At 45.2% G+C, this 48,825-nt stretch carries 20 protein-coding genes; 19 read left to right on the top strand and 1 reads right to left on the bottom strand.

Annotation, left to right across the window (positions count from 1 at the left end):
• Positions 1 to 414 (top strand): conjugal transfer protein TraG N-terminal domain-containing protein (locus FE394_RS05820; protein ID WP_319925461.1); only part of this gene is annotated, 414 nt, incomplete at its 5' end.
• 156 nt (positions 415 to 570) lie between these two features.
• Here the strand turns inward: FE394_RS05820 and FE394_RS05815 are convergent.
• Complete coding sequence (locus FE394_RS05815) at positions 571 to 1,224, bottom strand: Crp/Fnr family transcriptional regulator (protein ID WP_319925460.1); 654 nt, start codon at positions 1,222 to 1,224, stop codon at positions 571 to 573.
• 945 nt (positions 1,225 to 2,169) lie between these two features.
• Between FE394_RS05815 and FE394_RS05810 the strand changes: the two genes are divergently transcribed.
• The 18 genes from FE394_RS05810 to FE394_RS19885 form a co-directional block, all read left to right on the top strand.
• On the top strand, positions 2,170 to 7,305 hold the full coding sequence (locus FE394_RS05810; protein ID WP_319925459.1) for an SDR family NAD(P)-dependent oxidoreductase: 5,136 nt from the start codon (positions 2,170 to 2,172) through the stop codon (positions 7,303 to 7,305).
• A 54-nt stretch (positions 7,306 to 7,359) separates the two neighbouring features.
• Positions 7,360 to 7,623: a hypothetical protein gene (locus tag FE394_RS05805; RefSeq protein WP_319925458.1), complete on the top strand. Its 264-nt coding sequence runs from the start codon at positions 7,360 to 7,362 to the stop codon at positions 7,621 to 7,623.
• A 1-nt stretch (position 7,624) separates the two neighbouring features.
• Positions 7,625 to 7,879 carry an acyl carrier protein gene (locus FE394_RS05800; RefSeq protein WP_319925457.1) on the top strand — a complete coding sequence of 85 codons (255 nt, stop codon included), beginning with the start codon at positions 7,625 to 7,627 and terminating at the stop codon, positions 7,877 to 7,879.
• Positions 7,876 to 8,943, top strand: a complete 1,068-nt coding sequence (locus FE394_RS05795) for a cupin-like domain-containing protein (protein WP_319925456.1) — start codon at positions 7,876 to 7,878, stop codon at positions 8,941 to 8,943. The genes FE394_RS05800 and FE394_RS05795 overlap by 4 nt, the downstream gene beginning before the upstream one ends.
• Before the next feature lie 172 nt (positions 8,944 to 9,115).
• Positions 9,116 to 9,532, top strand: coding sequence for a DUF1801 domain-containing protein (locus FE394_RS05790; protein WP_319925455.1), 417 nt, complete (start codon positions 9,116 to 9,118; stop codon positions 9,530 to 9,532).
• Positions 9,533 to 9,549: 17 nt separating this feature from the next.
• The gene (gene fabD / locus FE394_RS05785; RefSeq protein WP_319925454.1) at positions 9,550 to 10,425 is read left to right on the top strand and encodes an ACP S-malonyltransferase; all 876 of its coding nucleotides are present in this window, start codon (positions 9,550 to 9,552) and stop codon (positions 10,423 to 10,425) included.
• Between the two features lie 252 nt (positions 10,426 to 10,677).
• Entirely contained in the window at positions 10,678 to 20,814 is a 10,137-nt protein-coding gene (locus FE394_RS05780; protein ID WP_319925453.1) for an SDR family NAD(P)-dependent oxidoreductase, read from the top strand.
• A gap of 23 nt (positions 20,815 to 20,837) precedes the next feature.
• Positions 20,838 to 22,628 carry a phosphopantetheine-binding protein gene (locus FE394_RS05775; RefSeq protein WP_319925452.1) on the top strand — a complete coding sequence of 597 codons (1,791 nt, stop codon included), beginning with the start codon at positions 20,838 to 20,840 and terminating at the stop codon, positions 22,626 to 22,628.
• A 21-nt stretch (positions 22,629 to 22,649) separates the two neighbouring features.
• Complete coding sequence (locus FE394_RS05770; RefSeq protein WP_319925451.1) at positions 22,650 to 31,697, top strand: beta-ketoacyl synthase N-terminal-like domain-containing protein; 9,048 nt, start codon at positions 22,650 to 22,652, stop codon at positions 31,695 to 31,697.
• A 106-nt stretch (positions 31,698 to 31,803) separates the two neighbouring features.
• On the top strand, positions 31,804 to 39,162 hold the full coding sequence (locus FE394_RS05765) for a non-ribosomal peptide synthetase (RefSeq protein ID WP_319925450.1): 7,359 nt from the start codon (positions 31,804 to 31,806) through the stop codon (positions 39,160 to 39,162).
• A gap of 36 nt (positions 39,163 to 39,198) precedes the next feature.
• On the top strand, positions 39,199 to 39,936 hold the full coding sequence (locus FE394_RS05760) for a DUF2306 domain-containing protein (RefSeq protein ID WP_319925449.1): 738 nt from the start codon (positions 39,199 to 39,201) through the stop codon (positions 39,934 to 39,936).
• Between the two features lie 107 nt (positions 39,937 to 40,043).
• Entirely contained in the window at positions 40,044 to 42,401 is a 2,358-nt protein-coding gene (locus FE394_RS05755; protein WP_319925448.1) for an efflux RND transporter permease subunit, read from the top strand.
• Between the two features lie 55 nt (positions 42,402 to 42,456).
• A complete protein-coding gene (locus tag FE394_RS05750) occupies positions 42,457 to 43,269 on the top strand; it encodes an outer membrane lipoprotein-sorting protein (protein ID WP_319925447.1) in 813 nt (270 codons plus the stop codon).
• Positions 43,270 to 43,287: 18 nt separating this feature from the next.
• Entirely contained in the window at positions 43,288 to 44,517 is a 1,230-nt protein-coding gene (locus FE394_RS05745; protein WP_319925446.1) for a hypothetical protein, read from the top strand.
• 20 nt (positions 44,518 to 44,537) lie between these two features.
• On the top strand, positions 44,538 to 46,235 hold the full coding sequence (locus FE394_RS05740) for an amino acid adenylation domain-containing protein (RefSeq protein ID WP_319925445.1): 1,698 nt from the start codon (positions 44,538 to 44,540) through the stop codon (positions 46,233 to 46,235).
• 140 nt (positions 46,236 to 46,375) lie between these two features.
• On the top strand, positions 46,376 to 46,753 hold the full coding sequence (locus tag FE394_RS05735; RefSeq protein WP_319925444.1) for a VOC family protein: 378 nt from the start codon (positions 46,376 to 46,378) through the stop codon (positions 46,751 to 46,753).
• 483 nt (positions 46,754 to 47,236) lie between these two features.
• Entirely contained in the window at positions 47,237 to 48,538 is a 1,302-nt protein-coding gene (locus FE394_RS05730) for a cation:proton antiporter (protein ID WP_319925443.1), read from the top strand.
• Positions 48,539 to 48,673: 135 nt separating this feature from the next.
• Positions 48,674 to 48,825, top strand: a 152-nt coding sequence (locus FE394_RS19885) for a transposase (protein ID WP_419836307.1), incomplete at its 3' end; no start/stop codon positions are given.

Below are 48,825 nucleotides of genomic sequence, written 5' to 3'. Positions count from 1 at the left end.
GACCGTGCTCATAATGTGCGGGTGATTGACGACAGCCGCTGGGGACAAACTCATGAGTTTAAAACTGTGTTCACCCTGACGTTTGCGATTTTTGCCCTGAATTTCCTGACCTTCTGGTGGGAGCTGGCGCGCTGGCTGGACAGTCATCTGCTGGATGCCCTGTACGGCTCAGACACCCACAGTCTGTTTAATCTGGCGGACATGCAGAACACCTCGGATGATTTAATCATGGGACTGGTGATGCGGACGTTGTTTATTGTGTTGCCGATGGTCTGGCTGGAGGCAATGGCCTGGGCCGGGGTACGGATGGGCGATGTGGGCGGCATGATGAGTCAGGGCGTCGGGCAGGTCCGGCAATCCGCCGGCATGTTCGGTCAGATGGTGATGCAGAAGATGATGTCGAAAGGAAAATAGTTAAACCGGGAGAAAATGTCAGGGAGAGGAGCTGGTCTGAATTTATCCGAAACTTTTGTCAAGACACTATAGAGATAAATAAAAGCATGACTTCATATGAGTGCCTTGAAAAGGTTCATCATTAAGTTCCAGAATATGAATTTAATATAAGAATTATTATTCTGTTAAAAACTCTTCAATTCTCTTTTTATCAACAATAAGAAAATAATCTTTAGATTCTTTAATTAGTCCTGTCCTAAGAAAAAAATTCATAAAATATCCGACCCGAGATCGGGTTGTACCTACCATATAAGATAGATCCTGATAAGAAATTTTATTCTTAATTGACGATATATTGTCATTTCGAATTTCTGAAGCCATCCTCATTAAAGAATAGGCTAATCTTTTCTCACTATTAAGAAGAACAAAACTAGAAATTGTCTTCTGGTGCTCTATGATTTCACTTGACATATAAATAAAAAAGTAATAAAGCAATTCTTTGTCTCTTATTTCTTCCAAAAATGAGGAAAAATTTATTCTTTTTACTACGCAATCAACTAAGGCAATCGCCGTTTCAGGGATAACAATATCAGATAGACCACTTTGACCAAAAAAATCGCCTTCCTTATAAAAACCAATGTTACATATTCTGCCATCTTCGGTTTGAAAAGATACTTTAACATGACCTTTTTCTATAAAATAGAAATTCCCCCTTCCTCCACTAATATATATATATTCATTTTTGTAAAACTTTATACTCTTTACAGAAGAACTGTCACTACGAATAAAGTCAATAATACTACTATTGAGATTGTCAGCACTATTACTCATGACTATAATTCCTTTCTTTAATTAAATTTATTTTTCATGAAAAAATGTAACATTCACTCGTCACCATTGATAAATAGAAACTAAATCATTAACTGTTTTTTGTGGGTGACTATTTTTTAATTTGACCAATAAAAGAAAAAATAGTGGCTCATATTGTTAAAAATTTAAATTCTGCTCTCACTCCATATGTCAAAATAGAGGCGGTGAAAGGTTGAAGTAATTCATTATCATCTTAGGTTATCATACAAAATAATTAGCTTTATTTGACTTTTCGATAAACGTAACTTATAAGCTGGCGGTAGGATGCTCAATATTGAGCGCCATGTTATTAACCTCAACTTTTTTTAAGTACTGCGATTCCTAATGGTTAGACTTTTCACTTAGGATGTATAAGTAATTAAGTTCAGGGTATGAGCCTATCTTGATTGGCATTTGAACTAGATATGTCAGTATTGCTCTGTAACTCAACTTTCTTTTACTATAAATGCCTGAATAATTGAGGGAGCGGTTAAATATAATTCGAATTAAATTACATTAACACCATGAATTATAAGATAATCACCTGTAAAATGAAATGAAATAGTGTATTCTAACCATGAATTAAGCACGATGCTACCTCCAACAAAAAGTCGATAATGTTTCGATGTGTTGTTGTATATATTTTTTGATTGGTTGCTAATAATTTTTATTATACCACTTATGTTAGGGATATTGTCATCCCTACAGGGTTGTCTGAATAAAGTACATCCTTAAACCAGAGTTAAGGTTAATTATTGAAAGCATGATCAAAACGTCAAAATCCCCTAATGACGCTATTTTTATCATTGATAATTAATTTTTAAATATGCTTAATTTTGAGCATTTTTCTTTGGAATAGAGCTTATATTTTTATAGGTAACTGGAGGATCTATGATTAAAAGTAAAAAATAGAAGAGGGACACGTGCATGTATGACAGAAAACAAATTGCTATTGTGGGGATATCTTGCCGCTTCCCTGGAAGTTACAATCAAGAGTCATTTTGGGCGTTATATCAAGAAAAAAAATCTGCTATTGTTGAAATTCCTGAATCCAGATGGTCGGTTAGTAAATATTACTCTCCACATTTTGAGAAAAATAAATCTTCAAGTCGTTGGGCAGGCTTAGTAGAAAATTTTGACCGTTTTGATGCCCCTTATTTTAATATCACGCCTCGTGAAGCCGAATTGATGGATCCTCAACAGCGCATCTCTTTGGAATTAGCGGTTGAATGTTTAGAGGACGCGGGTTATGGCGTTTCTGATGTAAAATCTGCGGATATAGGTGTTTTTCTTGGTGTATGTAATTTTGATTATAAGGAACGCCTGGAAAAATCAATAACGAATATTCAGGGGCACCTTTCGACCGGAACTTATACTACTCTCATTCCCAATAGAATTTCTTTCTATTTGGATCTAAAAGGCCCCAGTATCCCTATTGATACGGCATGTTCAAGCGCTTTGGTCGCCCTTTCTTACGCAGTGCAATCTATTCAGGCTGGCGATTGTGAAGCGGCTTTTGTCGGGGGAGTGAGTTACCTATTTAGTCACACTTATTTTGTTGCCTTTTCCCAAGCTGGGATGCTGTCCCGAACCGGAAATTGTAAAACGTTTGATAAACAAGCGGATGGTTATGTTCGTGGAGAAGGCGCAGGTATGCTCCTGATAAAACCGCTTGAAAAGGCGTTGGCAGATAATGACCGGATCTACGGCATCATTGATGCTGTGGCAGTCAATCATGGCGGCCATGTGGCTACAATCACCTCTCCCAGCGCCTATGCTCAGGCGAATGTAATAAAAAAAGCCCTTCAGAAAGCCAATATTTCTGCAAATTCAATTTCCTATATTGAATCTCATGGTACCGGAACACCAAAAGGAGACCCCATTGAGGTTAATGGATTGAAACGTGCATTCCGTGCCCATGCCAAAGAATGCGGAGAAACATTAGGAACGTCTTATTGTGTGCTATCCGGCTCCAAGGCAAATATTGGGCACCTTGAATCGGCTTCGGGGATGGTGGGCTTGATCAAAGGGCTGCTTTCCATTCAGAAGAAACGTTTGTTGCCTTTGTTTCAATTTAATGAATTGAACCCAAAAATCTCTTTGGAGGACAGTCCTTTTCATATCCTCACTGAGGAGTGCGATTGGCAGCCATCAAATGGCGAGATACGGCGCTTTGGCGTGAGTAGTTTTGGGTTCGGTGGCGTTAATAGTCATGCAATTATTTCTGAATATCAGGATAAAAGGTGTTCCAAACTTGAATCGACGACCCGTCTATTGGCATTTTCAGCATCTTCAGATAAGGCATTGCGAGCCTATGCATTGTTGATTTCGACATTCCTTCAGAATACACCGTCAGCTTCAGTGAGTGATTGCGCTTACACGTTAGCCAGAAGAACAAACCTGTCATATCGTGTCGCTTTTACATATCAGACTCGTCAGGAACTGTTAGGAAAGATTGTTGCTTTTGTCAATGGATTAGCCGCTGAAGCATTCCTTGCCGGCCAACATCCCGATAATGAAAAAGTGATGGCTTGGTTGACGGGAGAGCGGGGTAGTCTGAAAGATTTATTTTCAGAAGAGCATCATCGAATCATTTATGTTCCTCCTTACCCTTTTCAGCAAAACACGTATTTTCCCAATGAGCTTGAAGCGAAAAAAGAGGAAATGGTCGAGCAGGAAAAACACCATAGCTCCAACGCATTGTGCAAAATTGAGCCATTATTTTCCCCCGTTCCATCATTTTATGATGAGCTGAATCATGAAGGAAATAAGCCACCCATTATCTTTTCTATGTTAGGGGAAGAACAATCTTCAGCATTGAAAAAACATGTTTCGCCTGAGTGCTATTTTGAACTGCCCAAATTATCGAATGAGGCATCAGCGAATGACTGGCTTGACTGGTATTTAAGTTTTCTGAAACAACTTATCAGTGCCATTGAATCAACAAGGCCGGATTCTTGGATCTTGCTGTCTGACCAAGAAGACATCTGGGGAAATACGCTGTATGCACATGCACTCTCACTTGAAAAAGAGTTTGGGCTCCCTTGTGGTTGGTATCAACTCCATAATATTCCTTTGTCACGTCATATAGAGCAATGCCTTAAATTATTGCAAATACCTGTATCCGCTTCTTTTTGCCGGCGCTTGAATAATGCAACAGAATCAGAGGTTCTCACGCGAGAAGCCTTACGCTATCACGTCAGCGCATTTGCTGAATCAGCGCAACACAGAGAAATCTTCTCCGGTTTTAAACCCACGGTATTGATCAGTGGGGGAGCCGGTGGTTTGGGGCAAGTCTTTGCTAAATATTTAGCAAATACGTTTGAAGCAAATGTGGTGATAATCGGGCGCCGGAAAAAGGATGAACTGCCTGCAAATTGCATGATATCCGAGAAAGGAACGATTGAGTATATTCAGGCGGATTGCAGTCACCGTCAGGCATTGACCGCCGCCATTGAACAGATAGTCACCAAGTATAAAAACATCGATCTCATCATTCACAGTGCAGGAAGCATTGATGATAGGAGCATGTTTTTAAAGACAGAACTGCACGTCAGAAACATTGTTGAAAGCAAAGTGATTGGGTGTGAATTGTTGGATGAACTCACCCGTTCACTGCCTGTTAAACAATTTATTGTGTTCTCTTCAATAACGGCCATGTTAGGGAATCCCGGGCAAACGGATTATGCAGCGGCTAACCATTACCTCGTCGAGTTTGCCCATAACCGTAATAAGAAACTATCGCAAGGGCTGCGGGCTGGGCGAACAACCGCGATCTACTGGCCTTACTGGTTGGATGGCGGTATGAGAATCAATGAATCAGCCTTGTCTATGTTACAGGAAACAACAAGGACTGAACCCCTACTAACCGATGATGGCATCAGGATTTTTCATCATGCACTTATTCATCAGCCGGCAGAACTCTGTGTTGTGGCGGGAGTGGACAATAAAATTGATCATGTGCTCAATCGCCAGCAAGTTGGTCAACCAGTATTGAATGATGGAAAACCGGTATTGAATGATGGAAAACCGTTGGTTTCTGCCATCTTGTCGGTGATTACGGAGATAACAGGATTACGGCCAGAGGATATTGATTTAAAAACACGCTTCTCTGAGATGGGCATCGATTCCATTGCAATGGGGGGGATCTCGCGGGAACTGAGCCTGGCAATGGGATTTCCGATCAGCAACATGGTGTTGGCAAAAAACCCCAGCATACATGCCTTGGTGGAATACCTGAGTCAATCTTCTGAGCAACCCTATCGTGAAGCTGTTTTCCGACATCAGACGCCGGAATTGCCGGCACCATCGCACAATGAAATTGATGAAGGGGATGTTGGCGTGATTGGCATTGATTTACGCATGTGTGGTTCTGAACAGTGGCGTAATGCCTGGCCTTTGTTGAGCGAAAAGGTATTGGCACCGGAAATTTATCCGGAATCGCGCTGGCAGCTATTGCCGGATGAGCTCACCAAAGACATCGAAAGAGAAAAGATAAAGGGATATTTTATTCAGGACAGTTTGGCGTTCGACCATAAATTCTTTGGTATGTCGCGTCGGGAAGCTATGTTGATGGACCCCCAGCATAGGGCCTTGATAGAAAGCGTCTGGTCTGCAATCACGGATGCGGGCTATTCGCCTGCACAATTTAATCAAAAACGCACTGCCGTATTTGTCTGTATTGATGCCAATGATTACGCATTAATCACCGAATTTGATTCATCAATCGATGAGTTCTCAATTGGTTCATCGACACCTTATTTATCGGCTAACCGCTTATCCCATTTGTTCGATTTTAAAGGGCCGAGTGAGATTGTTAACGTTGCTTGTGCCAGTGTTTATTCCGCAGTTGAAAAAGCCCAGGCGTTAATCAACTCAGGTGTCGTGGAACAAGCTGTCATTGCCGCTGCGCAAATCAACTTATTGCCATCCCGATTTAAAGCGTTGCAGAAAAGAAATCTGCTGAGCGCGGATGGCATGGTTAAACCTTTTGATAAGGATGCGCACGGATTTGTTCGTAGCGAAGGGGTCGGCTGCATTCTGTTAAAAAATCTGAAGTTGGCGATTGCGGATGGCGACGAGATTTTGGTCAAAGTCAAAAGTGCGGCGAGTTGGCACGGAGGACAGGGCTATTCCTTTACTGCACCCGATGCCTCTACGCATGTGAATGTCATGGAAACCGCTTTCCGGAGAGCACATGCGGATGTCGAAAAATTACACTATGTTGAAGCTCATGGGATTGCTTCTCATATGGGTGACCTCAGCGAAGCAGAGGCCGTTGCCACATTTTTATCAACGTCAGAACATGCATCTTGTGTGGTCAGTTCAATGAAGTCGAATGTAGGGCACCTTGAAGTCTGCTCCGGCATTGCCGGATTTGTACGGGCAATACTGGCGATTAGACATCAACAGGCACCCGGCATAGCCGGATTGCATGAACTCAATGAAGGAATCGATACCAACCGTCTGCGCATCAAGCGCATCAGCCAGCCATTGAATGCTCTGACAGGCTCCCTTGGTTTGCTGTCATATGGATTGGGCGGAGTGTCTGCATTTGTCCTTTTAGAACCCTTTGTCAATCAAACTGATGAATCTAGAAAAGATCGCATTATTGAAGAGCAAAAATATGGGTTCTGTCTTTCAGCCAATAATGTTGAATCACTAAAACGGTATGTTGCTTCGGTAATAGAACAGATTCACCAATATCGCCATATCACACCGTTATCTCAGCTGATATCGACATTGCGTTTTTATCGCAAGCATTTAGATGTTCGTTTAGCGGTAAACGTCAGCAGTTATGAAGAACTGCTCAGTAAATTGGAGGCATTTTTGGCCGGGCACGCCGTTGAGGGATTACAGACGTCTGTGGGCGGTCAGGGTAATGACGTCATGCTGGCAACCTTGCCAGAAACATTGCGCATGTGGTTAGAGAAAAAAGGAGACGATAAAGAAACAGCCTTTTCCGTGGAGAAACGGAGTTTCTGGCCGAAATACCCGTTTGATCATTCTTCACTGCTTTATGCTGTACCAAAGAAGAAAAATACCAAGCTGAATGAGTCATAAAATACATCAGGATCACAGATTATTCGCGAGAAATAACGATGGAGAATACACGTTATGGAAAGTAAAGTTGAAGATTCAGTCATAAATGCACTTAAAGAGATGATGGCAAAAGCTGTGATGCTAGGTCTATCGTGTTCTGAAGATAAAATGCAGGGCAGCATTTTGCAGGAGAAAAATACCGATATAGTGTCAAAATTAACTTCGCTATATCAATCGACAAATAACTTTCTGGCAGTGGCGGGAATCGATAAATCAGCCGATGAAATACTCCCGCTGTATAACGAAATCATATCTCAACTTCCGGAGGGGAAATGCTGATATGGATAAGTTAGAAGAAATTAAAGATTTTCTTGGCAAAGAAATCATGACGGCGATGTATATGACACCGGATGAGTTAGACCAAAATACGTTATTTTCAAGTTATGGTTTGGAGTCAATAACGTTGGAAAAGATCGTCGCCAACATCAATAAACGATTTCTTATGAGACTCTCGGTACAGGAAATTCTGCCGTACCAGAGCGTTAATAAAGCCGCCAACTTTATTCATTCTGTACTTGAGGGAAAAGTATCATGACAACATCCTCTTCAAATTATGATTATGTGGATCTCCCTGAAAAAGAGCGTCTGGAGTATGAGCGTATCTTTTTTCTCAGGAATTTATTTTTAAAGCCGGATTTGTTTCAGAATGAATTGAAACAAGTTGAACAGCGTATAGCCTCTGAATTGCCCGCTTTAGAATCGGGGTATTCAGCAATAGAAACGTATGAAGTCGGGGAGTTGACTTGGCAGAAACTGGCAAAGATCTACGCTGAAGATATTCGTCCCATTGTCATTAAAGGATTTGCGTCTTCTTTCCCTTGTGGTGAGTTATGGACACCAGAATATTTCAGGGATAACTTCGGCGATTTCCAGCTTTGGTATTCGACGACAGAAAAACTGTTTGAAGAAAACGGCACATCACTGCGTGATTATATTAATGCGGTATTAAACGGTGATGTCAGTCGGGCATACCTTGAAAATTTAAGTGATATTTTTAATAAACACCCCATTTTGCATCAACAAATTGGCATTGATCGCATTGATAACTTTTTAGGTGATTTTGCCTCATACCATAAAATTGCCCAGCTCTTCATTGGGGGACCGGGTACAGGGGCGGTTTACCATTGTGCGAATGAACTGAATTGCTTCCTGAATATTTATGGCCGTAAAGAGTGGATATTTGTTCACCCCAAATATTCAGCGGCTATGTATAGTTCTATGTTCAATAAAGGGATATTTGTGGGCTCATTTGTCAAGCACAATGCACCAGTCAGATATTTAGAAGAACATCAACCCCTTTATAACCGGATACCGAAATTAAGAATTACGCTGGAACCGGGAGACATGTTAATTAACCCCCCTTGGTGGTGGCACGCAATTAATAATCAACCGCCTGTATCAATTGCGATTGCTTCGCGCTGGAAGATTGAAATGCCTTACCAACACCAGAATCCGTTATATGAATTTGTGCAATCCCAAAGAGCGGAAAGGCTCACGTTGGAAGGGAAGAAAATGTCGGAGAACGATGTTGTTGTCCCTGACAGTGAATTACGCAAAAAATATGTCTCTTATAAAGAGATGGGATGGGTGGGGAATTGATTGCTAAACGTGGCATGTCTTTTGGATAAAATTCAAAAACCGTAATATCATAAAGTTTGTTTTTTTAATCCAAAGGCTGATCTCCGGTGAATAAGCACCGCCAACAAAAAGGCAAAGCGAAAGACAAAGGAGATAGCCACAATGCACAAATTAACGATAAGGTAGCCATCTTATGAAAGAATTTAAAGATGATGAAGTTTACTCGGTATTTAATCATTATCCTGAACAGTATCAAAAAATATTATTGACGTTAAGAACATTAATATTTGATATCGCATCAAAAACGGCAGGCGTTGGTTCAATTACTGAGACTTTAAAATGGGGACAACCCAGCTACCTTACTCTTGAAACGGGATCGGGAACCACAATCCGGTTAGATCGTTTCGGCCATTCGCATGTGGCTATCTTTTTTCATTGCCAAACCACATTGGTTGATACGTTCAGGACACTTTTCCCTGAACTGACTTATTCAAAAAATCGGGCAGTTGTTTTAGATCCAAAGGCTGATTTGCCAATAGATGAGTTGAGTCTATGTATTGAGATGGCACTCACATATAAGTTGAGAAAAAGAGATAACAATTTCATTTAGCAAACGGGATGTTAACGATGAAAACATGTACTGTCGCAATGTTTCCCGGACAGGGCGCCCAGTTTCAAGGCATGGGGCGGGATCTGTTCGATAAGTACCAATATCATATGAGAATGGCACAACAGGTATTGGGGTATTCACTCGCTGAAGTGTGTAAAAGTGAAACCGATATTCTTGACAGAACGGAAGTGACGCAACCCGCTCTGTTTGTCATTAACATTCTTGATTACTTAGAAAGTTTGGAAAAACAGGGCATAAGGGCTGAAATATTTGTGGGCCACAGTCTGGGAGAATATTGCGCGTTGTTTGCAGCCGGCGCGTTCAGTTTCGAAACGGCCTTATCTATCGTTCAGGAGCGGGGGCGATGCATGGCGCTTTGTTCTGAGGGTGCGATGGCAGCTGTTATTGGGCTGAAACGAGAACAGGTGGAGGATTTATTATCAGCGTCCAATTTCAGTGACGTAACCATAGCCAATTTTAATTCGCCAAAACAATTTGTTATTTCGGGTGATAAAGTTGAATTGTCTCAATTTAAAGAGAGTGTATTAAAGGCGAAAGGCGTTTATCATCCTTTGCAGGTTAAGGGTGCTTTCCACTCGAAAAGAATGGCAAGTATTTCAGGAAGATTCAAACAATTCCTTGAAAATAGTCATATCTACCCATTGAACGCCCCCGTATTATCTAATGTAACCGCTGATTTTTATCCATTGGATAATCGTGATCAATTAATCGATTTATTGGTCAAGCAATTATCGTCCCCCGTGCGCTGGCAACAATGTATAGAGAAATTACCGGCAGATAAAAATATTATTGGTTTTGAATATGGGCCAAAAAATGTTGTTGGCCCGCTGGCTAAACAAATATTAGGTGAGCGTATTACATTGATGAAATAACGTCGTCATTATTTAAATAAATGGGAGTTTGATAATATTTGTGATAACAAGTTAAAAGTTTATCACCGCTACCTTATTATTTAATAATCGAGTTTGTCTATATATTCATTTTATTATCATTCAAAGATTGCATTTATTTCTTTGAAATAAATCATTGTTATTGCTTGCCAGAATATATCCGATGAATTTCAAAGTACCACCAATAAATTGGCAATTTGAAAGCCGGGGTATATAAAAATAGGAGTGTTATTGATGGAGTATTCTATTATCGGCGTCGCCGCACATTTCGGTGGCGGCGTGTCATTATCTCGTTATTGGCAAACATTGATTAAGGGCGGATCTTTGATTGATGTGATCGGGGAAAAACGCTATCAACTTAATAATTGTCAAACGCCGGTTAAATGGGGGCACAGGGAAAAGATACGCGGCATGTTTATCGAAGATATTGACACGTTCGACAGATATATCTTTCCCCTTTCAGGCTCTGCAATTATGTTTGCTGACCCCAGACAGAGATTATTTCTGCAAACATGTTGGCAACTGCTTGAAGATGCAGGGTTACCGCCTTCAACGCTGTCAGGCAAGAAGGTAGGCGTTTTTGTTGCGCAGGATGGCTGGTATTTAGACGCTTACGTAAACAGAATTCCTGATGAACATCGGGGAAGTCAGGAGTTTATTGTTCCGGGAAACGATCCTTGTTTTTTGGCAAATAGGGTCTCTTTCTTTTTCAACTTCACTGGGCCATCAATTGTTGTAGATACAACCTGTTCAAGCGCGTTTGTTGCTTTGGATACGGCATGTCAGGCACTTGAGTCCGGTGATTGTGATTACGCTATTGTGGGCGGGGTTTCACTGTTTTTGAACCCTTGGAAAAAGGGAGAAACGACCGCAACTCCCTTTGAAACCAGCGCGGAGGGCATTCACAGTTTTTCAGAGAAGGCTTCTGGATACCGAACCTCAGAAGGATGCGCCGCTTTACTTTTGCAAAAAAACAACGAGGCATTGAACCGGCATCACCATGTTTATGGTGTGGTACAAGCCACGGGCCATAATTCAGGCGGTAAAACCAATTCATTTGCCCAACCAAATCAAGAGCAGCAAGTCAGGCTGTTTCAAACGGTATTAAAACGGGCGGATCTTTTGCCTGAGCAGATTCAATATGTGGAAGCGCACGGCGTTGCTTCTCAAATGGGAGATGCGATTGAGGCGAATGCGTTGGTGGATGTTTTTGGCCGTTCGCAGGAGGTTTCGCCCTGCTATGTGAGTACGGTAAAACCCAATATTGGCCATAACCATGCAAGCTCAGGGTTTTACGCCATCATTAAGGGACTTCTGGCTTTCAGGTTTAACCAAATCCCCCTCATCCGCGGATTGGGCAAAACCGGATTGAATACAGGTATTCCGGCAGATACCAAGGGAATTCATTTCCTGACAGAAACGGTGAATTGGTCAAAATCTCAGGAAAATACCCCTCGACATATCTTTTTCAGCAGTTATGGGTTCAGCAATGTGAATGCGGCTATCATCCTGCGGGAAGCGGATAACAAACCTGCCGTCGATATCAATCCCCTTGGGGAAACCGCAACAGAGACGCCGGTAGTGGTGTGCCTGTCCGCAAAGAGTCATGCACAGCTCCGCCAACAGGCAATCAACCTGTATGAAGCCGTGAATGAGCCGGATTTTGCCCAGAATTTCACTCTGTACGATCTTGCTTGGACGCTGAGCACAGGAAGAGAAGCATTCACACATCGTTGGGCAACGATAGTGTCGTCAATGGAACAACTACAGGGCGTATTAAAGGCATTTATCGAATATCCGGAAATAGAACATCCGGCAATATATTTGGGAACACGGGCACAGAACACACGCGGGGAGGCTGTTGCGGCACAGTGTGCAGAACTGGAAGCGGTGATCAACCATGGGATTCAGACCGCGCCATTAGAGGTTGTTGCACAAAGTTGGGTCGCAGGGGCTGATATTGACTGGATGCAGTATTGGGAGTCTTGGGATAGTGCTGAATGGCGCGCCATTCCTTTACCGGCTTACCCGTTTGCCAAAGAAAGCTATTGGATACCCCAAGGTGAAGTCAGCCAGCCTTCGTCTCCGGAAATATCGCTTCAGGAAGATACCCGTCCGTTCATTCATCCATTTGTCCACCAAAACACTTCTGATTTTGCGGAACAACGTTTTAGCACAACATTTTCTGGTGAAGAATTCTGCCTGAAAGGCCATGTGATTCATGGCATCCGCGTGTTGCCGGGAGTGGGGCATTTAGAGCTGGCCCGCGTTGCCGCACACCATTCATTTGGATCAAAACTGCGGGATTTATCAGCAGAGCGGGACAATACAGGGCTTACGTTGAAAAATGTTGTCTGGGCGCAGATTATCGGTGTAATTGATAAGCCTCAGACGACCCATATTCGTTTTATCAATCATGGGAAGGGGGAAGCGGGGTATCAATTATACAGCCGCGCAGAAGAGGAAATCATCCATAATTCCGGTGTCGCTGTACGCAGGGCGCTCACACCTCCCCCTGTCTATGACATTGACAACCTGAAATCCCGATACCGGCAAAACGCGTATTCCCCTAAACGGTACTATGAAATGTACCATGCGCTTGGCTTGTATATGGCGCCGGACTATCAGGGCATTGAAGAGCTTTATGTGGGGATGGATCACATCTTGGCAAAACTGTCGCTGCCCCCATCTCTGGAGCCGACCAGAGAGCAGTTTGTTTTGCACCCTTGCTTGATGGATGGCGCTCTCCTTTCATCCGTTGGGCTATTGATGCGTTTTGGCGATCTCGACAGGCCCATTCCACCTAAGTGCTTAATTCCCTTTGCCCTTGATGAAATCGAATTCCATGACGAAAGCGCCCAATTGCACTGGGCATGGATCAGTTACAGCGCTGACAGCAGTGCCTCAGATCCCTTCCCAAAAGTAGATGTCGATTGTTGTGATATCAACGGCAAGGTATGTATTCGCTTTAAAGGTTTTAGCTGTCGTGGGCTTGGAGCGCAATCGGCCCAACCCGCAGAGGTTGAACCTTACTTATTGCAGCCTCAGTGGAAAAGTCAGGCGTTGCCTTCCGACATACCCTTGCGGCCTTTTACAAAACGCATTGTGTTCTTGTGTGAACTGGAGAACCTTCAACATGCGCCGTTCACTTCTGATACGGGCACCTGTGAGTATATTGTGTTGCCAAAACCTCACCGTGATGAAGGTCTGTTAGGGAGGCAGCAAAACGTCATAACACTGTGCCAAAAAATTAACAGCCTGATTAGCTCTCCTCCCGCAACCCCTATTCTGATTCAGCTTGTATTACCGGAAGCAGAGGTATTACCAGAATATGCCATGGTGACAGCGCTATTAAAAACCGCCTATCAGGGCAATGCCAATTTGTTGAGTCAGACGATTTATTGTGATGATGCAGAAGGGCTGGTGGAAAAACTGTCAAGAGAAACCTCACAGATAAAACATGACGCCATACTGTGGCAATCCGGAGAGCGTTGGATTCCTCATTGGACTGCCTGGTCACCTGAAAACAAGTCACCTGAAAACAAGTCATCTGAAAGTCAGTCAGAGACTTTAACATCCCCTTGGAAAGAACAGGCAGTTTATCTCATTGTTGATGAAGATGGCGGTATGGGGCGCTTTATTGCCAGCGATATCACCGCGCAGACAGACTCAGCCATTGCCATTGTTTTGAAAGAAATTGCCTCGGAAGAAAGTGCCTCAAGCACATCTGAAAAGCATCAATACCAGATCACGAGAGCGTCCAAAACGGCGACCACTGACGGCGGGACAATAACGCTTGATGCATCTGCATTGGCAGCCTTCATCAGCAGAATTGAGCAAAATTTTGGCGCACTGCGGGGCGTATTTTTCTGTGTAGGTAAACGCTTCGCTGTGACTTCGCAGCGCGTAGAGGAAGAAACGGTAAATTCAGTACTTGAACGTTATCAGGGCCTGTCACAGCTGGAAAAGGCCACTCATGGCCTGCCACTTGATTTCTTTGCGGTAATGACTTGCAGGGATGGGGTATTGGGGCACGCGGGCCAACCCATGTTCTCAGCTTATTGTGCGGCGGTGAACAATTTTGCGCGTGGCGGGCAGCCGCGTTATGCGTCAGCACAGCGTCAACGACAAACACTTTCCTTGATCCTTCCCCAACATAACGCTGTGGATGGGGAGGCGCTCATCAGCCATATGGCACTTCGCGCCTTGTATCAGGCTCTGCATGAGAAATTCAGTGGTGAATTAATGCTGATGGAAGGGGGCGCAATAGAACGTTTCAGAACAGAAATGCTGGGCGTTCGCCCGTATTATGAACCGCTATCTTCATCATCTTCATCATCTTCATCAAATCCAAAAAATAATATCAATCCAATTTCCGTGCCGGTGGCTCCGCCAACGCAAGGGAAAATGCAAGCCTCGCCCGCCCTTGAAGCTACGGCGGTGGATGTGATCAAACGGGTTGTGTGCAAAGCGGTCAGCCTGCCTTTGGCCGAAATTGATGCAGAAGCCAGCATGGAGCAATATGGAATAGATTCCATTCTTTCCATCCGTATGACGGAAGCACTGGAACAGTATTTCGGGGTACTTCCCAAAACCCTGTTTTTTGAATATCTCACCATTCGGGAACTGGCGGCTTATTTTGTTGAGCATCATCACCCTGTTTTAGCGGGGTGGGGTCACAACGAGCAACAAAATATCCAACCGGAACCAACGCAATCGGACTCCCGCCTGCCAGTGCAACAGGTTGCCGATAGAACCAAACAACTTGCTTTCTTTCCGGCGAATTCTCCGGTGAATGAGAAGGGCAATACCACAAATACCACAACAGATGCAGGTGACATTGCTATTGTCGGTTTAGCTGGGCGTTTTCCCAAAGCAAGGAACATGCGTGACTTTTGGAAACTCTTGAGGGAAGGGCAGGACTGTATTACCGAGATCCCGTTTGAGCGCTGGGATCACGCCCGCTATTTTGACACGGATAAAACCAAGCGAGGCAAAACCTACGGCAAATGGGGAGGATTCATTGATGGTGTTGATGAATTCGATCCGCTGTTTTTTAACCTATCGCCTCGGGATGCCCGCGTAATGAGTCCGCAGGAGCGATTATTTTTACAATGCGCCTACGAAACCATTGAGGATGCGGGATATAGCCACAGGGCATTAGGTTCCCGTGACTGGACACGGTTGCCTAAAAAGATGGGCGTGTATGTTGGTGTCATGTATGGGGAATATGAGTTTTACAGCATAGAAGCATTGGCAAAAGGACAAGTTCTTGAACAATCCATCGTGACCGGCAGTTTTGGCTCAATAGCAAACCGGGTATCGCATTTCTTTAATATCAACGGTCCCAGCCTTGCCGTCGATACCATGTGCTCTTCCTCACTGACGTCAATTTACCTTGCCTGTCAGGCTCTCAGACAGGGTGACATTGAAATGGCCCTTGCGGGCGGAGTTAATGTTTCAATTCATCCCAATAAGTATTTGATCCTCGGTCAGTCGAAGTTTTTATCTGATGAAGGACGGTGCCAGAGCTTTGGTGAGGGAGGAACGGGATATGTTCCGGCGGAAGGAGTGGGGGCTGTTTTATTGAAACCTTTGGCGAAAGCCATTGAGGATGGCGATCATATTTATGGGGTTATCAAGGGAATAGCGGTCAACCACGGCGGCAAAACCAACGGCTACACAGTGCCTAATCCGATCGCGCAAGCCGAAGTCATTTCTCAGGCAATCCGGTCCGCTAACGTGCACCCGCGAGCCGTCAGCTATATTGAAGCGCATGGCACAGGAACGTCACTTGGCGATCCCATTGAGGTATCCGGCCTTAACCGGGCATTCCAGCCGTATTTGCAACAGAATGACTTGCCAAAGGATGGTACACAAGAGAACGCATTTTGTGCAATCGGATCGGTAAAATCCAATATTGGTCACTGTGAAAGTGCGGCAGGTATTGCAGGGGTTGCCAAAGTCCTCATGCAAATTAAGCACGGGCAGTTAGTGCCTTCTTTGCACAGCCGTGAACTCAACGCCAACATCAATTTTGACGCCACCCCGTTTTATGTACAGCGCGAACTCACCGACTGGAAAAGGCCGCTGTTGGGTGAAATATCGCAAGGCGGGCATGGGCAGCAGATAAACCCATCGGAACACCCCAGAACGGCAGGCATTTCATCATTCGGTGCTGGAGGAACAAATGCGCACCTGATTGTCCAAGAATACATTCAGGATAACGGATTGCATCCCACCTATAATGACGATTGGCCAAAATGGGCGGTGATACCACTCTCCGCAAAAACGCATGAACAGCATCGTGAATTAGCACAATCCCTATCACAGTATGTCAGGGAGCAGGCAAAATGGCATCCGGAAACCGCCGAGGCGGCGTACTTGCACAGTATTGCCTATACCTTGCAGACAGGGCGGGAAGAGATGGAGGAACGGGTTGTCTTTATTGTGGATTCCCTGTCTGCCCTGATTGATGACCTAAAAGGATTCTCGCTGTCTTGTTTACTGCCAAAACATGGCTGGATGGGACGGGTAGACAAATTTAAATACGCCAGACAATCCATAATTCCCGTTTATGCCGGAAAGGGCAGGCATGAAGAAGACTATGCGCAGTTAAGACAGATCGCGGATGCCTGGATCCAAGGGCATGACATTGATTGGCCGTCGTATTATCAATCTCTTCCCAGACGGCCAAACCGCTTAAGTTTACCGACTTATCCTTTTGCCCGAGAAAGATACTGGATACCAGCGTCTGAAGTTCAAGCTGAGACGTTCTCAGAATCAACGGAAGATACCGATTCGGTGGTGTTCTATACCTTAGGCTGGGAGCGGTGTGATATCCGCCAAGGGACATCAGGCGCAGCGGCATCGGGTGACACGGACGTATTTGTCATTGGGCATCTGGATACAGCTTCATTGACTGAGTTGGCCTCGTTATCGGGTGTGGAAAACATCCATTATCTTCATGCTGAAAACGGGACACATACAGATAGCTCGTATTCCGCTGCTTTGTCGGATCTTGTTCTGCGATTGGTTGATTATTGTCAGCAGCGAATTCGCTCCGGTCAAACATTGCCATCGCGGATAGCGGTTTTTGCGCCGTGGAAAGAGCGCGGCTTGCCTTACCGCGCTTTGCTGGGGGCACTGCGAACGATCAGTATGGAGTTTCCTTCGGTACAGACGAAGCTGATTCTGGATGCCGCATTGGAAAGCGCAGACAGCGAAATGGAAAGTGCAGACAGCGAAACTTTCTGCCGACATGCTGAAAAAGAACTCCTTTCTTTAAACTCCGTTTTGTCAAACAAAGATAAAGCGAGTGCCGTGCTCTATCAGAAAGAGGGAGATCGTTTTGTCTGGCGTCCAAAAGTGGTAGAGCCGGCATCCTTAATGAATCTTCCCTCCTTGTTTCATCGTGAATGGTTTCATCGTGAATGCCGAGTGGTGTGGATCACGGGGGGCCTGGGCGGATTGGGATACCAGATTGCACAGTATATCGGGGCAAAAACAGGGGCATCCCTTGTGCTGTCAGGGCGTGCTGCGATTGATGCCGATAAAGAAGCCCGACTGAATATGCTGAGAAAGCGCGGCATAAAAGCAGAATATATGCAGTGCGATGTCAGCAACCGTGAGGCACTGGAAAAAACCCTGATGCAGATCCGCCAGCGTTTTGGTGCCTTGCACGGCGTCATTCATTGTGCCGGGGTGATCCACGATGCGCTGATTATCAATAAAACCGGGGAAGAGATTGAGCGGGTGATCGCCACGAAAGCCTCGGCGGCCTGTCTGATTGATGATGTGACTCAATATGAACCTCTGGCGTTTTTTGTCATGTTCTCTTCACTGGCCTCTCTGGGGAATATCGGTCAGATAGATTACGCGGCGGCAAACGCCTTTCTGGATAATTTTGCGGAGTATCGTGAGGAGTGGGTTCGGAAAAATAAAAGAAGCGGAAAAAGCCTGTCAATTAACTGGCCGCTTTGGCAGGAAGGCGGCATGAACGTGACCCAAAGGGGTCAAAAGCAGATGTTTGATACCTTTGGGATTGTGCCTCTGGACACAAAAACTGCACTGGAAACACTGGAAATCGCACTTCGTTCACCTTTCTCTCAATTTGGCGTGATGAAGGGGGACGCTCAAAAGATCGCAGATTATCTGGGATCCACTGTTGATTCTTCATCTGATGCACTTCTGCCAGAACCGGAAAAACACGCATTATCCCATGAAGTGGATAGTGAACTAACCCAGCATAAAGCAGAATCGGTGAAAGCCATTGCGGACATTGTTGCCGATAAACTCGCTGAACTCTTGGGGATGCGCGGTGAGGCGATCGATATCCACCGGCAGTTTGGTGACTATGGCATGGATTCTGTCGGGTTGATTGAATTGGCGGAGTACATTAACGCCCGTTTTGAGGTTACGTTGTCGCAGGCGAACTTGTTAGAGTTCAACACGCTGAACCGTGTGACAGAACATCTGGCTCAGCTTTTGCCACAGCAATCCCCTTTAACCTCTTCTGCCACACCCTCACCGGCAATGCCCATTTCTGCCACGTTAACCCCGTTTGCCATTGTGGGATATGACTGTATGTTTCCCGGTGCCAAGAATGCGGAAGAATACTGGCAGAACATCGTGCAGAAAACCATTTCTATTCAGGGCATCACGCCGGAAGCGTGGAAACGGCGTCACATTATCACACCGTCCGCTAAGGAAGAGGCGGTAAGGCGTATGCAATCCTCCGGCTTTTTGCAGGATATCGACCAGTTTGATGCCAAATTCTGGGGTATTGATGCAGAAACAGCAAAACAAATGGATCCACAGCAACGCCTGTTGATGCAGTGTATCTGGCGATGCATTGAGCATGGGGGCTATGATCTGGAAGACCTCACGCAGCGCAAGGTCGGATTATTTGTTGCTGTTGACTCCACCGACTACAAATCCCTGATCAAGGATCATTCTCTGATCAACCATGTCGAAGAATGTGGCGGATTACAAGCTGGCCTCAGTCTGGGCATGATGGTGAATCAGATCTCTTATTTCTTCAACTTTACGGGACCCAGTGAAGTTGTCGATAACGCCTGCGCCAGTGTGTTTGTCGCTTTGCAAAAAGCCCGACAGGCAATTTTACAGGGAGATTGTGACGTCGCCATTGTTGCGGGAGTGAAAGTCATCCTTGATTTTATGGAGTTTTATATTCGGGATCAGGGCGGCATTCTCAGCCAGTCCGGCAAAATGGCACCTTTTGACCACATGGCCGATGGTTATATTCGGGGCGAGGGCGTAGGCGCTGTCATGATTAAGCCCCTGGAGCAGGCCCGCCTTGCCCATGATCCTGTTCGGGCAATCATCAGGGGGGTGGGTATTTCCCACAACGGCCGGAACGCTTTCTCGTCAATGGCACCGAGTATTGAAAAGCAAGAAGAGAACATCAGAAATACCTATCAGTCAGCGGGTATCGATCCCCATTCTGTTGACTATATTGAAGCCCACGGCTCTGCGACCCAATTTAATGACATCAGTGAACTTGCTGCATTCAAAAAGGTTTTTTCAACCCATAAGGCGGTGTCACACCGTTGTGTCATCAGTGCGGTGAAAGGCAACATTGGTCATTTGGAAGCCGCTTCGGGTATGGCATCCCTGATTAAAGTGATATTGGCAATGAAACATGGTGTCATCCCGCCCATTGCTTCTTTCTCTCAATTGCACCCGTCGATTTTTATTGAAAATACGCCCTTATTTTTGCCGCGTGAGCCAGTTCCTTGGCAACACGTGGAGTCAGGCACAACCGAGCCAAGACGCGCCGGATTGAATTCCATCGGGATCACGGGGGTAAATGCGCACGTCATTCTGGAAGAGTCCTATCCGTATCCGTCAGGCTCGTCGGTTCCTTCCCAAGGGGACGAATACTTTTTAATTCCTGTCTCGGCGAAATCCCCAGAAACCTTAAATGTTTATCTGAATCAGTGGCTGGATTATGTGCGTCAGCAAAAATTATCCCGCACTGATGACGCACTGACGCTAAGGCACTTTGCATACAGCGCCCAGACCGGCCGCTCGGATATGCCATTCCGCGTAGCCATCATCGTTAATGATTTAGAAAAACTTATCACGACGCTGGAATGGATCCTCACGGAGAAAAAGGGGGCAGCAATAGAGGGTGTGAGTGCGGTGGGTGAAGTTTCTCCCAAAAGTCGTCCTCCCAAAAAGTACGTGGAATTTTCCACCGCATTACCGGTGTTGAAACAACTGGCAGACGATTGGGTTGCTGGCGCTTGCATAGATTGGCAAGGGTTTGCCCGTGATCAGGGGGTATACGTTGATATTCCCGGTTATCCGTTTGATGAACAGAAATATTGGTTTTTTGCAGAGTAGTGCATTGAAAAAGGAATAGAGAGATGAATGAGAAAAACATGTTACTGGAATCACTGAAAACCATAGCGAAAGCAGTCTTGCAACAAAGCGGTGATATTCGCACTGATGTACATATTCAGGAGCTGGGATTTGATTCTAAATCACTGGTCATCTTTACGGATAAGATCTCCGCTGTTCTGGATGCAGAAATCCACCCCGGAGTTTTGTTTGAGTTCACAACGCTGGAGAAATTTGCGGACTACCTGATTGATTATCAGGCGACAGCCGTTGCGCAATGGCGGGCGGCCTCAACCCCAGTTGAGTTAACGGAGAAAGCAGATGAAAACGCCGGCCGGAGGGCTGGCTGTGCTGAAAATATGGAGCATGACGCTTACATGGCAGGCATGGGACGGGACATCAAACAGCACCTTCCTGTCATCATTGGTGGCGGCATAGCCGGTATGCTAATCAGCCACCAGCTTGCTCAGGATAAGATCCCTCATCTCATCGTAGGCAAACCAGAAATTGGTGATACCCCCAAATTGGGTGAATCCATGACAGAAGTGGTGAGCCTTGAATTTGCCCGGCGCTTTAAAGCGTTGTCCCGCTATTTCTATTCCAAAGAGTTCACCCCGTTTTATATGGGAGAGCTGGTTGCTGGATTGCGATTCCATTTTTTCGAATCTCTGGCCTCCCTTTTCATGGAAGAAGATATGCCGAAGCACTTCATTCACATTGACAGACTGGGGTTTGATAAGGCCCTTTATGATGAAGTGATTGCCGCGCCGGAATGCACTTGGGTTGAAGCCTTCGTCGAACATATTGAATATGCAGGGGAGAGTGACAGGGTGGAGTTGCTCCACCTCTCAGACGGGCAGATTATTCACCCCTCTTATGTCTGGGATTGTACCAACCACATTCGCCTATTGGGCCGCAAAATCGGACTTACATACACTGAGCTCGACAGTCGCAGGCAAGTGATTTTTACCCATTATTATCAAAAAGCGGGAAGCACACTGTGTGATGCAGACTCACTTCCTTGGCTTCACGCAACATCTTTATTGAGTGCGGATGAAGAGTTTGATCAGTTAAAGGGGGTTTCTTGGTTGATACCCATGGGCAGTTATGTCTCCGTTGGCATCAGTATGTTGCCTGAAGATATTCGGGATCGCACGGCGGAAGAAATTATTGCCTTGCTGACAAAAGCCTATAAGAGGCGGGGAACCGATTATTCAAAACATTTCACCTGCCGGCGGGAAATCGTCAGCCTGCCGACACAGCATTTCACGCATGAGCGATTCAGTGGAAAGAACTGGGCGCTGGTGGGCGGAAGCGGGATCAGTACGTGGTTTACTTCCGGCTCTAATTTAAGTATCGCAACCTTTATGTCCTCCATTGCATCAAAAATCATCCAATCACCTGAAATATATGGTGAATATTACGAAACCCATGTCCGTGGCTTTGTAAAAACCCAGACGATTTATGACACCTTCATGGAATCGAATATTGGCGCAGTAGACGCCCTCAAGTTTTTGAGCGGGGTTGTTGAACAGGCCAGAAGCCGCATTACCTCTTTCTTCCTGCTTGATGAGATCGATGGGAAAAACAGCGGTCACGTTGCCCGTGAGCTTTGGCAGGAGGATATCGCCATTGACAAAGAATACTTCGATTTTCTCAGGCAGATAGCAACACATGCCCGCCCTGAAGATCGCCAACAGCAGACCGCGTTGATATTTCAGAAACTCATGCAATTGAAATCAACCGAACAGCAGGTGCGGCTGCCTTACTTGAAAGACAGCAAAGTAAGACAGGAAAAACCGCAATTATTCATATAATTATGTGATGGATGGCATTCTATGACCGATAAAACGACTTGGCTACTGCAACACCCGTATTCGGCATTTGTTCTGGGATTGAAAGCGGCATGGGAAGGTGGCTTGTCTTCTGATGCGTTTGATCAGCTGTTTGCTCAAACCTGTGTTTGTCACATGCAGGGCCATGAGTTGAATGGCGCTCAGGCGTTACAGGCATTCATTCAGTCTGTCAGACTGAATATTGCCAATTTAACCCTGATCCCAGAAAACGTTATTGTTCAGGATGACATCCTGTATCTCTTTCACCGCTGGAAAGCAGACAGCTGGCATGAGGATGTGATTTCGGGTGGGGAATACGCTAACTTTTGTCTGGTTGCCATTCGCCTGCGTGACGGAAAAATAGCGGAGCTATGGCAACAAACCCAGAACTTTCTTTTTCTGCATGGTAGCGCCCTTTCTGAAGAGCGCTTGCCTTACCCTGTCTGGCAACATTCTTTGCTGGTTAAAGAAAACGGGAACCTGCATGTCGCCCGTGATGAACAGTCCGTGCGAATGAGTGAACGGGCCAAGCAGCTTATTGATTGTGTCTTTGGTCATGGTGCCTTGCGGCGGATTGACAGCCTGCTGCACCCAGAACTGACATTTCATAATGGCGATGTCACCGGTCATGGAATTGCTGAGTGGAAAAGTTTCATTTATGCATTGCGGACAGCGATAGGGGAGGAAGGCGTAGAGCTCTTCGATGAATTATTTATTCGTGATGGCAATTCGATAACCCTATTTGTCCGCATAGGATTGCCGCATGCCTCTTCCTTTGTGCTATCCAGCTTGAATGGCATGTGGTGCATGTTGAAGCTGGAGATGGACGATAGCCGCATTACAAAAATTCAAACTTATCCTGAAAACTACCTGTTTTTTCTGGGGCTTGATTTCTCTCAGCATGAAACGCGCCTGAAACAGCTCTTTCGCGGACACAGGCCGGAATTGGAGACAAAATCCCGACTGAAAGACCACGCAGGGGTAAAGACGTCATCATCACCCGAACCTGTGCAGAATGAACAAGTTGCGGTGGTTGGGATAGCAGGACGTTTTCCGCAGGCGGATTCAGTGGTGCAGTTCTGGCAGAACCTGATTGCAGGGAAGACCGCTTTCTCGGCGTTTCCGGAGGAACGTCCGTGGTTGTCTGCGGGAACGGTTATCCGTTCCGGCGGGTTTATTAATGACATTTTCCGGTTTGATGAACAATACTTCCAGATCCCGCCTTCGGTGGCACAGTATATGGATCCGCAGCATCGTCAGTTGCTTGAAGTCATTGTCCAAAGTATTGAAGACAGCGGCCACGCCAATCAGGATGTGAGCGGGGATCGTACCGCGCTCTTTGTTGCAGCCTTATCCAATGATTATGAAAAGTTGCTCAGGGATAAGGGTGTCGAGGAGAACTTCTATTATTGGGCCGGTAATGAACCGGCCATGTCATCAGGCCGGATAGCCCGTTTTCTGGATATTCAGGGGCCTACCCAATTCATTAATACCGAATGTACAGGCGGGAGCACGGCATTGCTTGGGGCGTGTGGGTTGATTCGCTCAGGGCAGGTCGATCAGGCCATTGTCAGTGCAACCAGTCTTTTCCTGCATCCTTATGGTTTTATTGCCCGTGAGGAGGGGATTTTGTCACCGCTGGCCGCCCCTGAGTTATTCAGCCAGCGCAGCAAGGGGCAACTGAGGGGGGAAGCGGTCGTCTCTGTGGTCCTTAAATCGCTGTCAAAAGCACAACAAGATGGCGATGATATTTATGCCATCATTGCGGGTGGCGCGGCAAATAATAGCGGACGAACCTTTTCCCTTATTTCTGCCAATGTTGAACAGCAGGCGAAAACCCTCCTGAAAGCTTGGCAGAATGCGGGAGTATCCACGGATGATTTCTCCGTTATTGAATGCAATGCCTCCGGTGTCAGGGCGGGAGATTTCACTGAAATTACCGCGTTAAAAAAAGTTTTTCGACCCGACCAGCATATCCATTTATCTACTGTAAAAGGGGCCATTGGGCACACCGAGGCGGCTTCCGGGCTGGTGGCGCTGGTGAAGGTTTTGCTGCAACTGCGTTATCAGACCATTATCGGGATTCAGGGACTCAGCGAAATTGATCATGGTCTGGGGATAGAAGATTCTGGGTTATCTCTCAATCATCAAAATAAAAAATGGCCCCTCCCCTCGAAGGAAGAGGTGTTACCCAGGATCGCGGGCATCAATTCATTTGCCGGAGGCGGGTACAACACCCACGTGGTTGTTAAGGAGTTTATCAGTCCCCCCGAGGTTGCGTGGGCGACAACGCCCGTATTAATACCGCTGTCATCGCATTCGGAAGCTTCGTTGCACGATCATGTTGTTCAGATAAAACGATATTTGCAGGAACACGATTTACAGGATAGGCATGTTGATTTAGCACGATTGGCATTCACATTACAGTCCCGTGAAGCGCGGCAATACCGGGTAATGCTGGGCGTATCCCATCTGCCTGAACTGATATTGCAACTGGATCGTGTACTGAGTGGCGATATCCGTATTCAAAATACCGAGGAACCCCAACAGGAAGAAGCGTTAAGCGCGGTATTGCAGGGGCAACAATCGCACTGTTCATTCCTGACAGATCCAAAGCTCACTGAATTGACACTCCGCTGGTTAAGGGGCGAAGAGCCGGATTGGTCACGCTTATGGGGAAACACACACCCGCACCGTTTGTCAGGTTTGCCCGTCCGGGCATTTTTAGGGGTTGTCCATCTCCCGCCATTTTCCGCCGATGAACCGATGACGTCATTAGAAGTGAATGATGGACAAAAATTCTGCCAATTCCGTATCAGCGCGTCTGTGCCTTATTTACGTGAACATAGGGTCAATGGGCAAGCAGTGCTTCCCGGTGTCGTCCAGCTTGAGTTTGTAAGACATGCGGCCATGCTGTTGCAGCCAGACAGCCCAGACAACAATGAAGGGAGCGCGGGTCTCCCTTCGGCAATCGATCCATTGGTTTTACGCAAATTGATTTTACGCAATGTGGGTTGGGTAAAGCCCATTATCATGGCAGAAACCGAGCAAGCACTGGATCTGACGGTAAATATTAAACCGGAATCGTCGTCGGCAGAAGAACGGGTTTTTGGTTTTGATCTCGCGTTGGGGACAGAGCAGGGTGAAGGCGCCGATGACCGGCCTTCCGGCTATTTTACTGGCGGCAGCATTGTTTTCTCACCGTTGCAGCACCCGCCTTCTCTGGATATCACACAATGCCGGCAATATTGTCAGGAACGCCGATTAACCACCGGACAATGCTATGACGTGCTCACGCTGCTTGGCATTCAAATTGGAGCGAAACATCAGGCTATTCAGGTGGTGATGATAGGGAAAGACGGCAATGGGAACCCTGCTGCACTGGCAAGACTGGTATCGCCATCCGATACCCCTCCTGTCTATGAATCTGCCCATCAATCCATTCCTTTCATGCTCTGCCCCGCCATCATGGATGGCGCACTTCAGGCAGCATATTTGGGATTATTGACCCCAGAAGATTTCAAGGATGGAGCCGTCACCCCCATTCCTTTTGCCGTTGATGAAGTGATGATCATTCGGCCGGTTAAAGATGAAGCATGGGCATGGGTGACGGAGTCGGTATCGCAAGCACAGGTCAGGAAAACGGATGTGGTCATTTGTGACAATGACGGAACCGTTTGTGTGGCTATCAAGGGGTTTTCAACGCGAGAGCAACGACCCGTCGCCGAGCCTCAGATTGTGTTGCAAACGGAGGAGCATCCGCTTCCAGCACAAGATCAGCCCGTACCAGACACCATCGTCAAGCAACTGAAAGACATAATAGGCAAGGAACTGGGTATACGGCCAACACAGTTGCGCGCTTCTGAGTCTTTGGATAAATACGGCATTGATTCGGCCATTGCTGTGCAACTGGTGGCGGTATTGGAAAAAACGTTTGGCTCACTGCCCAAAACGTTATTTTATGAATATAAATGTATTGCGGATATCGCCCGATATCTGGCAAGGAGTGTGGTTCATCATTCAGAGAAGCCCCCGATGGCTACGTTGGCTACAGTTCTTGAAAATACCGAACGGGGAAAGGGGCGGGAACGTTGCAGTCCATCGGTAAAATCTCTGCATTCTCCGTCTGATCAGCCGTTGGACATCGCCATCATCGGGGTCAGTGCAAAGTATCCCCAGTCAGAGAATATTGCTCAGGTTTGGAACAATTTGAAACAAGGCAAACGTTGCATCAGCGAAATTCCCCAAGATCGCTGGGATTGGCAACGTTATTACTGCGAAAATGACCACGAAAGCAATCAACCGCCCCGTGCGGGAGAACACCTGAGTAAGTGGGGTGGCTTTCTGAACGGTGTTGATGAATTTGATTTTGCGTTTTTTGACATTTCTGCAAGTGAGGCTGCGGCCATGGATCCTCAGGAGCGGTTATTCCTACAGGAAGCATGGAAAGCGATTGAAGATGCAGGCTATACACCCGACACTCTTGCGGCGGGCGACAAGCAAGAAAAGGATGGCATAAACGCGGTCGGGGTTTATGCCGGCTCAATGTACAGTGAATATCAACTGCATGACGTGGCTTCCGGTGAGCGGGAACAATCGGTCGGATTGGTGGGTAGTCAGGCCAGCATCGCCAACCGGGTTTCTTACTTCATGGATTTTCATGGGCCAAGCGTCACACTGGATGCCATGTGTACCTCTTCAATGGTAGCGATTCAACTCGCGTGTCAGGATCTGAAACAAGGACGCATCCACGCCGCCATTGTCGGTGGTGTTAACCTGACGCTTCATCCCAATAAATATTTAACCCTCAGCCGCAGGAAAATGCTCTCTTCATATCCAGAACTCAACAGCTTCGGAGAAGGTGGCAATGGCTATATTCCGGGGGAAGGCATTGGTGTTCTGGTATTAAAAAGCTTAGAAGATGCATTAAACGAAGGAGCACACATTTACGGTGTCATTCAAGGTTGCGCGGTCAATCAAAATGGCAGATCGAATGGATTTGGCGCGCCCGACCCGAAGGCACAGCAAGCGGTTATTGGGCAGGCGATGGCAGAAGCCGGTGTCAACGCAGCTGACATCAGCTACGTGGAAGCACACAGTACCGGTACGCACTATGGCGATCTGATTGAAGTGGATGCATTGACAAAAGTCTTTCAGCAACATGCCGGCCACCGTCATTTTGCGTGCCTGATTGGGTCAGGAAAGCCGAATTTCGGCCATTGTGAAGCGGCAGCCGGTGTTGGCAGTGTCATTAAAGTCTTGCTCCAGATGCAGCATAAAGTGATTGCACCGACACTGTATGGCGAAAGACTGAATCCCGACATCAACTTTGAACAAACGCCTTTCTCCGTTAATGCCGCCTTAATGGAATGGAGACCACGCAACAAGGCAGGCATCGACATGCCAAGAATAGCGGGCATTTCCTGTTTTGGCGCGGGCGGAACAAATGCGCACCTTATTCTGAAAGAGGCGGAACCGCCTGCACTGCTAGCGTCTGGGATAAACCTCCCCTGCGTCATTCTGCTTTCTGCGAAAACTGTCACGGCATTGCAAGGGCGCGTGAAACAGCTAATGGCATTTTTATCGCGGTATCCGTCCGAAAAGGGGGATCACGGTGAAGCGGCTGATCCCGTGCTGGCGCGGTTGGCATATACCCTACAGGTTGGGAGAGAGCATATGCCGATTCGGGTCGGTTTTCTTGTTCAAAATCGGGATGACTTATGCCAGCAGCTGACACAGTTTGAATATACCAGTGAGCACCACAGCGAGAACATCCCTGCGTTAGCTGGCGTCGCTCAATTTGAAGAGGAGGCATGGCAAGAGAGAATTCAGGGCTGGCTGGCGGATAATAACCGCCATGAGTTACTCAATGTCTGGAAAAAAGGGGCAAATGTCGAATGGCACACGCTCTATCGTCATAAGCTGCCTGTGCGGATGCCACTGCCTGCCTATCCGTTTGCGCGCTGCAAAATCGGATTACAAATGGTTACCGCCGCCTCATTATTGTCGGCCAGTGTCAAGGAGACGCGCTTATCCGGTGACCCATCCGGTGGCAATGTATTCGCTGATCACCCATTCGATTTCCTTGCCGATGGGTCGATGACCTTGAGGGAAAAAGCGGAACGATTTGTCGTCAGGACGCTGGAAAATATTGTCGGCCATGAAATTCCGGCACTCAATGCGCCATTTTCGGCACTGCATCTGACATCGTTGCATATTGTCCGTTTTCTGGATTTTTGGCAGGTTGTTTTCGGTACTTCCCTTCAATTCACGATTTTTTATGAACAACGAAATGTGAAGACTCTGGTTGAGGATGTGATTGCCCGTGGGCTTCTTGCAGAAGAACACATTGCCGCAGCGGCCGCGTTTTTAACCCCTGCCGCCGAGGAACACACAGAGCCCGCGTTCCCGCTTTCTGAACTCCAAGAGTCATTTGTGATTGGCCGCCAGCTATCTACCTATGGTCAACGTGTGGGCAGCACACTGTATTTTGAGCTGCATATTGCAAAATCAATTCCTCTGAAACAAATAGAATCAGCCTGGAATCATTTGGTTGATCACCATGAGGCGCTGCACACGGTTATTACCCCCCATTTTCAGCAACAGGTGCTGGAAGATTATGACTATTACGTGTTTCCGGTCGCTGACTTAACGGAATATTCAGATTCAGGGAAAGCCGATTATCTGAAAAACAGCCGGACGGCACTGAACTGTAAGGTCTTTGATTTAGCACACTGGCCCTATTTCGACATCAGGGCTGCTATTCTGGACGCTAAACAGGCTGTTGTGCAGATTGCACTGGATGAAGTGATTGCGGATGCTGCCAGCCTCTTCGTGCTGGTGGAACAGTTGCGCCATCTGTCAGAAAATCCTGATTATTCGTTGCCGGCAACCTACTCCTTAAGGAAATACGTCTCCTTAGTTGAGCAGATCCGCACAGGCGAGCATTTTCAGAGCAGTATGCAGTATTGGATTGATAAACTCAGGGATATGCCGGCCGGTCCTGATTTGAAATATCATCTTGCCCAGCACCCTGTGCAGCAGACGGTTCACTGTTTAAGTGCAGAAATGGGCGGTGAATTATGGTCAGCGATAAAAACACAGGCCGACATGTTGTCCTGTTCAACAGGGACGATATTGCTCACGGTATTTTGTGAAGTGCTTCATCAGTTTACTGGACAAGCGCGGTTCAGCCTCAATCTGACTAACTTAAATAGACTGGCCATCAATCAGCAGATAAGCGGGCTGGTTGGATTGTTGGCCAACAACAATATTTTTGTCTCCGAATGGGAGCCGGAACACACCTTTCAGTCACGCGTCATGACTTGCCAGCAACAACTCGATAGCGACGCCAACCACAGCTTTGTGGGTGCGGTTAATGTACTCAGGAAATTGCGCCAGAACCCGGCTAAGCGTGCAGACTTACACTTACCGGTGGTTTTTACGCATTTAATCTCCTCTGAGTTTCAACAGCCGCACCCTGAGGATGGCTGGTCCATTCAGCATATGATGAATACGACGCCTCAGGTCGCGTTGGATCATCATGTATTCGAAGTGAATGGACGGCTGGTCTACCGTTGGTATGTCGCGGATGCCTTGCTGGAACAAGGCGATGTCATTGCTCTGTTTGAAACTTACCGTCAAAAACTCATTGATCGGACGCAATCTTTTTCCGGGCAGCTTTTTTCCGACCTCTCTATTTCAGACCAATTTGTTTCAGACCAATTTGTTTCAGAGCAATTTGTTTCAGACAGGCAGCCGTGGGATGGGCCAGAGAGAGAACGGGACACCTTTTTCCCCCTGCTTGGCATTCAAAAAGCCTTGTACGCGGGACAAATGATGCCGGCAAAACGGGGAGGGAAAGCCTGCTGCTGCCATCTTGAGTTTGACATTGATGTGCTTGATATCCTCCGACTAACCAGAGCGTGGAATGACATTGTTGCTGTTCATCCGGTGCTTAGGACACGTTATCTGACGTCATTGCATCAAGAAGTGCTGGATGCCGTTCCTGAATATCCCATTCTGACCGAAAAGGTGATTGGGACTGAAAATGTATTTGATCAGCGGTGCAATGACATCCGCAATGAGATGTTGCGGGCGCATTATTCTGCGGGGGAATATCCGGGATATCGCCTGCGAGTGTGTGAGTTTGACGGGCAGAAAAGCCGTTTGTTTGTGAATTTTGATTTTATCCTGATTGATGGAAAAAGTATTTTTCTGATACTGAGCCAGTTGTTCAACAGATATAAATCAGAAAGTTATGGATTACCGCTACAAGAGATCACATTTCAGCATTTTGTCGGCCATTACCCGCGTCAGCAGAATACGTTAGCCGGTTCAACGGCAAGGGATTATTGGCATGATAAATTTTCCCGAATGCGACAGGGGCTTGGCGGGCTAACCTCATTGGCTCATCAGACGTCACTTCCGGCGCAGCTGACCGAGAGAGTGCCTTATTACCGCCAGCTGCGGGCGTTAGCTGAAAGGCTGGGGGTTTCTGTTGACAGTATCCTGTTGGCGGCTTTCGGGTTGACGCTTTTCAATTGGAACAGGTTGAAAACGGGGAACGATGAGCCTGTGACCATCGCCGTTGTGTCCTGGGACCGATATGCTGAACTGCCCGAAACCACAACGGGCATATTTACCCGCCTCAGTTGGGTGAGTTTTTCAGAGACATTGCCCGCATCCTTGTCGGCAACAACTCTGTCGGCAACAACCCAGGTGCCCGAACCACTGATCCTTCAGGTTCAAGCTCAGTTAGATAACGATCGGCACCACGGCTCCGTTGATGAGCTGGAGGTGGCAGCGCACTATCCTGATTTGCATTTCCCTGTTGTTTACACCTGTTTATTGGCCTACGACGCCGACTTCCCTGAACCCATCTATAGCGTTTCTCAAACACCGGGGGTTGCCCTCGATAATATTTCTACTGTGCTCGATTCCTCGTCTCTCCGACTCCAGTGGGACATGCTGGCGTGTGGCCGGACGGAATGGTCAGCGGTATTTGCACAATATTGTTCTTGTCTCAAAAAATGGTTTTTTCAGGAATGAATTGCTCAATTTTGCCCACCAAGCAAAACGCCTTGCTGACATTATGCGTGGAACTCTGCAACGGTGGATGGAATGCCAAAAGATGAGGATAAACAGGGGAACGGCTATGGGCGGAAAATCTAAGATGAACAATATCAATGAATTAATTAAGGTGTTTATGACTGAACATGCGGTTGATTTCAGCGGTGATCTGTTTGATCAGGGAATGACATCGAAATCAATCATGCAGTTGCTGATTCGTATTCGGGAACGTTTTGACGTTGATATTGACCTTGATGAGTTTTTGCATACCCCCACGATGGAACGCCTGAATCATTTAATTATCAGGCAAATTGAGAACAATAAGCAGGATACCGGAGAGTCTGCAATAACCGACTACCAACATTCAGGGATCTTACAACGGCTCGGGCAATTGATGTCAGGCAAGGGACTGAAACCCGATCAGGATTTTTTTGAGCAGGGTTTCAGTTCGCTCAATGTGATGGAGCTTATCCTGGCCGTGAAAAAAGAGTTTGGTGTAGAACTTGAGCTTGAAACGCTTTTGTCAAAGCCGACGCTGAATACGTTGGCAATGCTGATTGATCAACAACAAGCAGGCCTTGCTCAACCTCCCATTTTTCCGGTGGACAATGAACTATCAGTACTTTCATCGTTATCTGAAAAACAGGCATTCAAAGAAAAACAATTCAACATCCGCCAGTTGAATAGCAGCTATGACACAGTGCGTGCCAAATGCCTCTCGCCTGAGCAGTTTCAGCGTCAATACAACGCTCGCCGTACTTTCAGATCATTTGATAAAGCACCGATGCAAAGGGAGAGCGTACTGGGATGGCTGAGCGCACTGAATGCCATGCTGATTGATGGCAGCCATCGATATCTCTATCCGTCGGCGGGCGGCACATACAGTGTTCAGATTTATGCAGAGATAAAATCCGGCAGGGTCGGGGGATTTTCAGCCGGATTTTATTACTATAATCCGGTTGAACATAAGCTCGATAGAATTTCATCAGCAGAACTGCCCCAAAACAGCCATTTTTACTATAACCGTACCTACTATGAGAATGCACACTGTTGCTTGTATTTTGTCGTTGAGTACGACGGTATTGCTCCGCTGTATAAAGATAAAAGTGATTTTTTTGCGGCAATTGAAATAGGGGCGATTGTCCAGCTGCTTTCACAAAAACAGGCGCACTATCATATTGGTTCTTGCCCGTTATCCGGCGTTGATGAAGCGTCTTTAGCGGAAGTCCTAAAACTGAAAGAGAGCCAGCGAACCCTTTTGGGGATGGCGTTCGGGCCAGTGGCTCAGTCACAACCCTGGGAAGAGGAGAGCCGCCTCAGGACGCTGGAGCAGGATATCGCCATTATTGGCGTGCAGGGAAAATACCCCGGCGCACCGGACTTCGGGACATTCTGGAATAACCTAAAAGAGCAGAAGTGTTGTTTCTCCCGAGTTCCGGATAATCGTTGGGGGGCAAAGGAACGTTTTGAACATTGGGGCGGGTTTGTCAATGCCATTACGGACTTTGATTCTGATTTTTTTGGCATTCCCGCGGCTGAACTGGAACGGGTGCCCGCTCAGGAGGCCTGTTTTTTAACCCGTGTTTATGAGCTGTTGGATTGTGCCGGCTATAACGGGGAAAATTTGCAGAGTTTGGGGCAACGTGTCGGCGTCTTCACTGGCGTGATGTGGAATGATCCGGCCAACCCGACAGAAGGAACTGAGACGGCTCTGGCATCAGATAGCCATGCTCCCTTCTCATCAATCGCGAACAGGGTATCCTGGTTTTTCAATTGGACCGGCCCCAGTGTTGCCATCGATACGAGCTGTTCATCTTCATTAACCTCTATTCATCTTGCCTGTCAGGCGATTGTGCAAGGCGATTGCGATGCGGCTGTGGCGGGCGGGATCAATCTTTTTGCCCACCCCTCCCATTTTACTAACCTCAAGCGGTTTAACATGATTTCTGAACGTTCAGATGCACAGGCATTTGGCGAGGAAGCGGCCGGCATAATTCCGGGAGAAGGGGTGGGTGTTGTCCTGTTGAAGCCGCTTTCTCAGGCGGAAGCAGACAAAGATCATATTTGGGGAGTGATAAAGGGAGGCAGCATTGCCCATAGCGGCAGAGTATCGGGCTATGGGGTGCCTTCCACGCAACAGCAAAGTGAACTGATCAAAAAGACATTACAGAAAACAGGCTATGACGCTGATTCTGTCGATTATATCGAAGCCGCCGCCGCAGGCACCGTATTCGGGGATGCATCCGAGATCCTCGCCATACAGACCGCCTTTGCAGAACGCCACTCTCCACTGTTTGTTGGCACGCTTAAACCAAATATCGGGCATCTTGAATCCGCTTCAGGGATATCGCAATTAACGAAAGTGCTGCTGCAAATGAAGCACGGCTGTTTATTGCCCGTCATGCCCTATAACACCCTTAACCCGTTGATAAAATTGGATGGCAGTCCGGTCAATATTGTGGCTGAACAACGTCAGTGGCAGGGTACACGACAACATCCCAAGCTGGCGATGGTGAACAGTTTTGGCAGTACGGGTTCCTGTGCGAATCTCTTGCTGCAAAGCTATCATCCACCCGCGCACGCTTTGCAGGAAAGCATGAATATCAACCTGCCGGAATTGTTTGTTTTATCAGCGAAGTCACCTGACTGTTTGCGGAGCTATGCAGAGCGCTGGGTGCATTTTTTTGAATCGGAATCGGGATCGGAAAATGCCGGGAAAATCTGCCTGAAACAGGTGTTTGCCGTCACTCAGGCCGGACGGGAGCATTTTGAACAACGCTTGGCCATTCCCGCCAGCGCATTATCAGAACTTCTCACTAAGTTGAAACACTGGATTGCAGAAGGCGATGGAGTGGGTATTTATCAAGGTTGTTGTCAGGGTCGTATTTCTGCCGCCAATGCAGATGGACAACATCATCTGGCCTTCAATGTGGATCAGAGCCATGAGATTGCAGAGGCTTGGGTAAGGGGCCAATGGCAGGATTGGCGGCATTTTTACAGGGATGAGCCGCTTCCCAAAATGCCACTGCCGGTTTATCCGTTTTATGAATCTCATCCGGGGTCATCACTCATGCATACGGATAGCCCTGCTGAGCCTGTCATCAGCAATCGCGCCTTGGTGGACCGTATTTCTTCTGCACAAGGGACAGGCGAGAAACCGCTCAGCATCAAAGCACTCTTGCTTTCTCTGATTGCCCGCATCCTGCAACAGCCCTTGGAACAAATAAATAGCAGCGTAAGTCTGTTTGCTTTGGGGATGTCATCATCTCAGGCGATCAAACTGGTACGGATGGTGGATCAATATACGGGAATCAGCCTTCCGATCGCCATTTTACTGGAGAAGAATTCAGTGGCTGAACTGGCAGATTACCTGATGGAACAGCATGGCGAAATACAGGTCAATGCTATCGCGATACCTGAACACCCAGCGCCGGCCCAGACCATGAATGCCAATGTTGTCGCGGAACAGACGAGAAGGCCCGAAACATATCGGTTATCAGAAGGCCAGAAGGGATTGTGGGTGCTGCATAAACATGCTTCCCAAAACAGGGCTTACAACTGTCCGGTATGTTTCCGGGTGAACGACCTGATAGATCAACAGATATTCCAACAAGCACTGGATCTACTGGTCAGGCGCTATCCGATACTGGCGGCAACGATTTTTGAAGAAGAAGGGCTTCCCTATCTGTTCAATAATCCCAACAGTACCATCACGGTGAATGTTGAAACTGGGAGGTCATTGAGCGGGCCGGAACTTGAAACTTATTTGTCTGAGAAGATCAATCAACCTTTTGATTTCGACCGCGATGCTTTGCTACGGGTACATTTGCTGCCTCTCTCTGAAAAAGAGACCCTCATTTTACTGTGTGCACACCATATTATTGTGGATGGCGTTTCCATTAACCCCATGATTTCGGCGTTATTCCACTTTTATCACCTGTTGTCGGTGCATCAGAAACCGGTTTTTGAAGCAGGGAAGGACAGTTGGTACGACTTTGTTCAGCAAGAACAAGTGTTGTTGCAAAGTGACGAAGGAAAACGCCGGTTGGAATATTGGGTTGATGCACTGGCAGACGCCCCGGTTTCAACAAAATTGCTTGCGGACAATTCATACCTGAACGTTGAGAAATATCAGGGAGAAACACTGACACGGACGTTATCCGCGCATTTTTCAGAGAAACTCAAGGTATTTGCCAGCACACAATCTGTTTACCTGCCATCCGTTTTCTTAAGTGTGTTTCAGTTAGTTGTCCACCGTTTTACCGGACAGAACGATATTGTCATTGGGATGCCGACCGATGCCAGAACAGAAGAGCATCAGCGGGAAGAAGTTGGCTACTATGTTTATCCGCTCCCGATCCGCAGCCAGTTCTCAAAAGAGATGCCTTACCCGCTGTACCTGAAAGCGTTGCAACAGAGGGTACTGGATGGTTTAGCCCATGCCCTGCCTTTTCCGGTCGTGGTAAGAGCCTTAAATCTGTCTCAGGGCATGGATGACGCCCCCCTGTTCCAGATGGCCTTTGTTTACCAGCAATCCATTGATCACCCATCAATTGATCACCCGTCAATGCCGCAAGGGGAATTTCAGGCTTCAGGCACGCAGATGCCGACAGAACATTTAACCCAGTACTCTCAGAGTGGAGAGTATGAGTTTATGTTAGAAGTCGTTGAGGCGGCAGACACATTCACATTGAACGTGAAATACAACCCTTCCGTATATCGCCAGTCAACCGCGTTGAGAGTGATGGAACATGTAGAGAGGGTGTTGCAGGAAGTCGTTGAACAGCCAGACCGGAGGCTGATTGATTTTCCACTGACGGATCAAAAAGAGTCTGTCCAAATCCTTGAGGAATGGAATCGTACCGCCATCAATCTGGGGGAAGCGTGTTGCGTGCATGAACTGTTTGAGCAGCAGGCCGCAAAAACACCGGACGCTGTGGCCGTGGTATTTGAAGAGGTGACACTGACGTATCAGCAACTCAATGTGAAAGCAAATCAACTGGCGTCCTGTTTGCAGGAGCTTGGGGTTCAGCAGGGAACATTGGTCGGTATTTGTATGCAGCGTTCAGTGGAAATGATTGTTGGCTTGTTGGGTATTTTAAAAGCGGGTGGGGCTTATGTTCCCCTTGAACCCAGCTATCCTCCCCAGCGCATTGCCTATATTTTGCAAGATTCGGGGATTTCCGTTGTTTTAACGCAGAAGCCGCATCAGCCTATTTTTACCCACTTTAATGGGAAGCTTGTTTTTCTGAATGCCCAGAGTACCGAGTTGCAGTCTCAGAAAGCCTTGTCCAACCCGATAGGGAGGAGCACGCCAGACAACCTTTGCTACGTGCTGTATACGTCAGGTTCAACCGGTGCGCCAAAGGGTTGTATGTTGCCTCATTCCGCCATCGTCAACCGCCTGCGTTGGATGCAGGATAAGTATCGGCTAAATGTCACGGATAATGTCCTGCAAAAGACGCCCTATAGTTTTGATGTCTCCGCATGGGAATTTTTCTGGCCATTGATGTCAGGTGCGACGCTGATTTTTGCCGCACCGGAAGGACATAAAAACCCTGATTATCTTATCCGGCTGATTTGTGAGAAGCAGATCACCACCTGTCATTTTGTACCTTCCATGCTGGATGTGTTCATCAATACCCGTGAAAGCGAAAAATGTGTTTCATTAACGCGTATTTTTACCAGCGGTGAGGCATTGCCCTATAGCGTGCTGGAGTGTGTAAATCAAAAATTGCAGGTAAAACTCCATAATTTATATGGTCCGACAGAGGCCGCCATTGATGTCAGTTATTGGGAAGGAGAAAAACGGGAAGATAAAAAAACACTGATAGGAAAACCCATTGCGAATACGCAGCTGTATATCGTGGATGATCGCATGAATCTTTTGCCTGTTGGCGCGCCGGGAGAATTATTAATTGGCGGAGCAGGTCTGGCTAAAGGGTATTTAAATTTACCGGAACGGACTGAGCAGAGCTTTATTTCCAACCCGTTTGCCGACGATCCGGCAGAAAAAGTCTACCGCACTGGCGACCTTGTCAGATGGTTGGCGGATGGCAATATTGAGTTTCTGGGCAGAATGGATAATCAGGTCAAGATCAGAGGATTCCGCATTGAATTAGGTGAGATTGAAACGTGCCTGAAACACTGCAAGGATGTTAAGACGTGTGCGGTTCTGTTAACGGAAGATCGGCATTCAGGCAATTTCATTACGGCTTATGTGGTATTGCACCCGAATGTGGCTCTCTCTGTCAAGGCGCTCAAGGCTTTTCTGAGACAGCGCTTGCCGGATTTCATGGTTCCTGCGCAACTGGTGCTATTGGATGCATTGCCGGTTACGAGCAACGGAAAGCTTGATAGGAAGGCGTTGTCTGCATTACAGGCAATCCCCCTGTCCGAGACAGCGTTTGTTGCTCCCTCTTCTGCCATCGAACGACAATTGGCAAATATCTGGCAAGACGTTCTCAATCTGAAGCAGATTGGCATTAACGATAATTTCTTTGAATCAGGGGGGCACTCGTTAACCGCAATCACACTCCTGTCCCGCATTCAGGAGGCATTTCCTGAAAACAATATTTCTTTAATTCAGTTTTATCAGGCACCGACTATTGCCGGCATGATCCCCTATATCAGCGGCACCGAAAGCGCAGAAAAAGGGCTTTTGTCATTGTTGCATCGCAATCAGGAAGAGACCCAGATGACATTGGTATGCGTGCCTTATGCCGGGGCAGCTGCAACGGTATACCAGCCACTGGCACATGCACTAGCGAAAAAGAACACCGGATATTCAGTCTATGGTGTCACGATCCCCGGCAATGCATTTGGTAGCAGGTATAAAGAAGTTGACATGGACTATGACACGGTTGCTGAACTCTGTGCCAGAGAAATAGTAGAACAGATCCCAGGGAAAGTGGCCATTTATGGTCACTGTGTTGGAAGTTATCTGGCACTGGAAATTACCCGTAGGCTTGAATTAAAAGGAAAACCTGTCGAGTTTTTAGTGGCTGCGGCTGCTTTCCCGTTACCCCGCATTATCCGTTATCTGCCGTTCAATGATCGATGGAAGCATAAAAGCGATAGAGCTTTATTACAGTTACTCAAAAAATGGGGAATTCCCGTCAATAAGGAACTGGAGGATTCTGTCGCCCGCTTTTTAGTCTCCCGTTTCAGGAAAGATGCAAAACTGGCCTATCAATATGAAAAGAAACGGGGTGATTGGCGGATAAACGCGCCACTGATGAATTTAGTGAGCAAGCAGGATCCTTTAACCAAAAAGTATGCATCTCAGTACCTGAAATGGAAGCAGTGTGCTCATGAAGTCAGTTTGATCACATTAGAAGAGGGGCATCACTATTTCATTGCAACCTATCCAGAACAGGTAGCCGGTGCTATTGAGCAATTCAAACTTAATCAATTGACTTTCGTGGATCCTAACGTCCTGTAGCAATGGATGATTGGCAAAACGTAAGAGGGAATAGAGATGAAATTACAGAGCAAGATATTGGTTCGATTTTGCTGGTCATGGGTCGCGGTGATGTGTCTGGGTACAATAATCCACGGCATTTACCGGACTTGGTGGGTAATGGAAGGGGCAAGCGGCAATATACAGCCCAACCTGTTAAACCCTAATCAGACTAACGATATGGGATATATAAAACATCACTATATGTCCTATTTCCATTTGATTACCGGCATTGTGCTTTATGTATTGGGGCCTATTCAGTTCGTTGATCGTATCAGGCGCACATGGCCGAAAATCCATAAGTGGTCGGGGTATTGTTTCTTTGTCACCATTTTGGTGGTGGGTGTCACCGGGATTTTAATGGCAATTTTATTTCCAGTCGGGGGCACCTCAGAAACGGTTTCATCAATTTTATTTTCGCTGATCATGGTCTTCTGCGTCCTGAGAGCGATTGCCATGATTTTAAAAAGGAAAGTTGAGCTTCATCGTCAGTGGATGATCCGCAGTTATATGATTTCACTCGGCCCCGCCACCATGCATGCTTTTATTCCGCTTTTTATCCAGATTGGCGGAAAAGGCATTGGTGAAGCCCTTGCACTGTCTTTATGGATTGGATTCACCATCCATCTCATTTTGGCAGAGGTTTGGATCAATAACTCACGGCCATCAGAAAAAAGGCAAGTTCCTGAATCAAAAAAACAGAAGTATGAGACTTCGGCCTCAGTCTCTCAGGAAAGATACGAAATTACGCTTTAGGTTGTTTTGAGAGATAGCTTTCCCCTGTTGCACATTGCTGACAGGAAAAAAGCAGGATGTCGTTGTGTGACGATTGATTAATCTTTGCATTTATATAAGGACTGGGCATGAAATCTTCTAACTGGATAGATAACGCAGCGTCGAGTTATGCACGTTGGGTTGTGAAAAGGCGTTATCTCAATCTTATTTTGGTTTGCATTGTATTATTTTTTACTTTCAAGGGAATGGAAAACCTGGCATTTACCAGTAGTTATAAGGTCTTCTTCAGTCGGGAAAACCCATTTTTGAATGCGTATGAATCAATGCAGAAAACCTACAGTAATGGTGATAGCGCCTTGATTGTACTGGCACCGAAGGATGGCAATGTTTTCAGTAAAAAGTTTCTTTCCGTAGTGGAGAAGTTAACCGAAGAAGCCTGGCAGGTTCCGAATGCGTATCGAGTTGATTCTATAACTAATTTTCAGAATACCAAAGCGGATGATGACAATCTGGAAATCAAGAAATTGGTTCCTGATGCGGCAAGGTTAACAGAACGAGACTTAGTGGAAATCAAGAAAACAGCACTGAATGAACCTCTGTTAGTTAAACGTATCATTTCTGAAAATGGGGATGTGACTGCGGTAAACGTATCTGTACGCTTGCCGGACGGAGACGACAAAATTGTTGCTGAAGTCGCCGCATATGTTCGCCAACTAAAACACCAGTACATGCAGATGTATCCAGAAGTTGATATCTATCTGACGGGTGTGGCGATGATGTCAAATGCCTTCCCCGAAATCAGTATTAAGGAGATGTCAACTACAATCCCTATTGTGTTTCTGATTGTTCTTGTTCTGTCTTTCCTGGTGCTGCGATCGTTCAGTGCAACTTTTGTAGTCTGTCTGGTGATTGTTTTTTCCATTATTGCGGCATTGGGCGCAGCCGGATACATGGGAATCAAACTCACTCAGGTTTCCGCCAATGTACCTGTCATTGTCATGACACTGGCGGTTGTTGACAGTATCCACGTTCTGGTAACCATCATTCATCGTATGAAGCAAGGCGACAGTAAGCATGATGCGATAGTGGAGAGCTTAAGGATAAATTTCTCTCCAGTTGTCATTACCAGTGTTACCACCGCAGTGGGATTCCTGGGTCTGAATCTGAGTGATGCACCACCATTTCACGATTTGGGCAACATGACGGCAATAGGGATGGGGGCCGCATTGTTTTATGCCTTATTTTTACTACCCGCGTTGCTTGCTGTTTTACCTGTCAGAGTGAAACCCAGCGTACAGAAAAAGCAGTTTTTCATTGAATTTCTGGCGAATTGGATTATCGACAACAGAAGAAAACTACAGTTTGGCACTGTGGCGTTTGGACTCATCATGCTTGCCTTTATACCCAGGCTGACGGTGGATGAAAATTTTGTCAAAAATTTTGCCGAGGGCCTTGAAATCAGGGACGACTCTGATTTTACCCAAGATCATTTAACCGGACTTTTCAATATGGAGTTTTCGTTAGGTGCAGGGAAAGAAGGTGGAATAAATGAACCCGAATATATGGCGAAAGTGGACGAGTTTGCGAATTGGTCACGTGCTCAGCCGGGAGTGATGAATGTCAATGTTATCACTGACACAGTAAAACGCATCAACCGAAGCATGAATGGCGATAATAGGGATGACTACAGATTGCCAACAAACAGAGAAGCAATTGCTCAGTATCTTTTGCTATATGAAATGTCCCTTCCTTTGGGTTTAGATCTTAATGATCAGATTGATGTCAGTCGTTCAGCAACCAAAATGACCATCACGTTCTCTGATTTAAGTACCTTTGAAATGCAAAGGGCAAAAGAGGCACATGAACAGTGGCTGATAAATAATGCACCTTCATCAATGCATGTACATGCAGCCAGCGCATCTTTAATGTACACCTACTTGATGAACACCAATATCAAAGGATTATTAGTCGGTACAGCTATCTCGTTTCTGTTTATTACTCTCTGTTTGGGGATAGTTTTCCGTAGTGTGAAATATGCATTGATTAGCATGTTGCCTAATATATTGCCCATTTTTATGGCGTTCGGTTTATGGAGCATCATTGATGGGGTTGTGGGAATTGCGGCTGCAACAATTGCTACCATGACTTTAGGGATTGTTGTCGATGATACAGTCTATTTTGTTTACAAATATCTTCGTGCACGCCGTGAACACAAAATGGAACCCGAAGATGCCGTGCGTTATTCCTTCTCAACCGTTGGTATCGCTCTGTTATCAACCAGCATAATTTTTATCTGCGGCTTTGGCTCTATGGTGCATTCAGATTTTTTAATGAATACACAAATGGGGATTTTTACCGTCATGACAGTGACTTTTGCACTTTTGCTTGATTTCTTTTTATTGCCAACATTGCTGATAGCAATAGATGGTAAGGCTAAGAAAGATAAGCCCTCCGTTCCAGATAAGCCACTAATGATAAAAATATGACACTGATTATGAAGGCACTAAATAAATAATTAGGGTGTTTTTAGGAGAAAACATAATGAAAAAACGCTTTGTTCGGATTTTGGGAATAAAAGGAATTTCACTGGTATGTCTATTTATTTTAGGGTTATTTAGTTTCTCCACATTCGCTTCAGAAGCGCGAGGAAGAGAAATTCTACAAGAGGTAATCGCCAGAGATAACGGATTCGGTGATACAGTCACTGATATTAAAATGACGCTGCTGAATGCAGAAGGCCAAGAAAGCCATCGCTTTTTAAAGATTAATACACTGGAAGTGGCCGGAGATGGTGACAAACTATTAACTTTTTTTGAACAACCCAGAGATATAAAAGGTACGGCCTTATTAGCCTTTACTCATTTAGACAAGGATGATGAGCAGTGGATATATTTGCCTGCCACAAGGCGTGTAAAGCGTATCTCTTCCGGCAATAAATCGGGATCTTTTATGGGAAGCGAATTTGCCTATGAAGATTTGGCTTCCGAAGAAATTGAAAAATATAAAATGTACACCTATCTGGGTGAAAAGCCTTGTGGAAAACAAAGTTGTTTTATTGTTGAGAGAAAACCCGTTGATAAAGAATCAGGGTATGCTCGGCAGATTGTGTGGATAGACAAAGATTTTTACCGATTTATCAGAATTGATTATTACGATCGCCGTAATGCATTGTTGAAAACAAGAACATTTGATGATTACCAACTTTATATGGATAAGTATTGGCGTTCTTCCGAAATAACCATGAAGAACCATCAATCGAGCAAAACAACGAAATTGGTCGTAAGAAACATTCAATTTCAGGTTGGCTTAACGGATCGGGATTTTGATATTGCCACCTTGAAAAGATCGAGATAACACCCGGGGGTACAGACGATGAGGTCAAAAATAAGTACTAAGGGGAACTTTATTTCACCACTGGTCAGTGCATTGGCAATGTTCGTTTGTTGGAATGTATCAGCAGGAAAACTTGATGTGTCTTTAGGATGGGAACAACGGGGTTTTTTTGAAAAAGGCGTGTCTGATGGACAGGAAACTGAAAGCCATTCGTTTCAGGCGGGAGGAAAGTACTTTACTGAATGGGATGATGATAAACAACATGTAGTTATCGATGCGTTATATCGAAAAGATTCCAGCAGTAATAACAGAGTGCCTTTTGAACCACGGGATTTGTATTGGGGATATGTTCATGATTCATGGGAACTTTATGCTGGTTTCAGGAAAGTCTTTTGGGGTGTCACGGAGTTTAGTCATCCTGTGGATATTATTAATCAGTCAGATTTGGTTGACGATCCTTTTGGAAATGAAAAACTCGGTCAGCCGATGATTAATTTAACCAAAGTTAATGACTGGGGTATCTTTGATCTGTTTCTTCTTACCGGATTTAGAGAGAGAACTTTTCCTGGTCATAAAGCAAGGTTACGTGCTGAACTGGATATTGACAGCCGAAATGCGGTTTATCAGCATACTGATAAAAAATCAAAGCTGGACTTTGCTGTGCGTAGTCATCATACATTAGGTAACGTCGATTTAGGATTATCCTATTTTAATGGCACTGAACGCACCCCGGAGTTTGTTCTAAACAGTAATAACCAGCTTGTTCCTTATTACGGTCAAATTCAGCAGCTCGGATTGGAATATCAATGGAACATTAATAATTGGATCGTCAAATGGGAAGGGGCTTACAGGCAAAAAGATAGCCATTTTTCGACAAGCCCTAAAACATCATTTTTAGTTTATTCCGGCGGATTGGAATATACACATTATGGTGTTTTTGGAAGTAGAGCTAATTTGACTTTTTTCCTCGAGTATATGAAAGATACGCGTAATAAATTTTCAGACACGCCTTTTGAAAATGATGTTTTTGCTGGTGTTCAGTTTTCTGCAAATGATGAACAAGACATGGTTTTGTTTTTAGGTGTGACTCAGGATGTTCATCATGGCACCAGAGCATGGACATTTAATGGCAGCAGACGCTTTGGCGATAATTTCAAATTATCATTGAATGGTGCCATTTTTGAAAACTTAAGTTCTGGCGATCTTTTATATAGCTTCCGTAATGAAAGTTATATTGGCATGAAGTTTATCTATTTCTTTGGTGTCTAAAACTGATTAAAGGGTTAAAAATGAAAAAGGAAAACTTTCTGAGTCTGTCTGAAAGACATCAACAGGAAGTATTATCAGAATTACTGGGTCTAAGTCCTGTTCAGTCTTCCTCTGGAACGCTTAATGAACGGCTAGCCAAGCATAATTTGGATAATATTTCGCTGGTTTCATTGTTTGAATCAATCGCCGCAAACTATTCTGAAAAAACAGCCGTGGTATTAAATAATGAGAAGATGAGTTATGACGAGCTGAATAAGCGAGCAAACCAAGTTGCACACTATTTAATTGAAAAAGCACCAGAAAGCAAATGCATAGGTATCTTTTTAGAACCATCTTTTGAAATGGTTATCAGCATTATAGGGATATTGAAAGCGGGTTATGCCTATTTACCAATAGATATTAATAATGCTGATGAAAGAATAAAATCGATTCTTAATGATGCAAAACCGGACATTATCATCACAAAAAGTGTATATTTGAATTCGCTATCTGGATTTTCGGATGAGGTTTTCTGTTTTGATAGTCACGATTCGGCACTTTTACATTCATTAGCATTAAATCCCAAGAAAGATATCAAGGGCACGCAATGGGCTTATGTCATCTATACCTCGGGTTCAACAGGAATACCAAAAGGGGTACCAATCGCACATTACAATGTGGTTCATCTTTTCCGTGCGACAGAAAGACTATTTAATTTTTCTGATAAAGATATTTGGACCTGTTTTCACTCAATAGCATTTGATTTCTCCGTTTGGGAAATTTGGGGTGCGCTTTTAAAAGGAGGAATACTGGTATTGGTTCCTTATAATATCAGTCGCAATCCTCCCAAGTTTTATGAGTTATTGGTACGTGAAAAAGTAACAGTATTAAATCAAACCCCAACGGCATTTAGATTACTGATGCAAACAGATGACTATATGTCAAACAAAACAGAACCTCTTAGCCTGCGATACGTTATTTTTGGTGGGGAAATGTTGAATATGTCAAGTCTTCGTCAATGGACAGACAAGTATGGATATCAACAACCTGAATTAATCAATATGTATGGTATTACAGAAACAACAGTACATGTTACTTTTCATAAGATTAGCCCAGATGATTTAATCAATAATGTAAGCCCGATCGGGTTACCTTTACCAGGAGTGATAATTTACTTATTAAATGAAGCAGGTCAGCCAGTAAAAGAAAATCAGGCTGGAGAGATGTATATTGCAGGCTTAGGTGTTGCCAATGGTTATTTAAACCGTCCGGAATTAAGCCGTAAGAAATTCATTACTAACCCCCTTGATGAATTATCTTCAAATTTATACCGTACTGGTGACCTTGCCCAGTATATGGAAAATGGTGAGTTGTGTTATCTGGGACGTATTGATAATCAGATTCAAATTAGAGGATTTCGGGTTGAACTGGGTGAGATTGAATCTGCAATGCGGAAATTAAGTTTTGTAAAGGATGCTATTGCGACTATATATGGACAAGAACAAAACTATGGACAAGAACAAAACGACTTGAAAATTATTGTGGTATATCAATCTAATGCAGCTAATGAGATTAAGCATAAAGAGATCAGGCAGCGATTGAAAGAGTATCTTCCTGATTATATGCTGCCGGATTTTACGGCAAGGGTTGGGGAATTTCCAATGAATAAAAATGGCAAGTTAGACCTAAGCCAGATTCGATGGGATAAAAAGGGCATGGCTGATGGAGATGTGATATGAACAATAGTGATTATATTAAAATTAGCCCGATTCTATTTTTTTAAGCAATCTATCAAATTTAAGCAATTAATTGCGGTTTTTGTTTATCTCCAATAAACTTATTTTTGATATTTGTAAAAATAGAATATAGGGGAGTGACAATGATTGGTTATATCACATTGGGTACAAATGATTTTTCCCGTGCAGCTAAATTCTACGATGAGCTGCTTGCTGAGTTAGGTGCTCTGCGTGTCATGGAAACACCGGATTTTATCGCCTGGGGGCCGGATTTTAATGTAACAAATCTATGCATTATTAAGCCGTTTGATGGTAATCCGGCAACAGTGAGTAATGGGGGAATGATTGCACTCAATGTTGACAGTCAAGAAAAGGTCAATCAAGTGTATAACAAAGCTATTGCCCTTGGAGCAGCAGATGAAGGAAAGCCAGGTCCTCGTGGCGAGCATGGTTTTTATGCTGCTTACTTCAGAGATCTTGACGGTAATAAATTGAATGTCTTCTGTATGTTACCGGGATAATCTCTATTATTAGGATGCACACAGGCAACTATTATAAAGTTGCCTGTGCACACCCTAACACACATTTTCATGAATAAGTTCAGTTTATTAGAAAAGGAGATGTTTATTATTAAATGACGAAATATTTGATGTTATTATATAAATGAAATTGATAATAATAAAAGTGATTTCAATACATACTTAAATACTTCGTATTTTCTCAATACTAAATAAATTTCATTTAGCATTGGCATATACTTTTATCTCTGTTTTCTAAAGTGAGGGGTGAGTAATTAAAGTTGAAAAAATATGAATGCATTTTTATATAAAGTTTATTACCACTATTTTTAGTAAAAAATATTTATACCCTATGGATTTCAAGATGCAACTTGAAAGAAGATGGGTATATATGTTTTTATTATGTATATCTTCAATAATGGTCTGTGTATGAATGAATCTCTATAGGTCTTTCATTACATTTAACATTAAATGGAATTTATTGATATGAGTGAAAAAAACAATACACTAATTGCCTCATTGGTAAATGAAGGTACGTCGGCTGTTGGTTATTCGGCTGAGGAAATTTTATTAAGGTTGTTATATCAGTTAATTATTATTCTTATTGTTACACGACTTTTTGTTTGGATTAGTCGCTCTTTTTTAGGGCAAACGGCCGTTGCAGGAGAAATATTGGCAGGCTTGGTTTTAGGGCCAAGTGTAGCAGGAGCATTATTTCCAGAACTCATGGGAAGTATTTTTCCAAAAGAAAGCTCAACGATTTTTATAGGAATTTCTCAGATTGGGCTAATTTTATTAATGTTTGAGATAGGGCTTGAATTTGAGTTCGGAGAGAAACTAAAAAAGAGTCGATTTGCGGTCGCTGTGATAAGTATTGCGGGTGTTTTTCTGCCTTTTACGGTAGGTTACTTTTCTGCTGAATGGATATGGAACTCTATTACAGTCCCACGCCCTGATAAGAATACTTTCCAATTGTTTTTTGCTTTAGCGTTATCGATTACTGCTATTCCAGTTCTGGGAAGGATTTTTATGGAATTGGGGTTGGCTCACACGCGAACAGCGGCTTTAATAATCGGAGCTGCCGCAATTGATGATATAGTTGGTTGGATATTATTGGGTGCTATATTGACACTCTTTGTCTCTAACTATCAGTTAGATCAATTTATATTTAATATATTTGGTATAGTTATTTATATCATACTGATATTTTTGATTGTCAGACCACTTCTGCGTCGTTGGCTTTCTTCGAGATTAAGAAAAGAAAAACGATTTAGCCATACCACTATGGCCTGCATTATCATTGTTCTGTTTTTGTCTGCTTCTGTAACGAGTTATCTGGGGATTTTTGCCCTAATCGGTAGCTTTGCTATTGGGGTAGTGTTACATGAAAATAGAGAGTTCGTCATACGCTGGAAAGAAAGTATTGGTAGTTTGGTGCATGTATTTTTTCTCCCAATATTTTTCACGTATACGGGGCTTCGCACAGATATTGGTAGCCTTAATGGGCCCGATGAATGGATGATGTGTTTACTGGTATGCTTGTTGGCGTTTGCTACAAAATTTGGGGGAACCTACATTGCAAGTCGATTTTTAGGTGAAAATCGGCGTATTGCTGCGACGATTGGTATTTCAATGAACACAAGAGCTTTAATGGAGCTTATTGTTCTCAATATTGGCTATGATTTGGGAATTTTGCCACCTAACATCTTTACCATGTTAGTTATTATGGCTATTTTGAGTACGTTCATTACAACGCCCCTGATCCGCCGATTAATGAGGGTATCATAGAGTAACCCTTTATTTAAGGTGGAAAAAGGCTTCATTTGTGATTGGATAATGCTCGCTAAACAAATTGTATTTGTATAAGAATACCGAACACCTAAAAAGCCTGCAATATTATTAACATGACAATGAGGTATAACGATGAAATTGAAACCAACCAAACACCATTATTCCGTTGAATTGAAGCTGGAAGCTGTTCAGCAGGTTGTTCTCCATCAGCAACAGATTGTCGATGTCGCCCGTTCACTGGAGGTCGATAGCAGTACCCTGAGAAAATGGAAAAAGCAATCCTA

Origin of the sequence: Xenorhabdus littoralis, from assembly GCF_033949345.1 — a bacterium.
Lineage (GTDB): Bacteria > Pseudomonadota > Gammaproteobacteria > Enterobacterales > Enterobacteriaceae > Xenorhabdus > Xenorhabdus littoralis.
The sequence above is the reverse complement of the archived record's forward strand: the minus strand, read 5'-3'. Positions and strand labels throughout refer to the sequence as shown.

Coding starts and splice junctions, on each gene's coding strand:
- FE394_RS05745 (WP_319925446.1), top strand. CDS start 43,288: ATGAGGTCAAAAATAAGTACTAAGGGGAACTTTATTTCACCACTGGTC.
- FE394_RS05765 (WP_319925450.1), top strand. CDS start 31,804: ATGGGCGGAAAATCTAAGATGAACAATATCAATGAATTAATTAAGGTG.
- FE394_RS05795 (WP_319925456.1), top strand. CDS start 7,876: ATGACAACATCCTCTTCAAATTATGATTATGTGGATCTCCCTGAAAAA.
- FE394_RS05790 (WP_319925455.1), top strand. CDS start 9,116: ATGAAAGAATTTAAAGATGATGAAGTTTACTCGGTATTTAATCATTAT.
- FE394_RS05755 (WP_319925448.1), top strand. CDS start 40,044: ATGAAATCTTCTAACTGGATAGATAACGCAGCGTCGAGTTATGCACGT.
- FE394_RS05740 (WP_319925445.1), top strand. CDS start 44,538: ATGAAAAAGGAAAACTTTCTGAGTCTGTCTGAAAGACATCAACAGGAA.
- FE394_RS05750 (WP_319925447.1), top strand. CDS start 42,457: ATGAAAAAACGCTTTGTTCGGATTTTGGGAATAAAAGGAATTTCACTG.
- FE394_RS05780 (WP_319925453.1), top strand. CDS start 10,678: ATGGAGTATTCTATTATCGGCGTCGCCGCACATTTCGGTGGCGGCGTG.
- FE394_RS05810 (WP_319925459.1), top strand. CDS start 2,170: ATGTATGACAGAAAACAAATTGCTATTGTGGGGATATCTTGCCGCTTC.
- FE394_RS05735 (WP_319925444.1), top strand. CDS start 46,376: ATGATTGGTTATATCACATTGGGTACAAATGATTTTTCCCGTGCAGCT.
- FE394_RS05730 (WP_319925443.1), top strand. CDS start 47,237: ATGAGTGAAAAAAACAATACACTAATTGCCTCATTGGTAAATGAAGGT.
- FE394_RS05815 (WP_319925460.1), bottom strand. CDS start 1,224: ATGAGTAATAGTGCTGACAATCTCAATAGTAGTATTATTGACTTTATT.
- FE394_RS05805 (WP_319925458.1), top strand. CDS start 7,360: ATGGAAAGTAAAGTTGAAGATTCAGTCATAAATGCACTTAAAGAGATG.
- FE394_RS05760 (WP_319925449.1), top strand. CDS start 39,199: ATGAAATTACAGAGCAAGATATTGGTTCGATTTTGCTGGTCATGGGTC.
- fabD (WP_319925454.1), top strand. CDS start 9,550: ATGAAAACATGTACTGTCGCAATGTTTCCCGGACAGGGCGCCCAGTTT.
- FE394_RS05775 (WP_319925452.1), top strand. CDS start 20,838: ATGAATGAGAAAAACATGTTACTGGAATCACTGAAAACCATAGCGAAA.
- FE394_RS05800 (WP_319925457.1), top strand. CDS start 7,625: ATGGATAAGTTAGAAGAAATTAAAGATTTTCTTGGCAAAGAAATCATG.
- FE394_RS05770 (WP_319925451.1), top strand. CDS start 22,650: ATGACCGATAAAACGACTTGGCTACTGCAACACCCGTATTCGGCATTT.